The 43,975-nt window shown below is 71.8% G+C and carries 39 protein-coding genes (1 of these 39 running past the window's edge); 13 read left to right on the top strand and 26 right to left on the bottom strand.

Annotation, left to right across the window (positions count from 1 at the left end; translation table 11 throughout):
• Positions 1-140 precede the first annotated feature (140 nt).
• The 4 genes from CXR44_RS14785 to purD all read right to left on the bottom strand — a co-directional run bounded on the left by CXR44_RS14785 (position 141) and on the right by purD (position 5,119).
• Entirely contained in the window at positions 141-1,430 is a 1,290-nt protein-coding gene (locus CXR44_RS14785; RefSeq protein ID WP_101786568.1) for a GTP cyclohydrolase IIa, read from the bottom strand.
• 201 nt (positions 1,431-1,631) lie between these two features.
• A complete protein-coding gene (gene murA, locus CXR44_RS14780) occupies positions 1,632-2,897 on the bottom strand; it encodes a UDP-N-acetylglucosamine 1-carboxyvinyltransferase (RefSeq protein WP_101786567.1) in 1,266 nt (421 codons plus the stop codon).
• Between the two features lie 78 nt (positions 2,898-2,975).
• Positions 2,976-3,812: a phosphoribosylaminoimidazolesuccinocarboxamide synthase gene (locus CXR44_RS14775; protein ID WP_101786566.1), complete on the bottom strand. Its 837-nt coding sequence runs from the start codon at positions 3,810-3,812 to the stop codon at positions 2,976-2,978.
• Complete coding sequence (gene purD, locus CXR44_RS14770) at positions 3,809-5,119, bottom strand: phosphoribosylamine--glycine ligase (protein WP_101786565.1); 1,311 nt, start codon at positions 5,117-5,119, stop codon at positions 3,809-3,811. Before purD ends, CXR44_RS14775 begins: the two co-directional genes overlap by 4 nt.
• A 349-nt stretch (positions 5,120-5,468) precedes the next feature.
• Here purD and corA point away from each other — a divergent pair, with 349 nt between their 5' ends.
• On the top strand, positions 5,469-6,524 hold the full coding sequence (gene corA, locus CXR44_RS14765; protein ID WP_245899149.1) for a magnesium/cobalt transporter CorA: 1,056 nt from the start codon (positions 5,469-5,471) through the stop codon (positions 6,522-6,524).
• Between the two features lie 46 nt (positions 6,525-6,570).
• Here corA and CXR44_RS14760 read toward each other — a convergent pair whose 3' ends face one another.
• The 3 genes from CXR44_RS14760 to CXR44_RS14750 all read right to left on the bottom strand — a co-directional run bounded on the left by CXR44_RS14760 (position 6,571) and on the right by CXR44_RS14750 (position 8,578).
• On the bottom strand, positions 6,571-6,924 hold the full coding sequence (locus CXR44_RS14760; protein WP_101786563.1) for a hypothetical protein: 354 nt from the start codon (positions 6,922-6,924) through the stop codon (positions 6,571-6,573).
• Positions 6,921-7,376, bottom strand: a complete 456-nt coding sequence (locus CXR44_RS14755) for a hypothetical protein (RefSeq protein WP_219601797.1) — start codon at positions 7,374-7,376, stop codon at positions 6,921-6,923. The genes CXR44_RS14760 and CXR44_RS14755 overlap by 4 nt, the downstream gene beginning before the upstream one ends.
• Before the next feature lie 296 nt (positions 7,377-7,672).
• Positions 7,673-8,578: a glycerophosphodiester phosphodiesterase family protein gene (locus tag CXR44_RS14750; RefSeq protein ID WP_101786561.1), complete on the bottom strand. Its 906-nt coding sequence runs from the start codon at positions 8,576-8,578 to the stop codon at positions 7,673-7,675.
• Positions 8,579-8,782: 204 nt separating this feature from the next.
• On the opposite strand from CXR44_RS14750, the gene CXR44_RS14745 reads away from it, so the two are divergent.
• Positions 8,783-9,430, top strand: coding sequence for a GNAT family N-acetyltransferase (locus CXR44_RS14745; protein ID WP_144069963.1), 648 nt, complete (start codon positions 8,783-8,785; stop codon positions 9,428-9,430).
• A 159-nt stretch (positions 9,431-9,589) separates the two neighbouring features.
• On the opposite strand, the gene CXR44_RS14740 is transcribed toward CXR44_RS14745, so the two are convergent.
• The 3 genes from CXR44_RS14740 to fbaA form a co-directional block, all read right to left on the bottom strand.
• Positions 9,590-10,873, bottom strand: coding sequence for an adenylosuccinate synthase (locus CXR44_RS14740; RefSeq protein WP_101786560.1), 1,284 nt, complete (start codon positions 10,871-10,873; stop codon positions 9,590-9,592).
• A 99-nt stretch (positions 10,874-10,972) separates the two neighbouring features.
• Positions 10,973-11,383, bottom strand: coding sequence for a DUF3151 domain-containing protein (locus CXR44_RS14735; protein ID WP_219601796.1), 411 nt, complete (start codon positions 11,381-11,383; stop codon positions 10,973-10,975).
• Positions 11,384-11,417: 34 nt separating this feature from the next.
• Positions 11,418-12,440 (bottom strand): class II fructose-bisphosphate aldolase, encoded by a 1,023-nt coding sequence (gene fbaA, locus CXR44_RS14730; protein WP_101786558.1) that lies wholly within the window; start codon positions 12,438-12,440, stop codon positions 11,418-11,420.
• A 156-nt stretch (positions 12,441-12,596) separates the two neighbouring features.
• Here fbaA and CXR44_RS14725 point away from each other — a divergent pair, with 156 nt between their 5' ends.
• On the top strand, positions 12,597-13,310 hold the full coding sequence (locus CXR44_RS14725) for a DedA family protein (RefSeq protein ID WP_245899147.1): 714 nt from the start codon (positions 12,597-12,599) through the stop codon (positions 13,308-13,310).
• A gap of 31 nt (positions 13,311-13,341) precedes the next feature.
• A complete protein-coding gene (locus tag CXR44_RS14720) occupies positions 13,342-13,761 on the top strand; it encodes a hypothetical protein (protein ID WP_144069962.1) in 420 nt (139 codons plus the stop codon).
• 3 nt (positions 13,762-13,764) lie between these two features.
• Here CXR44_RS14720 and pyrE read toward each other — a convergent pair whose 3' ends face one another.
• From pyrE to CXR44_RS14705, 3 genes are read right to left on the bottom strand one after another with little or no spacing between them, the layout of a single operon-like run.
• Entirely contained in the window at positions 13,765-14,298 is a 534-nt protein-coding gene (pyrE, locus tag CXR44_RS14715) for an orotate phosphoribosyltransferase (RefSeq protein ID WP_101786556.1), read from the bottom strand.
• A gap of 44 nt (positions 14,299-14,342) precedes the next feature.
• Positions 14,343-15,491, bottom strand: a complete 1,149-nt coding sequence (locus tag CXR44_RS14710; protein WP_101786555.1) for a cytochrome P450 family protein — start codon at positions 15,489-15,491, stop codon at positions 14,343-14,345.
• A gap of 48 nt (positions 15,492-15,539) precedes the next feature.
• Positions 15,540-17,006 carry an MFS transporter gene (locus CXR44_RS14705; protein WP_101786554.1) on the bottom strand — a complete coding sequence of 489 codons (1,467 nt, stop codon included), beginning with the start codon at positions 17,004-17,006 and terminating at the stop codon, positions 15,540-15,542.
• Between the two features lie 132 nt (positions 17,007-17,138).
• Between CXR44_RS14705 and CXR44_RS14700 the strand changes: the two genes are divergently transcribed.
• Both CXR44_RS14700 and CXR44_RS14695 read left to right on the top strand, forming a co-directional pair.
• The gene (locus CXR44_RS14700) at positions 17,139-17,642 is read left to right on the top strand and encodes a MarR family winged helix-turn-helix transcriptional regulator (RefSeq protein WP_101786627.1); all 504 of its coding nucleotides are present in this window, start codon (positions 17,139-17,141) and stop codon (positions 17,640-17,642) included.
• A 184-nt stretch (positions 17,643-17,826) separates the two neighbouring features.
• Complete coding sequence (locus tag CXR44_RS14695) at positions 17,827-19,239, top strand: NYN domain-containing protein (RefSeq protein WP_101786553.1); 1,413 nt, start codon at positions 17,827-17,829, stop codon at positions 19,237-19,239.
• An 8-nt stretch (positions 19,240-19,247) separates the two neighbouring features.
• Here CXR44_RS14695 and CXR44_RS14690 read toward each other — a convergent pair whose 3' ends face one another.
• From CXR44_RS14690 to CXR44_RS14680, 3 genes are all read right to left on the bottom strand, one after another.
• On the bottom strand, positions 19,248-20,333 hold the full coding sequence (locus CXR44_RS14690; RefSeq protein ID WP_101786552.1) for a baeRF10 domain-containing protein: 1,086 nt from the start codon (positions 20,331-20,333) through the stop codon (positions 19,248-19,250).
• A 92-nt stretch (positions 20,334-20,425) separates the two neighbouring features.
• Positions 20,426-21,055: a response regulator gene (locus tag CXR44_RS14685; protein ID WP_101786626.1), complete on the bottom strand. Its 630-nt coding sequence runs from the start codon at positions 21,053-21,055 to the stop codon at positions 20,426-20,428.
• Between the two features lie 2 nt (positions 21,056-21,057).
• Positions 21,058-25,221, bottom strand: a complete 4,164-nt coding sequence (locus CXR44_RS14680; RefSeq protein WP_101786551.1) for a HAMP domain-containing protein — start codon at positions 25,219-25,221, stop codon at positions 21,058-21,060.
• Between the two features lie 120 nt (positions 25,222-25,341).
• Between CXR44_RS14680 and CXR44_RS14675 the strand changes: the two genes are divergently transcribed.
• Positions 25,342-26,886, top strand: a complete 1,545-nt coding sequence (locus CXR44_RS14675) for a PP2C family protein-serine/threonine phosphatase (RefSeq protein ID WP_245899146.1) — start codon at positions 25,342-25,344, stop codon at positions 26,884-26,886.
• A 126-nt stretch (positions 26,887-27,012) separates the two neighbouring features.
• On the opposite strand, the gene CXR44_RS14670 is transcribed toward CXR44_RS14675, so the two are convergent.
• Positions 27,013-28,773, bottom strand: a complete 1,761-nt coding sequence (locus tag CXR44_RS14670) for a S9 family peptidase (RefSeq protein ID WP_101786550.1) — start codon at positions 28,771-28,773, stop codon at positions 27,013-27,015.
• Positions 28,774-28,932: 159 nt separating this feature from the next.
• Positions 28,933-29,910 carry a putative RNA methyltransferase gene (locus CXR44_RS14665; protein ID WP_180903405.1) on the bottom strand — a complete coding sequence of 326 codons (978 nt, stop codon included), beginning with the start codon at positions 29,908-29,910 and terminating at the stop codon, positions 28,933-28,935.
• Between the two features lie 294 nt (positions 29,911-30,204).
• On the opposite strand from CXR44_RS14665, the gene CXR44_RS39430 reads away from it, so the two are divergent.
• Positions 30,205-30,348, top strand: a complete 144-nt coding sequence (locus CXR44_RS39430; protein ID WP_180903403.1) for a hypothetical protein — start codon at positions 30,205-30,207, stop codon at positions 30,346-30,348.
• Between the two features lie 137 nt (positions 30,349-30,485).
• Positions 30,486-31,226 carry an MBL fold metallo-hydrolase gene (locus CXR44_RS14655; RefSeq protein WP_245899145.1) on the top strand — a complete coding sequence of 247 codons (741 nt, stop codon included), beginning with the start codon at positions 30,486-30,488 and terminating at the stop codon, positions 31,224-31,226.
• A 136-nt stretch (positions 31,227-31,362) separates the two neighbouring features.
• Here the strand turns inward: CXR44_RS14655 and CXR44_RS14650 are convergent, their stop codons facing one another.
• Together CXR44_RS14650 and CXR44_RS38895 are read right to left on the bottom strand one after the other, a co-directional pair.
• The gene (locus CXR44_RS14650) at positions 31,363-33,264 is read right to left on the bottom strand and encodes a sensor histidine kinase (protein ID WP_180903400.1); all 1,902 of its coding nucleotides are present in this window, start codon (positions 33,262-33,264) and stop codon (positions 31,363-31,365) included.
• Positions 33,265-33,408: 144 nt separating this feature from the next.
• Entirely contained in the window at positions 33,409-33,909 is a 501-nt protein-coding gene (locus CXR44_RS38895; protein ID WP_144069961.1) for a hypothetical protein, read from the bottom strand.
• Between the two features lie 105 nt (positions 33,910-34,014).
• Here CXR44_RS38895 and CXR44_RS14640 point away from each other — a divergent pair, with 105 nt between their 5' ends.
• Positions 34,015-34,542: a DUF6886 family protein gene (locus CXR44_RS14640; protein WP_101786547.1), complete on the top strand. Its 528-nt coding sequence runs from the start codon at positions 34,015-34,017 to the stop codon at positions 34,540-34,542.
• On the opposite strand, the gene CXR44_RS14635 is transcribed toward CXR44_RS14640, so the two are convergent.
• From CXR44_RS14635 to CXR44_RS14625, 3 genes are all read right to left on the bottom strand, one after another.
• Positions 34,508-35,479 (bottom strand): ketopantoate reductase family protein, encoded by a 972-nt coding sequence (locus tag CXR44_RS14635; protein WP_101786546.1) that lies wholly within the window; start codon positions 35,477-35,479, stop codon positions 34,508-34,510. The two genes, CXR44_RS14640 and CXR44_RS14635, sit on opposite strands and share 35 nt — an antisense overlap.
• A 49-nt stretch (positions 35,480-35,528) precedes the next feature.
• Entirely contained in the window at positions 35,529-36,254 is a 726-nt protein-coding gene (locus CXR44_RS14630; protein WP_101786545.1) for a glycosyltransferase family 2 protein, read from the bottom strand.
• A gap of 201 nt (positions 36,255-36,455) precedes the next feature.
• Complete coding sequence (locus tag CXR44_RS14625; RefSeq protein WP_101786544.1) at positions 36,456-37,430, bottom strand: helix-turn-helix transcriptional regulator; 975 nt, start codon at positions 37,428-37,430, stop codon at positions 36,456-36,458.
• A 137-nt stretch (positions 37,431-37,567) separates the two neighbouring features.
• Between CXR44_RS14625 and CXR44_RS14620 the strand changes: the two genes are divergently transcribed.
• The gene (locus CXR44_RS14620) at positions 37,568-37,963 is read left to right on the top strand and encodes a RidA family protein (protein ID WP_101786543.1); all 396 of its coding nucleotides are present in this window, start codon (positions 37,568-37,570) and stop codon (positions 37,961-37,963) included.
• 67 nt (positions 37,964-38,030) lie between these two features.
• Here the strand turns inward: CXR44_RS14620 and lysS are convergent, their stop codons facing one another.
• The 3 genes from lysS to CXR44_RS14605 form a co-directional block, all read right to left on the bottom strand.
• Entirely contained in the window at positions 38,031-39,659 is a 1,629-nt protein-coding gene (lysS, locus tag CXR44_RS14615; protein WP_245899144.1) for a lysine--tRNA ligase, read from the bottom strand.
• Positions 39,660-39,732: 73 nt separating this feature from the next.
• Positions 39,733-40,857 (bottom strand): PP2C family protein-serine/threonine phosphatase, encoded by a 1,125-nt coding sequence (locus tag CXR44_RS14610; protein WP_101786542.1) that lies wholly within the window; start codon positions 40,855-40,857, stop codon positions 39,733-39,735.
• Positions 40,858-40,861: 4 nt separating this feature from the next.
• A complete protein-coding gene (locus CXR44_RS14605; RefSeq protein ID WP_101786622.1) occupies positions 40,862-41,653 on the bottom strand; it encodes an alpha/beta fold hydrolase in 792 nt (263 codons plus the stop codon).
• A gap of 278 nt (positions 41,654-41,931) precedes the next feature.
• On the opposite strand from CXR44_RS14605, the gene CXR44_RS14600 reads away from it, so the two are divergent.
• Together CXR44_RS14600 and CXR44_RS14595 are read left to right on the top strand one after the other, a co-directional pair.
• A complete protein-coding gene (locus CXR44_RS14600) occupies positions 41,932-43,890 on the top strand; it encodes a glycoside hydrolase family 71 protein (protein ID WP_101786541.1) in 1,959 nt (652 codons plus the stop codon).
• Positions 43,891-43,945: 55 nt separating this feature from the next.
• Positions 43,946-43,975 carry the start of an MBL fold metallo-hydrolase gene (locus CXR44_RS14595; protein ID WP_101786540.1) on the top strand. Its footprint extends 897 nt past the window's final position, so the window shows 30 of its 927 coding nt (coding positions 1-30); it begins with the start codon at positions 43,946-43,948; its stop codon lies off the right edge, out of view.

Below are 43,975 nucleotides of genomic sequence, written 5' to 3'. Positions count from 1 at the left end.
AAGTCCGGCTGGTTGCAACGAGCCTGTGACCTGGCCTTTCAGGATGGAAATGGCTCAGTGCCCCGAAAGCGCGTGCCGATGCGTACGGCCCGCCGCCCGTGGAAGGGGAAGGAGGGCGGCGGACCTGTACAAGGGGGCGGTCAGCGCGGACCGAGCTTCTCCACGATGAGGCGGTAGAGCTGCCGCGGCCGCCCCGGCTGCGGCGTACGGTTCGGCGGGAGCGGCCACGCGAGTCCCTCGTCAACCAACGTGCGCAGCAACCGCCGAGCCGTACGCGGCGTCACCCCGAGCATCTTGCCCGCGCCCTCCGCGTCGACGACCGTGTCTCCACCCTCCAGCTTGGCCGCCAGCCGGGCCAGCACCTCCACGCCCTTGGGCTTGAGCGCCGTGGCGCCCGTGGGAGGCATCCTGGGAGCCGGGATGAGGGCTCGGCCCTCCCGGTCCACGGCGAACCCCTGGGCCTGCTTGCCCGCCTGCGTGCGTGCCAGCGCGGCCCGTGCGTGCGCCTCCGCGTCGTGCGTCGTCCGTCCCATCCCCACACCCACCTCGACCGCCAGCCCCAGCTCGTCGCGGATCCTGGACGCGAACGGCAGCACCCTGAAGCCGTCGGTGGCCGCCGCGACCGAGCCCCTGGTCGCCATCACCAGGTAGCTGTGGTCGTCGATGGGCCAGACGGTCGCGTTGATGCGGTTCGCCTCCTGGACGAGCAGCCGGTGCAGCGACAGCCGAAGCTCGTCGCGCCAGTAGCGCGGCGCGGCGCGGCGCACCGGCTCGCGCAGCGTCGGGACCTCCACCAGCACCACCGTGAGCTGCGACTCCTCCAGCCGGTGGTGGGCGCCCAGCAGCGCCGCCGTGTGCAGCGCTGTGCGCACCGCCGCCGACGTGGGCCTGATCCTGATGGCCGGCACGCCCGCCGCCTGCAGGCGGTCGGCGACCGCCGGCAGGCACGTCAGCGCGCCCGTGGTGGCGCCCTGGCGGGCCAGCCGCTCGTGGTAGGCCGCGATCGTCCCGGTGGCTCCGGGTTCGTCGCGGCTGTGCACGTCCCCGGCGGGGATGCCGAGGTCGGTGTACGCCTCCTCGACGTCGGCTCGGGACACCACGTCGACGCTGACCCGTTGCGGGTCGATGCGCGGATCCAGCGCGGCCTTCGCCAGCGCGGCGACCAGGGCGGCGCCGCCGAGCTGCACGTAGGTCGCGGGCATCGTCAGCACGCCGGAACGCCTGGCCAGGTCATAGGGGACCGGGCTGGCGAACAGGCACGCGTCGACGCCGGGACCGAGCCGCGTCACCTTGTCGGGCGCCTCCTGCTCATCGCGGTAGGCGGCCGCCACGAGGCGACAGGGCAGAGGCGCCGCGGCGTGCCCCATCAACATGACGCGCTCGACCAGATCGTGGGGTCCGACCACGCCGATAGTGAGGTCCGGTGTCATAGCGCTCGGGCGTGACACTCGTGTTGATTCTTCGGCCCTCTCGACCAATGTTCGTCCCATCCTGCCGTAAGTTGCAGTGCTCTCTTTTGGAACGATCGCTCGCGAGGGCCGTAATGTCACGCCCGACTTTTCCGGAAAGTCGGCGGTCCCGACGGGGCTAGAAGGAGTATGAGCAGCTCAGGAGGGATTTCCCGGTGATTTTCAACCCGCAGAAATCTCTCGTGTAATGTCCGCTCCAAGAGCCCGCATTCGCTCGGCGAGATGCGCGTGCCCGCGGTCGATGAGGTATCCCGACTCGATGACCGTCTCGCCCTTCGCGGCGAGTCCGGCGAGCACCAATGCGATGCCCGACCGCAGATCGTGCGCGGTGACCCGCGTGCCCGTCAGCGGGGTGGCGCCGCGCACGATCGCCCGGCTGCCCTCCACCGCCACGTCGGCGCCCATCTTGTTCAGCTCGCCGGCCAGCGCGAACCGGCCGTCGAAGATGCGCTCGTGGATGTAGCTGTGGCCGTCGGCCAGGGCCGCGACCGTCATCATCGGCGACTGCAGGTCGGTCGCGAAGCCGGGGTAGGTGTCGGTGATGATGTTGATCGGCCGCAGCGGGCGGTCGCAGTGCACGTTCAGCACGGCGCCCTGGCGGGCGAAGTCGACGCCCATCTGCTCCAGCTTGTAGCGGACCACCCCGAGGTCGAGGCCGGTGCCGACGAGGCTCACCTCGCCCTGCGTGATCGCCGCCGCCATCGCGAAGACGCCCGCGTCGAGCCGGTCGGGCATCACGGTGTGCTCGACGGCGTGGAGCTCCTCCACGCCCTCCACGGTGATGAACCCGGTGCCGCCGCCGCTGATGCGCGCGCCCATCTTGGTGAGCATGTCGATGACGTCGAGCACCTCCGGCTCCAGCGCGGCGTTCTCGATCACGGTCGTGCCGCGGGCCAGCGCGCCGGCCATGATGAGGTTCTCGGTGCCGGTGTGGGAGGGGGTGTCGAGGTAGAGGGTGGCGCCGGTCAGGCCGGACGCCTTGACGTGGATGACGGTCTCACCCTCGTCGACGACCGCGCCGAGCCGCTTGTAGCCGAGGTAGTGGAAGTCGAGGTTGCGGCTGCCGAGGTTGCAGCCGCCGACGCCCTCGACGATCGCCTCGCCGAGCCGGTGCAGCAGCGCGGGCGTGAAGAGCACCGAGCCGCGGAAGCGCCGGGCGATCTCGGCCGGCAGGACGGGGCTGTGCAGCCGCGAGGCGTCGATGACCAGCGTGCGCTCGGCCTCGTGCAGCTCGACCTGCGCGCCCACGGCCTCGGCGAGCTCGACCGCGCGGCGGACGTCCTCGATGATCGGGACGTTTCGCAGCACGGTGCGGCCCTTCGGGACGAGCAGCGCGGCGCCGATCATGGGCAGCACGGCGTTCTTCGCGCCCTGGATGAAGGCGGTTCCACGCAGGGCGTTGCCACCGCGCACGCGGTAACGGACCATTCGTGCGGCTCCTCGGAAGTATCAGTCGGCCTTAGACCGGGCCAACAGTAGCCGCTCGCACCCCCTGCCCCAGCCGAATCATCCGCTAAAGGAAGTGCCCGTAATCCGTTCGTAGGCCTCGAGATAACGCTGCCTCGTCTGCTCGACCACCTTGTCCGGCAACCGGGGCGGCGGGGTTCCGGAGGATTTGTCCCATCCGGATTCGGGCGAGGTCAGCCAATCCCGTACAAATTGCTTGTCAAAGGAGGGCTGCGGGCGCCCGGGGCGCCACTCGTCGGCCGGCCAGAACCGCGACGAGTCCGGCGTCAGGACCTCGTCGCCGAGCGTCAGCACCCCGTCGGAGTCCCGGCCCAGCTCGATCTTGGTGTCGGCCAGGATGATGCCCCGCTCGCGGGCGATCTCGGCCCCACGCGTGTAGACGGCGAGGGTGATGCGGCGCAACTCCTCGGCGGTCTCCTCGCCGACCTCGGCCACCACCCGCTCGAACGGGATCGGCTCGTCGTGCGATCCCACCGGGGCCTTCGTCGACGGCGTGAAGATCGGCTCGGGCAGCCGGGACCCGTCGTCCAGGCCCTCCGGCAGCCGGACGCCCGACACCATCCCGTCACGCCGGTAGTCGGCCAGCCCCGACCCGGCCAGGTAGCCGCGCGCCACGCACTCGACCGGCACCATCCGCAGCGGCCTGCACAGCATGCTGCGCGCGTCGGGCCCCGGCCCGGCGATGTGGTGGGGGACCACGTCGGCCAGCCGCTCGAACCACCACAGCGAAAGCTGCGTCAGGATGGCCCCCTTGTCGGGGATGCCGGGCTCCAGCACGTGGTCGAACGCCGAGATCCGGTCGGAGGCGACCACCAGCAGCAGGCCGTCGTCGGTCTCGTAGAGGTCGCGGACCTTCCCGGAGTGCAGATGCTTCATCGTGCGATGTCCGTCCGTGCGGTGTCGGTCCGTGCGGTGTCGGTCCGTGGGGCGTCAGGCCGTGCGGTGTCGGTCCGTGCGGTGTCGGTCCGTGCGATGTCGGTCCGGTGGAAGGAGCCGCGCAGCTCGATCCGCGACACCAGCTCGTAGGCGTGGCGCCGCGCGCTCTCCTGGTCGGGCCCGGTGCCGACCACCCCGAGCACCCGCCCGCCGTCGGAGAGCACCTCGCCGTCCACCCGCCTGGTGCCCGCGTGGATCACGTACGCGTGCTCGGTCGGCTCCAGCCCCTTGATCACGTCGCCCTTGACCGGCGCCTCGGGGTAGTTCTCGGCCGCGACCACGACGATCACCGCGGACCCCGGCCGGAACGCGGGGGGAGCCTGCTCGCCCAGCGTGCCCGTCGCGCAGGCCGCCAGCAGCCCTGCGAGCGGCGTCTCCAGCCGGTCGAGCAGCACCTGCGCCTCCGGGTCGCCGAAACGCGCGTTGAACTCGACGACCTTCGGCCCCTTCGCCGTCAGCGCCAGCCCCACGTAGAGGACGCCCTGGTAGGGCAGGCCGCGCCGGGCCAGCTCGCCGATCGTCGGATGCACGACCTCGCGCATGACCTGCTCGGTCAGCTCCTCGGGAGCCCACGGCAGCGGCGTGTAGGCGCCCATGCCGCCGGTGTTGGGGCCCTCGTCGCCGTCGTAGGCGCGCTTGAAGTCCTGGGCCGGCTGCAGCGCCACCGCGGTGCCGCCGTCGCACAGCGCGAACAGCGACACCTCCGGGCCGTCGAGGAACTCCTCGATCACCACCCGCTCGCAGGCCCGCGCGTGCTCCAGCGCCACCTCGCGGTCGCCGGTGACCACCACGCCCTTGCCGGCGGCCAGCCCGTCGTCCTTGACCACGTACGGCGCGCCGAACTCGTCGAGGGCGGCGGCCGCCTCCTCCTCGGTCACGCACACCCTGGCCCGCGCCGTCGGCACGCCGGCCGCCGCCATGACGTCCTTGGCGAAGGCCTTGGACCCCTCGATCATCGCCGCGTCACGCGACGGGCCGAAGCACGCGATCCCCGCGGCCCGCACCGCGTCGGCGACCCCGGCGACCAGCGGAGCCTCGGGCCCCACGACGACGAGGTCGGCCCCCAGCCGCGTCGCCAGGCCGGCCACCTGCCCGGGGTCGGTGGGCGTCACGGCGTGCACGGTCGCGATCTCCTCGATGCCCGGGTTTCCGGGGGCACAGTGGAGCTCGACGACCTGCGGGTCGAGCTTGAGTGAACGGCACAGGGCGTGCTCACGCCCTCCGGATCCGATGACTAGAACGCGCACGCGCCCTATTCTCGCAGCTCTCGGCGATCGGCACCCCCGTGGGTCACCGGCCGCCCGGGGTTACCAGGTTGACTTCAGGTTCCTGTGGTAAGTTGGTGCGGCTGTATGGCGTCTCATCATGATTGGAGGTGGTCCGGTATGAAACCTGGTGATCCCAGCAGTACGTGCTCGCGCACGTACGCCGCACATACCCCCGACCACTCCAATCCGGCAGCCTGATCGTGCCTCCACGCCTTTGTGTTGATTGAGGTGACCTTTCGTCGCGCGTGGAGCGTGCCAGGTCGGGCGGGAAGGGACCGCCATGCGCTCGTCCACGCTTTTCCGTCGCATCAACCGTCACCCTGTCCAGGTGCACGCCGCCCGTCAGCTCCCCAAGCCTGAGCCGGTCGTCCGCGTGCCCGCCAGCATCGTCGAGTACGGCGCCTACATCGACGGCAAGAAGGCCGACCCCGTCGGCATCCCCGAGTCGCTGCGCCTGGTCCGTGAGCACAACGCCGTGTCCGGCGACTCCAGCGCCTTCCTCTGGGTCGGGTTGCACGAGCCCGAGGCGCCCGAGGTCGAATGGCTCGCCGAGGTGTTCGGCCTGCACCCGCTGGCCGTCGAGGACGCCGTCAAAGCCCACCAGCGCCCCAAGGTCGAGCGCTACGGCGATTCCCTGTTCATGGTGCTCAAGACCATCGCCTACCTCGACCACGACGAGCTGACGGCCTCCAGCGAGATCATCGCGACGGGCGAGATCATGGTGTTCCTGGGCGCCGACTTCGTGGTGACCGTCCGCCACGGCGAGCACTGCCCCCTCACCGAGGTGCGTGAGCGCCTGGAGGACCGGCCCGAGCTGATGCTGCGCGGCGCCGCCGGCGTCCTGCACGCCATCGCCGACCACGTCGTCGACCGCTACCTGCAGGTGGCCGACCTCATGCAGCTGGAGCTGGAGGAGGTCGAGGCCACCGTCTTCGCCGACGTCAGCTCCCGCGACATCAACCGGATCTACCAGCTCAAGCGCGAGATGCTGGAGCTCAAGCGTGCGGTCACACCGCTCCAGAGCCCGCTGTCCGCGCTGCCCCAGCGCCGCGTCATCCCGTCGGAGATGCGCGAGTACTTCCGCGACGTCGGCGACCACCTCTCCCGGGTGTGCGAGCAGGTCGAGTCGTCGAACGAGCTGTGCAGCTCCATCCTCCAGGCCGCCCTGGCCCGTTCGAACGCCCTGGCCAACGAGGACATGCGCAAGATCTCGTCCTGGGTCGCCATCCTGGCCGTCCCCACGATGATCGCCGGCATCTACGGGATGAACTTCGACTTCATGCCCGAGACCAAGCAGGTCTGGGGCTACCCGGCGGTCCTGGCCGTCATGATCACCGCCTGCCTGCTCCTCCACCGCGGCTTCCGCCGCAACGGCTGGCTCTGACCCCCGGCCCACCGCCACCGGCCTGCCGCACCCCCGAGGACACCGGTCACTCGGTGTCCTTGGGGTGGCGGGGCGAGGCGTAGACGAGATGGACGGTTCGGCGAGGCTCGTCGATGAGATAGCGCACCCGGCCGCCCGCGGTGACCTCGTACTCCCACTGCGGGTACTCACGACCGCCCAGCGTCCCGGTGGCAAGACGTCCACGTAGTCGGTGCTGCCGGTCGGGGTCCTCCTGCGACAGCGGATCAGTGCGCAGCGCCTCGAAGCAGCGCCGGGTGTTGCTCGCAGCCTCTGCGCACAGGTCGATCCATCCCTTGGCCGCCTCGCCGGTGGCGAACCGCAGGTGCCACTCGTCGCCGACGGGTGGTGGGGGCACGGCGTCGCCGCGCTTGGGGCTCACGGCGCGGTCACCTCGCCGTGGTCCTCCTCCGGCAGCGAACGGGTGAGCTGCTCGGTCAACACGGGGTCGGCCAGGATGCGGGCGGTGGCACGCCACTCGACGATGACCCGGTGCAACGTGGCATGGACGTCGAGGTCGACCGCGTCCCGTGTGGCGTCGACGAGTTCCTGCACGAACTCCCGCGTCTCCTCTTCGGTGAGGTGCCGCACCCAGGGAAAGACCGCGGGCAGGGTGTGCAGGACGGCGAGCGCGCCCTCGTCGCTGGCCAGCAGTGCGGCGATCATGCGGGCGGCGATGTCCGCCGTCTCCTCACGCTGACGGTCGTACCGAGCTGTGGAGAGGAACAGGTCCTCTCCGTCGCGGCGCTTGACGTGCACACGGTGGAACCGCTCGGCCGTCGCGGCGACCTGCTTGGAGTGCTTCGACAGATCGGAGAACTGGATGGTCGGCATGGTCACAGCTCATCGTACTTCGGAATACATTCCGAAGTGAAGGCGCTCCTGGTCGAGTCTCCGGGTGAAGGACGCGGGGGGAGCGGGGTGGGAACAAAGGGGGAGCGCCTGTGGTTACATGACTCGTGGCCGGTGTGCCCAGTGTCCCCGGGCCTCACCTATCGCCTTCGCGGACTACCGTTCGGCTGGAGCCGCGTTGTGCCACTCGCCGAGAGGCGACACGCACACCGGTACGCACCTGTGGACGAGGGCCCCGCCAGACCCGGCGGGGCCCTCGCCGTGTGTTCGGCGGAGTGTCAGACGGTGACCGGCCGTAGGGGGGTCACCGGGTCGGGGAGGGGGAGGCCGCGGTCGCGCCACAGGTCGCGCATGCGGTCGGGGTAGTCGGTGACGATGCCCGTCACCCCGAGGTCCAGCATGCGCGCGCCGAGCGCCGGGTCGTTGACCGTCCACACGGCCACGTCCAGGCCCGCCGCGGCCGCCTGGGCCATCAGCGGCTCGTCCACCATGACGTGCTCGGGCGACAGCGTGGTGGCGCCGGCGTCTCGGGCGGCGGCCGGGATGTCGGCGCCCAGGTCGTCGTGCCAGTGCAGGGTGTCGAGCTCGATCAGCGCGAAGCGGGGCGTGCCCGGCGCCATGGCGGCCGCGTGGCCGACGATCCGCCAGTCGAAGCTCAGGATCGCCGCGTTGTCCAGCCGGCCGTGCCGTTCGAGCTCCTCCACGACGAGCCCGGTGAACAGCTCCGGGTCGGCGGTCAGCTCGGGACGGGTGGGGTCGGACTTGAGCTCCACGTGCAGCCGCACGCCGTCGGCCTCGTAGGCGTTGACCAGCCCGAGGACCGCGCCGAGCGTCGGCATCCGGGTCTCGGGCATCGGCAGCTGGGTGGGGGCGAAGGGGTCGTCCGGCCGGCGCGGCAGGCGGACCCCCACGTCGAGGGTGCGCAGCTGCGCGAGGGTGAGGGAGTTGATGGGCTTGCCGACGTACGGGAAGCTCGGGTCGTCCGGCCGTACCGGCCGCGTGTCGGCGCTCGTCACGGACGAGACCGTGAGATCGTGCGTGAGCACGAGCCGCCGGTCGGCGGTGAGCGCGACGTCCAGCTCCAGCGCGTGCACGCCGAGCTCCATCGTGCGGATCAGACCTGGCAGCGTGTTCTCGGGCCAAAGGCCTCTCGCACCCCGATGACCGTGTATCTCAACGCGCACACCGGGACCCTACCCTGGCGCCCGTCCCGCGCGGTGAGTCGCCACGCCGCGCCCTTTTTGTGGGTGTACGTCCGAGAAGGCGGTCGGCAGCGGCATCGCGGCGATATGTCCGGTATCGGGATATGTGGGATGGCGAGGCGGGCTTTGCCGGACAGACACCCCTTGCATGGATTGATGTCATATCGCTGCCCTACGCTGATCGCCATGACGCAGGCTGTCAGAACCGTCCGGCCCGAGACCGTGCGGGCGTGGGTGGACGGCTGGGTGATCTCCCGCGGCACCCCGGGGCCGGTGCGCGAGCCGTGGGGCCTGCGCGTCGACGTCGGCCTCCGCGACCACCTGGCCCGGCACATCGTCCCGGCGCCCACCCCGGCGACGCTGCGCCACCTGACGGCCGTGGTCGACACCCCCGGGACATGGCTGAAGCTGTGCGCCCCGGCCGAGGCCGTCGAGCGCTGGCTGCCGCCGTCGTGGGTGGTGCAGGAGCCGGAGTTCATGATGACGGCCGAGCTGGAGGAGACGCCGGTGGCGGCCCCGCCGGGCTACACGCTGGCCGTCACCACCCGCGCCGGCGTCACGGTCGCCCGGCTCCTCACGCACGCCGGCGAGATGGCCGCCCGGGGCCAGATGGCCGTCGCGGGCGCCACGGCCGTCGTGGACCAGGTCGAGACGGCCCACCACCATCGGCGGCGCGGCCTGGGCACGATCGTCATGAAGGCCCTGGCCGCGCACGCCGCCGCGGGCGGGGCGGGCACGGGGGTCCTGGTGGCCACCCCGGCCGGCCGCTCGCTCTACGAGACGCTCGGGTGGTGCGTCCACACGCCGATGACGGCCGCCGTCCTCACGGCCTGACGGCGATGCCGACCCGGCGGCGGTCCGACGGCGACGGAGGACTGACGGCGATGGCGGCCTGGCGACAGCGGTCCGACGGCGAATGGCGGCCCGATGGCGACGGCGGTCCGACGGCGACGGCGGTCCCGCGGCTACTGCGGCCTGACGGCGGTCCCGCGGTCAGGTGAGCGGGCGCAGCACCAGCGTGGCGTCCCGTGCCGGGCCGACGCCGACGGCGGAGATCGGGGCCCCGCTCATCTCCTCCAGCGCCCGCACGTACGCCTGCGCGTTCGGCGGCAGGTCGTCGAACGTCTTGGCGCCCGTGATGTCCTCCTGCCAGCCCGGGAACTCCTCGTACACCGGCTTGGCGTGGTGGAAGTCGGTCTGCGTCATCGGGATCTCCTCATGACGCACCCCGTCCACCTCGTACGCCACGCACACCGGGATCCGCTCCAGGCCGGACAGCACGTCCAGCTTGGTCAGGAAGTAGTCGGTGACGCCGTTGATCCGGGTGGCGTAGCGCGCGATGACCGCGTCGAACCAGCCGGTGCGGCGGTTGCGGCCCGTCGTCGTGCCGAACTCGGCGCCCGTCTGCCGCAGCCACTCGCCCATGTCGTCGGTCAGCTCCGTCGGGAACGGGCCCGAGCCGACGCGGGTCGTGTACGCCTTGAGGATGCCGATCACCTTCGACAGCCGCGTCGGCGGGATGCCGGACCCGGCGCAGGCGCCGCCCGAGGTCGGCGAGGAGGAGGTGACGAACGGGTAGGTGCCGTGGTCGATGTCCAGCAGCGTGCCCTGACCGCCCTCCAGCAGCACGAACTTGCCCTCGTCCAGCGCCTTGCTCAGCACCAGCGACGTGTCGGCGATGTGCGGGCGCAGCCGCTCGGCGTAGCCCAGGTACTCCTCCACGACCGCGGCGGCGTCGATGCCGCGCCGGTTGTAGACCTTGGTCAGCACCTGGTTCTTCTCGGTCAGCGCCACCTCGATCTTCTTGGCCAGGATGCCGGGGTCGAGCAGGTCCTGCACCCGCACGCCCATCCGGTAGATCTTGTCGCCGTACGCGGGGCCGATGCCCCGGCCGGTCGTGCCGATCTTGGCCTTGCCGAGGTAGCGCTCGCTGACCTTGTCCAGCGCCCGGTGGTGGGGCATGATCAGGTGCGCGTTGGCCGAGATCAGCAGCCGTTCGGCGGAGATGCCGCGGGCGGCGAGCCCGTCGATCTCCTCCAGCAGCACGCGCGGATCGATGACCACGCCGTTGCCGATCACCGGCACCACGTCGGGCGACAGGATTCCCGTGGGCAGCAGGTGGAGCGCGTACTTCTGGTCGCCGATGACCACGGTGTGGCCCGCGTTGTTGCCACCCTGGTAGCGGACGACGTAGTCGACGTCGCCACCGAGCAGGTCGGTGGCCTTGCCCTTGCCCTCATCGCCCCACTGGGCGCCCACGAGAACGACAGCCGGCATGGTTCTAGTCTCCCGAGCACAAAAGTAAACCCCTGGCGCAAGCGCGACAGGGGCTCTTGCGTGCAGAGACTACCCGACTGTGCCTGTCTGTCCCAAGGGCTAGTCTCCCGCCAGTGCGTCATAGGCGGCCTGGTCGCTGTCCCGGAGGAACTGCACGCACCGCTCGGCCTCGTCCTTCTCGCCGATGGACTGTGCGGCCCTGGCCAGGGCGTACAGGCAGCGCAGGAAGCCGCGGTTGGGCTCGTGCGCCCACGGGATCGGCCCGTGTCCCTTCCAGCCGCTGCGGCGCAGCTGGTCGAGCCCGCGGTGGTAGCCGGTGCGGGCGAAGGCGTAGGAGGTGACCGCGTGGCCCTGCGCGAAGTACTCCTCAGCGAGCGCCGCCCACGCCGCCGGGTAGGCGGGGAAGCGGGCGGCCACGTCGGAGGCCTTGGCACCGGATTCGAGCGCCTCCCTGGCCTCGGGCAGATCCGGCAGGTGGGTCGGGGGCGGCCCGGCGAGAAGGTTGTCCATAGGACAAGTCATACCCGCCGGGCCCCGAGCATGGCTAGGAGATCTTCGTCCCGGCGCTCTTGAGGTGCTCGCACGCCTCGCGCACGCGGGTGGCCATCCCGGCCTCGGCCGCCTTGCCGTACGAGCGGGGGTCGTAGGTCTTCTTGTTGCCGACGTCGCCGTCGACCTTCAGCACGCCGTCGTAGTTGCGGAAGATGTGGTCGGCGATCGGCCGGGTGAAGGCGTACTGGGTGTCGGTGTCGATGTTCATCTTGACGACGCCGTAGGAGATCGCCTCGTGGATCTCCTCCAGCGACGAGCCGGAACCGCCGTGGAAGACCAGGTCGAACGGCTTGTCCTTGCCGTGCTTGGCGCCGACGGCCTCCTGGATGTCCTTCAGCACGCTCGGCCGCAGCTTGACGTGGCCGGGCTTGTAGACGCCGTGCACGTTGCCGAACGTGGCCGCCAGCATGTAGCGGCCCCGGTCACCGAGCCCCACCGCCTCGGCCGTGGCCAGCGCGTCGTCGGTGGTGGTGTAGAGCTTCTCGTTGATCTCGCCGACGACGCCGTCCTCCTCGCCGCCGACGACGCCGATCTCCATCTCCATGATGATCCGGGCGCGGGCGCACTTGTCGAGCAGCTCCTGGGCGATCTCCAGGTTCTCCTCCAGGGGTACGGCCGAGCCGTCCCACATGTGCGACTGGAACAGCGGGTCGAGACCCTTGGCCACCCGTTCGAGGGAGATCTCGACGAGCGGCCGCATGAAGCCGTCCAGCTTGTCCTTCGGACAGTGGTCGGTGTGCAGCGCCACCGTCACCGGGTACTTGGCGGCCACCACGCGCGCGTACTCCGCCAGTGCCGTCGCGCCCGTCACCATGTCCTTGACCGAGGCGCCCGACAGGAACTCCGCGCCACCGGTGGACACCTGGACGATGCCGTCGCTCTCGGCCTCGGCGAAGCCGCGCAACGCGGCGTTGAGGGTCTGGGAGGAGGTGACATTGATGGCCGGGTAGGCGAATCCGCCCGACTTGGCCCGGTCGAGCATCTCGGCGTACACCTCTGGAGTGGCTATCGGCATGATTCGTCTCCCTGTGAAGTAAGGCTCCGCGCAGCCAGTATCCCCGTCCGGTACCCCGCGTGGTAGAGACAACGCCCGTCGGCATGCCCCCCGGCACCTGCCGTGACCACCCGCGCGCCGACTGGCCGTCACTGTCCGTGCAGGTAGTCTCACCTTGTGGATTGGTTGCTGAATGTCCTCGACCCGACGTGGTGGCTCACCGTCCTCGGCGCGTTCGCGACGGTCGGCGTCCTGGCCATCGTCTTCGCCGAGACGGGTCTGCTCCTCGGCTTCTTCCTGCCGGGCGACTCGCTCCTGGTGGCCGCGGGGATCTTCAGTTCGGCGTCCGTGGCGTACGGCATGGGCATCGAGCCGCTCTCCTTCCCGGTGCTGGTGCTCGGCACGCCGCTGTGCGCGATCGCGGGCGCCCAGCTGGGCCACTTCCTGGGGGCCCGCTTCGGGCGCAGGATGTTCGACAAGCCCGAGTCGCGGCTGTTCAGGCGGGAGCACGTCGACCGGGCCGAGGAGTTCTTCGAGAAGTTCGGGCCCGCCAAGGCCGTGGTGCTGGCCAGGTTCGTGCCGATCGTCCGCACGTTCATGAACCCGGTGGCCGGCGTGCTGGAGATGACCACGAGGCGCTTCTTCGTGTGGAACGTCGTCGGCGGCGTGGTCTGGACCGAGAGCCTGCTCGTGCTCGGCCACCACCTCGGCAACCGGGTCGACCCCAGGCGGATCGACGGCTACATCCTGCCCGGGGTCCTGCTCATCGTGCTCGTCTCGCTGATCCCGATCTTCGCCGAGGTCGTCAAGCGCCGCCGCCGGGCGTCCCGGGCCGTCCTCGTGCCGACCGGCGAGCACCACCGCCTCCCGGCCGGCCCCGAGGGCCCCTAGCGGAGGCCGCTCGCGCGGTACCCTCCCGTGTGTGGGACGCCACAGGTCAGATCCGATGGGCCTCGCCCGCCTCGCGCTCGCCGTCCTGGCCGTCGCGGTGGTGGTGACGCTCCTGGTCGTCGGCGGGCGTGCGCTGCTGGCGTCGCGCGGCACGGCGGACCAGCCGCAGGCCCGCATCGCCACCGCGCAAACCCCTTCGGCCGGCGCGCAGGTGCCGACGGTCCGCATCGAGTGCGTGGCCGACACCTGCCCGCTCGTCACGGTCCGCGTGCCGGGCGGTGACGTGCTGCACCACCGTGACATGAGCCGGGGCGAGGAGGTCCGCTACTTCGAGCCCGAGCTCGACGTGGTGCTCACCGACGCCGCCACGGTCCGCGTCACCGAGAACGGCACGCCGCGCCCCCAGGGCGACTCGGGCGAACGCGAGGCGTTCACCGTCCGCGGCTCCTGACGCTCACAGGCCGAGATCAGCCAGCGTGTACGCGCTGCGGTAGTCGAGGCCCTCCCCGGCCATGCGCCCGGCCGCGCCCCGGTCGACGATCGTGGCCACGGCCACCACCTCCGCGCCCGCCTCGCGCAGCGCCTCCACCGCGGTCAGCGGCGACGACCCGGTCGTGGAGGTGTCCTCCACGACGAGCACGCGCCGTCCGGCCACGTCCGGACCCTCGATCCTGCGCTGCAGCCCGTGCGCCTTCTGCGCCTTGCGCACCACGAACGCGTCCAGCTCGCGCCCCCGCGCCGCCGCGGCGTGCAGCATGGCCGTGGCCACCGGGTCGGCGCCCAGCGTCAACCCGCCGACGGCGTCGAAGGCGAGGTCGGCGGTCAGGTCCAGCATCACCCGGCCGACCAGGGGGGCCGCCGCGCCGTCGAGCGTGATGCGGCGCAGGTCGAGGTAGAAGTCCGCCTCCCGTCCCGAGGAGAGCACGACCTTGCCGTGCACCACGGCCTTCTTCTTGATCTCGGCCAGCAGGTTGTCGCGATCCGTCATGCGCCCAAGCTTATGGGCCTCCACCTGCGCCGCGATCGGGCGCCTCACCCCCGCAGGTTCACCGGCAGCGCGGTCAACCGGCTTCCCTGGATGCCGCCGAGGTCGGTCTGCCGGAGCTCGGCGAACGGCACCGCGAGGCGCGCGCCGGGCAGGTCGCTGCGCAGGACCTCGACGATCGCGCGCAGTTCGAGCCGGGCGAGGTGCGCGCCGGTGCAGTAGTGGGGGCCGGCGCCGAAGGTGAGGTCCGGTCCGATCGGCCGGCCCGGATCGGTGTTGATCCCCTGGATGTCGATGAGCAGCGGGGAGCGGGCGGGGAGCCGCACCCCGGCGAGATCGAGATCGGTCGCGGTGAATCGCCACAGGGTGAAGGGCGCCGGCGCGTGCAGGCGCAGCGTCTCCCGGACGACCTCCTCGGCCGTGTCCCCCTCCGAGGCGGGGGTGTCGAGGACATGGGCGAGGAGGAAGCCGAGCGACGGGTCGGTGGTGAGCTGCCCGGCGTAGATCAGCGTGAAGATCAGGTAGTGCAGTTGTGTCTCGGTGGTCTCGTCGGGGACCCGGGCGCGCAGTTCCGCCGCCAGGCCGTGCCGGCCCTCCTCCAGCGCGGCGGCGGCCAGCTGCCCGAAGGCGGCCATCGCCGCCCCCACCTCCGCCTCGGTGCCGTGCATGCCCCGGCAGGCCGCGATGGCCTGGTCGATCCGGTCGAGGGGCACGCCGAGCAGGTCGCACACCACGGTGAGCGGGAACCGGGTGGTGAAGTCGGCGGTCAGATCCACCGTCCCGCCGCTCGCGGCGGCCTCGGCGAGCAGGTCGCGGGCGAGCTCCGTGATCCGTCCGGCGTAGTCCTGCATCCGGCGGGCGGTGAAGAGCGGAGCGTGCGCCCGGCGCAGCCGGGCGTGCGGGGGGCCGTCGAAGGTGGTCAGCGACGGCTGCTCGGCGGCGGTGGGCTCCAGGCCGGCGGTCCGCCGGTCCCAGTGCGCCGGCGCGTAGGCGGGGTCCTTCACGATGCGGGGGTGAACGAGGGCCTCCCGGGCCAGGGCGTCGTCGGTGACGATCCACACCGGGCCACCGGCCGGGGCCTCGGCCCGGACGAGAGGGCCGGCGGCGCGCAGGGCGGCACGGGCGGGATGAGGCTCACCGATCCCACGGACGGTGACGGCGAACGGGTCGCAGGTGGCGATGGGCGCGTCGGTCATCTCGGTCTCCTGACGGGTGGTCTCCGGAACGGGGCGGCGAGGCGTGTGTCACTCATGGGAGGCGGCGCGCGGGGGGAGCAGGAACATGAGCGCCGCCGCGCCGACGTAGCAGCCGATCTGCCAGAGCAGGATCGCGGCGAGGGCGTCCCCGTGGGCGGGGAGGTTCGCGGCGCCGCCGGCCAGGGAGTCGTCCAGCCGGGTGAAGAACACGACGCCGAGGACGGCGACTCCGAGCGCGTTGCCGATCTGGGTGACGGTGGTGAGGACGCCGCCCGCGGCGCCGGCGTCCCTGGCGGGCACCCCGGCGAGGACGACGCCGATCAGGGACGGGGCGGTGAGTCCCAGGCCCAGCCCGCCCAGGAACAGTGGCGCGGCCAAGCTCCAGTAGGCGGGTTCGGTCCCGTCGCCGACGACGAGGAGGAGCGCGACCTGGGACACGGCCAGGGTCAGCGCGCCGCCGGTGAGCAGGGCCCGGCCGAAGCGGTGCGCGAACCGGACCCCGATCCCCGAGGTGACGAGCGAGCCGATGGCGTACGGCAGGATCACCAGCCCGGTGTCGAGGGCGGTGTACCCGGCCCCGAGCTGCAGGTAGAGGGACAGCAGCAGGAAGAACGAGCCGATCGCCCCGAAGAACAGCAGCGAGACGGCCAGGCCGCCGGCGAAGGCTCGGACGCGCAGGAGCGCCGGATCGAGGATGGGCTGCGCGCCGCGGACGGTCAGGCGCCTCTGCCAGGCGAGGAACAGCGCCGCCACGGGGACCGAGAGCGCCAGGATGGCGAAGCCCCACCAGGGCCAGCCCCACTCGCGTCCCTGCATCAGGGGCAGGAGCAGGAGCACCGCGGCGACGGCGGCCAGCAGCGCGCCCGTCAGGTCGAGCCGGGAGCGGCCCGGCGCGCGGGACTCGGGCAGGGCGCGGGCCCCCACGGCCAGCGCGATGAGGGCGATCGGCACGTTGACCCAGAAGATCGCCCGCCAGCCGAGACCGAACAGGTCGGTCTCGACCAGGATGCCGCCGAGCAGCGGTCCGGCCACCGAGGCCATGCCGAGCACGGCACCGTAGGCGCCCAGAGCCTTCGCGCGCGCGCCGGGCTCGAACGACGCGCGGATGATGCCGAACACCTGCGGGATCATCAGCCCGCCGGCAAGACCCTGCGCGACGCGCATGCCGACCAGCGCGCCGGAGCCCGGCGCCAGCCCGCAACCGGCCGACGCCAGCATGAACGCCGTGAGGCCGAGCAGGAACACCCGGCGGCGCCCGTACGAGTCGCCGAGACGGCCGCCGGTGATCAGGCCCGCTCCGACGGCGAGGGTGTAGCCGGCCATCATCCACTGGATCGCGGCTTCGCCGGCGCCCAGGTCGTGGGCGATGGCCGGCGCGGCCACGCTGACGATGGTGGCGTCGAGGAGCTCCATGAAGGACGCGGAGAGGATCGCGGTCAGGACGACGGCGGCCGTGCGTCCGGACAGGGGGGTGGGCGGCGCTGTGCCGCCCTGGAGGTGGGTGGGCGTGGTCATGCTGAGCTGCGCTCCCAGGGGATGGTGAGGTGATGACATACTCTTACTGCGCAGCACAGTAGCTGCGTCACACAGAGACTCTATACGAATTTACTGCGTCGCACAGCGATATGAGAGATGGGCGGTGCCGCCATGACGAAGCCGGGCGTGAGCAGGGAGACGCTCCTCGCCGAGGTCACCGAGGATGTGATCCCCGGCTGGGCGATCGCGGTCGTGCAGCTCAACAGCCTGGTCGCCGAGCGGCTGGGGGTCACCGAGACCGACGTGCAATGCCTGCACGCGCTGGGCCGCCACGGTCGCGCGACACCGGGCGCGCTGGCCAAGTACGTGAACCTGACCACCGGATCGGCCTCCCGCATGATCGACCGGCTCGTCGCCGCGGGTTGCGTCCGGCGGGTGGCCGACCCGGACGACCGCCGGCGGGTGCTCATCGAGCCCACCCAGGACGGCCTCGACCGCGTCAGGGCCGCCTACGCCGGACTGGTCGCCCGTACGCGCGACGACCTCGCCGGCTTCGACGACGCGGAGCTCGACACCGTCATCCGTTTCATGAGAACGGCCGAGCGCAGCACCGCCGCCGAGATCCAGCGGCTCCAGACCGCGCCCGGGTCGAGCCGCGTGGACGCCCGCCGCTGACCACATTCTGGACAAACTGGTACGGTCTCCCTGGATCAGCCGGCCCCACAGCGGGCGGAGGGCGAATCGTCGGGATTAACCTCGCGCGATCACCTGCTTTCACTACCCTGAGAAAGGGCCGCCACGTCCGGCTCTGACGGTGCAGAGCCAGTGAGGTCGGACCACCAGGAAAGGGGCGGTTTCAGTGGATCGCTGCGCGCTGTTCGTGGACGCTGGCTATCTGCTGGCCGACGGCGCGATGGCCGTGCATGGGACCCGCCATCGCGAAGCCGTCTCCTGGGACTACCCAGGACTGCTGCAGCTGATGACCGGCCTGTCCCGCGAGCGCACCGGGCTGCCGCTCCTGCGGTGCTACTGGTACGAGGCGACGGTCGAGGGCCGCCGGACACCCGAGCACGACGTGCTGGCCGACCTCCCGGGCCTCAAACTGCGCCTGTCCCGCATCCGGCCGGGCCGTCGCGAGGGCGTCGACGCGCAGGTCCACCGCGACCTGATGACGCTCGCCCGCAACAACGCCATCTGCGACGCCGTCGTGGTCAGCGGCGACGAGGATCTCGCCCAGGTCGTCTGCGACGCGCAGGACCTCGGCATCCGGGTGACCGTGGTCCACGTCGCCGCCGAGGGCGGCTGGGCCGTCTCCCGCACCCTGCGGCAGGAGGGTGACGACCTCATCGAGCTCGGCGCGGCCCACCTGCGGCCGTACGTCACCCTGGTGACCGGCATCAGCGAGTCCAACGGCCACCACCAGCCACTCAGCAACGGCCATCCCGCCTCGCACGCCGCCTCGCACACCGCCACCCACGCGCTGCCGGCCCCGCCGCCCGCTCCGCCGCCCCCGTCGACGTCGTCGGCGCCCGGCTCGCTGCCCGCCTCGCTGCCGACCCCTCCGCAGAGCACCGGCAGCCATGCCGCTCCACCCCGCTCCTCCGGGCACGCCTCCTCCGGGCACGCCTCCCACAGCTCGCCCGCCCACAGCGCGTCCTCCGCCCACAACCCGCAGGCCCACAACCCGCAGGCCCACAATCCGCCCGCCCACAACCCGCCGGCCCTCGGCGCGCCGGGCCACAGCTCACCGGCGCACGGATCGGCCGCAGCCGCAGCCCCGGCCGGCGACAGCGGATCGTCCCCCGGCCACGGGCAGGGCTCCACCCCGTCGGCGCTGCCCAGCTACTTCCAGCAGGATCCGCCGCCCCCGGCTCCGGCGACCGGCCCGATCCAGCAGCAACCGCAGTCACCGTCCACGGGCCAGTTCACGATGCCGTCGGCCAACGGCACCTACCAGCCCGCGCAGCTCGGCGCCTACACCGGCCCGCAGCCGTCGCCCGTGCCGCCGGCCGCGACCGGCGGCGCCACCACGCTGGCCGACGCCGTCAAGGCCGCCCACCGCGAAGGCCACGACTTCGGCGAGTCCGTCGCCCGCGACGCGCCGGCCCTCTGGCTGGAGGCCGTCCTCGCCCGCAAGCCGCGCATGCCGTCCGACCTGGAGGCCCGGCTGCTCCAGGGCTCGTCGCTGCCGATCGACTTCCTGCTGCACGACGAGGTACGCCATGCCCTGCGCCGCGGCTTCTGGGACGCCCTGGAACGGGCCAGGCAGTAACTCCTCGGCTACCAGCGCAGCAGGGCGCCGACGCCGTCGTGGGCGGACAGCGTGCCGACCGCGTCGCGGTGCACCGTCATCACCTCGGCACGGCTCTCCAGAGCGCGCTCGATCATCCGCTCGCCCAGATCGGGCTCCTCCACGATCTCCACGCCGTGCGGCGCCCGGCCGGCCGCGTACAGGAAGCCGTCGCGGCCCCGGCCACCCCGCCAGCGCCCGTTCTCGTCGAGGAGCAGGCAGTCCACCCGCCCCTCGTTCAGCAGCCCGAGCGTGGGAACCAGGCCGAGGCACCCGCGTCCGCCCGTGAGCGCCAGGTCGGCGACCCGCTGGACCAGCTCGGCGTCCCGGCGCACCCGCACCCCGGCCAGCTCGCGCGCGATGCGGGCGATCACCTCGCCGGCCGGTAGCCCGTCCTCGACGGCGGCGCCGATCTGGACGGCGTCGAGGGGGCGCAGCGCCTCCGCGAGGATCCGGGTCAGCTCCGGGTCGCCGACGAGCAGCACGTCGCTCCAGCGCAGCGCGCCGATCCGGTTGCTGATCTCCGGAGCCGCCGAGTGGAGGCAGCGGATCAGGCACTCCTCCAGCCGGTGTCGTTCCCGCGGGGCGCTCCCGTCACAGTCGAGGTGGAACGCGGACCGGTGGACGTCCTCGGCCAGCCCGTACCGGTGGTCGATGAGCCGCACGCCCTCCCGCCGCACCACCGCGACGCCGGCGGGGGCGCTGGTGGCCATCGCCGTCACCATCGGGCGGACGTACGGGGTCGGTTCGAGCACCGCGCTCGTGCCCACCGGCACCTGCAGGGTGGCCCGGCGGATCTCGCCCGTGCACACCGGCGCGAACAGCGCCCGCCCGAGCCCCGGGGCGGCCGGGTCGGCCAGCTCGGCCACCTCCGGCTCCAGCGCGTCGAGGTGCTCCAGCACGGTGGCGCGCCGGATCCGGTCGGGCCACCCGCGGACCCGCTCCCGTACGGCCCGGAGCGCCTCGCGCAGCGCCGGGGCGCCACCGCCCGGCTCGGCGGTCACGTAGAGCGAGACGACGCCCATCTCGTCCTTCATCGCCACGAGTTCGCGCAGGAACGAAAGATCGTGCACCACGTCGGTTCTCCTCTGCCCGGCACCACTACGACTCTAGAGAACCGAATTTCGTACAAATCGCCCCATTGGTGGATGTTGCCTGCGGTTTTACGTCACGACAGCGCGTCGAACCCGGCCCGCAGGCTCGCCACCCGGTCGGCCAGGTCGGCCAGCGGCGAGGCCAGCGCCTGGTCCTGCGACTTGCGGGCCAGCTCGCGCACCCGCTGGAGCTCCTCCTCGACCGCGGTCAACCGCCGCGACAGCTCCGGGAGCACCGACGCCTGGTCGCCCGCCCCGGGCGGCAGCTCGGCCGACACCCGCTCGCGCAGCATCGCGGCCTGCTCGGCCAGCCGCTTGTTCATGTTGTAGAGCTCGGCGAACACCGACACCTTCGCCCGCAGCACCCACGGGTCGAACGGCTTGGTGAGGTAGTCGACGGCACCCGCGGCGTAGCCGCGGAAGGCGTAGTCGGGAGCGCTGTCGACCACCGTCAGGAAGATGATCGGGATGTTGCGGGTGCGCTCACGCCGCTTGATGTGGGCAGCCGTCTCGAAGCCGTCCATGCCGGGCATCCGGACGTCCAGCAGGATGAGCGCGAACTCCGTGTTGAGCAGGGCCTTGAGCGCCTCCTCTCCCGACCGGGCACGCACCGGCACCAGGTCGAGCGAGCTGAGGATGGCCTCCAGGGCGATCAGGTTCTCCTCGCGGTCATCGACCAGGAGGATCTTGGCACGGTCCGTCACGATCACGATCCTTCGGCTGGGTCCGTGGTGGACACCCGCCCACGGCTGAGCCAACCACGCAGGCGTTCGAGCAGCCGGTCCACGTCGACCGGCTTGGGCACGTAGTCGGAGGCGCCCGAGGCGATGCTCTTCTCACGATCGCCCCGCATGACCTTAGCGGTCAACGCGATGATCGGCAGATCGGCGAACTGCGGCATGCGGCGGATCGCCGACGTCGTGGCCCAGCCGTCCATCTCCGGCATCATGATGTCCATCAGCACCAGCGCCACGTCCTCGTTGCGCTCCAGCTGCTCGATCCCCTCGCGTCCGTTCTCGGCGTAGACGACTGTCGCGCCGTGCCGTTCGAGCACGCTGGTCAGCGCGAACACGTTGCGGATGTCGTCGTCGACGATGAGGATCTTGGCGGCGTTGAGCGGGTCGTCACCCTGCCACTGCGCGACCTCGCCCGGCGACTCGGTCAGCTCCGGCATCGGCAGGTCGAGCGGCATCGGCGGCTCGGGCACCGCCGGCTCCTCCACCGGCGTGGTCATGAGCTGCCTGCGGGGGGCGCCCTCCTCGGGCGCCGCCAGCGGGCCGGCGTAGGAGGCCGGCAGGTAGAGGGTGAACGTGCTGCCCTTGCCCAGCTCGCTGTCCACGTGGATCTCGCCGCCCAGCAACCTCGCGATGTCGCGGCAGATGGCCAGGCCCAGCCCCGTGCCGCCGTACTTGCGGCTGGTGGTGCCGTCGGCCTGGCGGAACGCCTCGAAGATCAGCTCTCGCTTGTCGGGCGCGATGCCGATGCCGGTGTCGATGACCTGGAACGCCAGCAGGTCGGGCGCGTCGCGCAGCGAGTCGTCGTCGTAGACCACCTCCGCCGGCGCCTGGGCGACGCGCAGCCTGACCTCGCCCTTCGGCGTGAACTTCACCGCGTTGGACAGCAGGTTGCGCAGCACCTGCTGCAGGCGCTGCTCGTCGGCGCGCAGCTCCCGCGGCACGTCGTCGGCGACCTCCACGGTGAACTCCAGCCCCTTGTCGGCGGCCAGCGGCGCGAAGGCGGCCTCCAGCAGGTCGACCATCTTGGGCAGCGACACCTGGATCGGGTGGATGTCCATCCGGCCGGCCTCGACCTTGGACAGGTCGAGCATGTCGTTGATGAGCTGGAGCAGCGCCGAACCCGCGCCGTGGATCGTCCGGGCGAACTCCACCTGCTGCGGGGTCAGGTTGCCCTCGGCGTTCTCGGTCAGCAGCTTGGCCAGCACGAGCAGGCTGTTGAGCGGCGTGCGCAGCTCGTGCGACATGTTGGCCAGGAACTCCGACTTGTAGCGCGACGACACCGCGAGCTGCTCGGCGCGCTCCTCCAGCGTGCGGCGCGCCTGCTCGATCTGGAAGTTCTGGATCTCGATCGCGCGGTTCTGCTTGGCCAGCAGCGCCGCCTTGTCCTCCAGCTCGGCGTTGGACCTGCGCAGCTCCTCCTGCTGGCGCTGCAGCTCGTCGGAGCGCTCCTGCAGCTCGCGGGTGAGCCGCTGCGACTCGGTCAGCAGGTCCTCGGTGCGGGAGTTGGCGATGATGGAGTTCATCGTGACGCCGATGGTCTCGACGAGCTGGGTCAGGAAGTCGAGGTGCACCTCGCCGAACCTGGTGAACGAGGCCAGCTCCAGCACGCCCAGCACCCGGTTCTCGAACAGGATGGGCAGCACCACGATCTGCGCCGGCGTGGAGGAGCTGAGCCCGCTGTCGATGGTGATGTAGCCGGGCGGCACGTCGTCGAGCACGATGTGCCGGCCTTCGGCCGCCGCCTGCCCGACGATGCCCTCGCCGATCGCGAAGCGCTGGCGCGGCCCGCGGTCGGGCCGCACGCCGTAGCCGCCGATCAGCAGCAGCTCGTGGTCGCCCTCGGGATCGACGCTGTAGAAGGCGCCGTAGCGGGCCGACACCAGCGGCGTCAGCTCGCTCATCGTCAGCTTGGCCACCTCGAACAGGTCGCGGTGCCCCTGCATGAGCCGCGAGATGCGCGCGAGGTTGGACTTGAGCCAGTCCTGCTCCTGGTTGGCCTGGGTGGTCTCGCGCAGGTTGGCCACCATGGAGTTGATGTTGTCCTTGAGCTCGGCCAGCTCACCCTGCGCCTCGACCGCGATCGAACGGGTCAGGTCGCCGCGCGCCACGGCGCTGGTCACGGTCGCGATGGCGCGCACCTGGGTGGTGAGGTTGCCGGCCAGCTCGTTCACGCTCTCGGTGAGCCGCTTCCAGGTGCCCTCCACGCCCTCGACCCGGGCCTGGCCGCCCAGCCGGCCCTCCGAGCCCACCTCGCGGGCGACCCGGGTCACCTCGGAGGCGAACGACGAGAGCTGGTCGACCATCCGGTTGATGGTCGTCTTCAGCGCGAGGATCTCGCCCTGCGCGTCGACGTCGATCTTGCGGGTCAGGTCGCCGTTGGCGACCGCCGTGGTCACCTCGGCGATGTTGCGCACCTGGTACGTCAGGTTGTTCGCCATGAAGTTGACGTTGTCGGTGAGGTCCTTCCAGACGCCCGACACACCCTGCACCCGGGCCTGGCCGCCCAGCTGCCCCTGCGTGCCCACCTCGCGGGCGACCCGGGTGACCTCGTCGGCGAACGAGGAGAGCTGGTCGACCATCGTGTTGAGGGTGTCCTTGAGCTGGAGGATCTCGCCCTGCGCGTCCACGGTGATCTTCTTGGACAGGTTGCCCTGCGCCACCGCCGACGACACGGCGGCGATCTGCCGCACCTGCGAGGTGAGGTTGTTGGCCATCGAGTTGACGTTGTCGGTGAGGTCCTTCCAGACGCCCGACACGCCCCGCACCTGGGCCTGGCCGCCGAGCTGGCCCTCGGTGCCCACCTCGCGGGCGACCCGGGTCACCTCGGAGGCGAACGAGGAGAGCTGGTCGACCATCGTGTTCATCGTCGACTTGAGCTCCAGGATCTCGCCCTGCGCGTCGACGTCGATCTTGCGGGTCAGGTCGCCGTTGGCGACGGCCGTGGTCACCTGGGCGATGTTGCGCACCTGGTAGGTGAGGTTGTTGGCCATCGAGTTGACGTTGTCGGTGAGGTCCTTCCAGACGCCCGACACGCCTTTCACCTCGGCCCGGCCGCCCAGCTTGCCCTCGGTGCCCACCTCGCGAGCCACGCGGGTGACCTCGTCGGCGAACGAGGAGAGCTGGTCGACCATCGTGTTGAGGGTGTCCTTGAGCTGGAGGATCTCGCCCTGCGCGTCGACGGTGATCTTCTTGGACAGGTTGCCCTGCGCCACCGCCGTCGCCACGGTCGCGATGCTGCGCACCTGGCTGGTGAGGTTGTTGGCCATGAAGTTGACGTTGTCGGTGAGGTCCTTCCAGACGCCCGACACGCCCGTCACCTGGGCCTGGCCGCCGAGCTGGCCCTCGGTGCCCACCTCGCGGGCCACGCGGGTGACCTCCTCGGCGAACGCCGAGAGCTGGTCCACCATCGTGTTGACGGTGTTCTTCAGCTCGAACATCTCGCCCACGGCGTCGACCGTCACCTTGCGGCTCAGGTCGCCCTTGGCCACGGCGGTGGTCACCACGGCGATGTCACGCACCTGCGCCGCCACCCGCGACGACATCGTGTTGACGGCCTCCGTGAGGTCGCGCCAGCTCCCCGACATGCCGCGCAGATTGGCGCTGCCGCCCAGCCGGCCCTCGGTGCCCGCCTCGCGGGCCACCCTGGTCACCTCGGAGTTGAACAGGGCGAGCTGCTCCACCATGCCGTTGATGGCCTTGCCCAGGCGGCGCACCTCGCCGCGGGCCGACCGGTCGAGGTCGATGCGCCGCGACAGGTCGCCCTTGGCCACGGCGTCGATCACGTCGGCCGCGCCGCTCACCGGGCTCACCAGGGAGTCGATCAGCGTGTTGACCGACTCGATGCTCTCCGCCCACGCGCCGACGCCCGGCCCCGGCGTCAGCCGCTCGCCGAACCGGCCCTCCTTGACGACCTCCTTGCGCACCCTGGTCAGCTCGTTGGCCAGGTGCTCGCGGCGGTCGGCCACCTCGTTGAGCAGCAGCCGCACGTCGCTGAGCGCGCCAGGCGGAGCATGCGGGACCCGCCGCCGGAAGTCACCGTCACGCCAGGAGAAGAGAGTCTCCAGGATCGGAGCCAGATCGGCCTCGCTGTAGATCTTCTCATCAGATCCAGGGGCGGTCTTGACCGTTGGCATGGGGCCTCCTTCACTCCTGGCGCGCCAAGGCGAGTGATTCAAGTCTGTCACGTTCGGTAGCTCACAGTCCTGCCCTTGGATTTACCCCACGTCAACGCGAAGTGTGGTAGGCACGGTGGGATGACTGCTTCTCCCCGTGCCGTGCTCGCTGCCACGTTCGCGCCCGGCGAGACCGCCGTGCCGGCCGCGATGAGGTTCACGCGCGAGGTGATGACCGCGTGGGCCGTCGGCGGCGTGTCGCACCTCGCCGAGCAGGTGGCCGGTGACCTGACCGAGCAGGTGGTCGACGAGCCGTTCGAGGTCGTGTGGAAACATTTCGGCGATGCCGTGCAGGTCGAGCTGGTGCAGCGGAACATTCCGCAGGGCGATCCGAAGGCTCCCTCTGTCGCGGTCGAGGAGTGGGGCATCACCTTCGCCGGTGACTCCCGGGTCCATTGGGCACGACTCACGCTACCCGGCGCGGCGGGCAATGTCGCATCCGAGTGGCTCGCCGACACCTCCCGAGGCCCCCACTGGCTCGGCTTCCTCGCCGACGCGAGCGACCTGCTGGCCGGCACGCTCAACCCCGACATGGTGCCCGCCATCATCGCCCAGATCGTCGTGCCGCGGCTGTGCGGCTGGTGCGCCGTCTACACCTCCGACGGCGGGTCCGGGCCGCTGCGCCTGGTTTACCTGTGGCACGCCGACGAGGCGCGCATCGACGGGCTGCGCCAGGAACTCACCGAGATGGACCTGCACGCCGCCGGGGAGCAGGGCACCGCCGCGCTCACCGCCGGTGACCACCAGGTGCTCGCCGTGCCGCTGACCGCCCGCGGCCGCGCGCTCGGCATGATGTGCCTGGGCCGGGCCGACCGCTTCCCCGACGAGGTCATCCAGTTCGCCGAGGACATCGGCAGGCGCGCCGCGCTGGCCATGGACAACGCCCGTCTCTACGCGCAGCAGGCTGCCGCCAACCGCGCGCTGCAGCGCAGCCTGCTCCCGCCGAACGAGCCCGAGGTGCCCGGCCTCGACTACGGCGTCGTCTACGAGCCCGCCGGCGAGGCCAACGAGGTCGGCGGCGACTTCTACGACCTGTTCAAGGCCGGCGACGACTCCTGGCGCTTCGCGATCGGCGACGTGTGCGGCACCGGCCCGGAGGCCGCGGCGGTGACGGGTCTGGCCCGCCACACGCTGCGCCTGCTCGCCCGGGAGGGCTACGGCGTGGCCGCCGTCCTCGGCCGGCTCAACCAGGCGATCCTTGAGGAGGGCGAACGCGCCAGGTTCCTCACGCTGCTGCACGGCGACATCACGCCGGTGGAGACGGGCCTGGAGGTCCGCATGGTGTCCGCCGGCCACCCCGAGGCGCTGCTGCTGAGGGCCGACGGCGAGGTGCTGCCGGTGACCTCACCGCAGTCGCTGCTCGGCGTCTTCCCGGAGGTGGTGTTCGAGGCCGACACGGTGCACCTCGACCACGGCGACGTGCTCCTGGCGGTCACCGACGGGGTGACCGAGCGCCGCAACGGCGACCGCCTGCTCGACGACGAGGGCGGCCTGGCCAAGCTGCTGGGCGAGTGCGCGGGCCTGTCGGCCCGGGCGGTGGCCGAGCGCATCCGGCGCGGCGTCGCCGACTTCGCGGCCGAGCCCAGCGCCGACGACATGGCCATCGTGGTCCTGCGCGCCCGCTGACCCCACGACCGCCCGACGACCGTCCGACGACCCCACGACCGTCCGACGACCGCACGGCTGCTCGACGACCGTGCGGCCGCTTGCCGACCGTGCGGCCGCCGGACGGGATCGACCGGCCGCGGCCGGTCAGCCGACGTGCTTGCGGGCGAACTCCAGTTGCAGGCTCATCTGCGCGATCCGCTCGGCCACCACCAGCGTGCCCCGTACGGCGTCGTAGGTGTGGACCTGGTAGTCCCGCCCGTGCTCCGCCAGCTTGGCCACGTACTTCTCGATCTGGCGCAGCGGGCAGCGGGTGTCGTTCTCGCCCGCGAGGATCAGCACCGGGCTCTCCACCCGGTCGACGTACGTGATGGGCGAGCTGGCGGCGTAGCGCTCGGGCTGCTCGTCGGGTGAGCCGCCGAGCAGCGCCCGGTGGTAGGCCCGCAGGCTCTCGGCCTCGTCCTCGTACGAGGTCTGGTGGCAGGCGATGGGCACGGCGGCGATGCCGGCCGCCCACAGCTTCGGCTGGACGCCGAGCCCGAGGAGCGTGAGGTAGCCGCCCCAGGCGGTGCCCGACAGCACGATCCTGGCCGGGTCGGCGATGCCGCGCTCGACGACCGCGTCGCGCACGGCGGCGACGTCCGATAACTCGATGTGCCCGACGTCGCCGTGCAGCGCGTCACGCCAGGCCGAGCCGTAGCCGGTCGAGCCCCGGTAGTTGACCCGCACCACCGCGAACCCGGAGTCCACCCAGGCGGCCACCTCCGGCGAGAAGGCGTCGCGGTCGTGCGTCGTCGGGCCGCCGTGCAGCATGAACACGGTGGGGTAGGGGGCGCCGCCGTGCTCGGGCCGGGAGACCAGGGCGTGGATGCGGCCGCCGGGGCCGGGCACGTCGAGATCCTCGGCGGGCACGCTCGGCGGCGCGGGAGGCCCGCTCGCGTTCAGCACGACCTGGCCGTTGCTCGACCGGATGACGGGCGGCCGGGAGGCGCTCGACCAGGAGTACTCGACGTGGCCGCCGGGTCTCGGCGCGGCGTCGTCGATCACGCCGTGCGGGGTGTCGATGAGCGTGAGCCCGCCGCCCGCGAGGTCGTAGCGGTGCAGGTGGCTGCGGGCGCGCGTGTCGCGCACGATGAGCAGGCCGCGGCCGTCGTCGTACCACTCGGCCGCCAGGTCGCCGGAGTCGCGCAGCCAGATCTCGCGCTGCTCGCCGGTCACCGGGTCCCACACCAGCGGCTCCTGGCGCTGGCGGCGCTCGTGCAGGGCGAGCAGCCGCCGGTCGCCGGTCACCGGGGCGAAGGCGAGGCCGAGCACGCCCTTGCCCTCGCCGTCGTACAGCTCGCCGACCGTCTGGCCGGACGGGCGCACCACGCGCAGGGCGGGATGCCGGAAGTCGCCGTACTCGCCGTGGTTGATGGCGATGAGCTGCCCGTCAAGCGACATGTCGGCCACCCAGGAGGCCTCGGCGTGCTCGTGGAGGAGCCGGGACGGCTCGCCGTGGCGGACGAGGTGGGTCCTGAAGGCGCCGTCGGCGGCGAGACTGATCGCCGCCACACCGGTCGTGGACAGGGCGATGCCGCCGGGCTGTCCGGGTGGCAGGTCGGGCGCGACCTCCTCGTCGGGTCCGCCGGTGAACGGCTGGCGCCGCCACCCGCCGAACTCGTCGCCCTCGGTGTCGGCGAACCAGTAGATCCACTGGCCGGTGGGGTCGATGGCGGCGTGGGCGGTGCCCCTGGGCCGGTCGGTGACCTGCCGGGTGTGGCCGGTGGCACGGTCCCAGGCGTAGACCTCCCAGGTGCCCGTGGCGTTGGAGCGGTAGATCGAGCGGTTCGGAGCCCGTCGCGCCCAGAGCGGCAGCGTCGTGCGCGACGCGCGGAACCTGGCCTGCCAGCGTTCCTCGGCCTTCATCCGACGCGCCCCCTCCCTTGCCTTCCCGCCTCCCGTCGCGGGTTGCCGTCCAGTATTGCGGTTGAGTCTCGGAAATACTCGGCGTATATGGGGGAAATTCGTACTAAGCGCCTCATGAGTAACACCACCCCCACTTGCCCGTCAAGCGACGGCCTTTGATCATGGTGCCGGCTCGAAGACGGACAGCTGAAACGCGGCCCGTGTTGTCACCTTTTCCTGATTTTCCGCTCTCCGCCCGATAAATGCGGAGATTCGTGCCTCCAGCGCGGCTGCCTCAGTGTGCCACGCGCTCGGCCCCATCCTGACCACCTCGACGATGTCCCGACGCGACAGTTGCATGTCGAATTCGATGGTTCGGCGTTCCGTTTCGGCGAACCCCTCCATGCTCCGCGCCACCCGCCGATCCTTGGCCTCGTCCACCGAGAGCAGCCCCAGCTCCCGCACCAAAGGGCTCAGATGCGCCGGCGCCGGAGTGACCACCACCGCCGCACCTTCCGGCCGCAGCACGCGCCGGAACTCGGGACCGTTCCTCGGTGCGAAGACGTCCATCACCACGTCGGCCACGCCGCTGCGCAGCGGCAGCGGCCGCCACACGTCGGCCACGAACGCACCGGCCCGCGGATGCGCGCGGGCCGCCCGCCGCACGGCGTGCTTGGAGACGTCGAACGCCACGCCCACGCCCCGGTCCACCACGTCGAGGACCGCCGCCAGGTAGTGCCCGGTGCCCGCTCCGGCGTCCACGACCACCGGCCGTGGGGCGCCGGCGGACCGGACCGCCGGCCGCCCGTCATGACCCGATCGGGGACCACCGTACGCCTTCTCCGCCCCGCCGTCCGGCGGCTCGGTGAACCTTTCCGTACGAATCCCGGCCGCCCCGGGAACGAGGGCCGCCACACACTCGGCCAATGCCTCACTAAGTGGGGCGAAATGCCCAGCGGCCAAGAAACCGGCACGGGCCGCGACCATTTCCGCGCTGTCCGCCGTTCCGGGGGCGCGTGACCCGACGAGCAGGCTCACATATCCCTGCCTGGCGACGTCGAAAACATGGCCGCGGGCGCACCGCACGGCCTCCCGGGTCAACTCCACCGGCTCCTGGCAGACGGGACAGGCGAGGTATTCGACGATGTCGGCGAGCATCCCCCCATTCTCCCGGCTCCTCCCGCCGGGTCCGTGGTGGGAGGAGGCCCACCGGGCCGGCCGTGCCATGCGCCGCCTAGCCCTCCTGGACTATTCGGGGGCTGTTCTGCGCGCCGGACGCGCGGAGTGACCTGCGGAGCCGTAACAATGTTCTTCTCCGGTCGAACCACCCGTGCCCGGTGTGGCGAACGGCATGGAACGCCCATCGACGTCGCGACATCGTGTCAAGCGTGATGCAGGGCTCCTGCAATGCGATGAGGCTTCCATGGAAGCACGTACACGAGGGGGACTCCCATGAACACCAGCACCCGTTGCCCGCGCTGCCACCACGACCTCGACGAGGGCCCGATCATGTACCGGTGCTCCCACTGCCGCCGCGCCGTCTACGCCGCCGACGTCGAGAACGAGTACGTGCCGCGCACCCCCGTCGCCGCCTGACCGGACGGGCCGGCCCCCGACCGGCCCGTGTCCCTGACCGCGCCCGGCCCCGCGCCCGGTCCCATGCCTGGTTCCATGCCTGGTCCCATGCCTGGTCCCGCGCCCGGTCCTGAACCGACCCGGACTAGTCTGAGCGGATGCCGCACCAGCCACGCGCCGTCGCCGGCGCCGAGGTGACACCCCTCTGCGACGCGGTCGGCCCGATGGGCCGGGCGATCCGCCGGCCGATGGCCGAGACGTTCCCCGGATCCGGGCTCGCCGAGGAGCCGTGGATCCTGCACTTCCACTGCTACCTCATCCGTGACCAGGCCGGCCGCGTCACGCTCGTGGACACCGGCATCGGCGCCGAGGACTCGCCGGCGTCGAGCTGGGCGCCGGTCCCCGGCGCGCTGGAGGCCGAACTGGCCGCCGCCGGTGTCACGCCCGCCGACGTGGACGTCGTCATCCTCACCCACCTGCACAGCGACCACGCCAGCGGGGCGGTCGCCGACGGCGGGCCGCGGTTCGTCAACGCCCGCTACGTCCTCCAGCAGGCCGACCTCGACGCCGTGCGCGGCGAGACGCTCGACCGGGTGGTGACCCCGATCAAGGACCGGCTCCAGGTGGTCGAGGGCGACCAGGAGGTCGCGCCGGGTGTGCGCGTGCACCTCGCGGCGGGACACACCCCTGGCCACCAGATCGTCCGGGTGGGCAAGCTGGCCATCACCGGCGACCTGGTGCTCCACCCGGTGCAGCTGGCCGATCCGGGCATCCACTACGTCTACGACGACGACCAGGAAGCGGCCGCCGCCACTCGGGCCGAGGTGCTCGCCGGGCTGCGGGCCGAGCGCGCGATCCTGGCCACCGCGCACTTCCCCGACCCGTTCCTGCGGCTCTGACCCGCGGGGGCGCCCCTGCCACGCTCACCCGCGGGCCGCTCCGGTCGTTCTGACCCGCCGGGCCGCTCCGGTCGTTCTGACCCGCTGGGCCGCTCCTGCGGCTCCGGCCGGAGGGCCGTTCCGCCGCTCCGTGGCGTCAGCGACCGGCCAGGGCCGGCTGGTCGGCGAGCAGCGACGACGGCAACGCGACGCTCGCCGTCAACCCCCCGTACGGCGACGGCCCCAACCAGACCTTGATGCCGTGCCGGGCCGCCAGCCTGCTCACCACGAACAGGCCGAGCCGGTCGCTCTGCGCCAGGTCGAACTCCGGCATCTCGGCCAGCCGCGCGTTCAGCTCGTCCAGCTCGGCCCGCGCCAGCCCGAGCCCGCGGTCCTCCACCTCGACGGTGATCCCGCTGCGGGTGGCCGTGGTCCGCAGGTCCACCCGGGTCTCCGGAGGCGAGAACAATGTGGCGTTCTCCACCAGCTCGGCCACCAGGTGGGCCACGTCGGTGACCGCGCTGCCCAGCACCGCGACGGGCGGCGGCTGCAGCACCTCGACCCGCTGGTACTCCTCGACCTCCGCGACGGCGGCGCGCAGCACGTCGTGGACGGGCACCGGATTGCGCCAGCCGCGTCCCGGCGCCTGGTCCGACAGGATGAGCAGGCTCTCGGCGTGCCGGCGCATGCGGGTGGTGAGGTGGTCGAGCCTGAAGAGGTCCTCCAGGACCTCGGGCTCCTCCGTCTTGCGCTCCATGGCGTCGAGCTGGAGGAGCTGGCGGTGCAGCAGCGACTGGTTGCGCCGGGCCAGGTTGACGAAGACCTGGCTGACCCCGTGGCGCAGCCGGGCCTGGTCCACCGCGGCCTCCACCGCCGTGGCCTGGACCTGGTTGAACGCCGCGACGATGTCGCGCACCTCCGCGGTGTCGGCCTTGACCTCCAGCGGCGCCACCTCCTCGGGCGAGGGAGCCTGCCCGCCGGCCCGCAGCCGCTCGACCAGCCCGGCCAGCCGGATCTCGGCCAGCTCGGTGGCGGCGTCGCGCAGGCCGGCCAGCTCGTCGCCCAGGCGGCGGCGGAAGCGCAGCGACAGCAGGACCGAGGCGACGACCGCGAGCAGGCCCACGCCCCCCGTCACGCCGATCCTGGTGAGGATGCTGTCGGCGGCCGGGTCCACCCGCTGCACGACGGCCTGGACGGCCCCGAACTGGTTGCGTTCGACCGCCGCCCACAGGTTGGCGGCGTCGACCGTCCAGGTGGCCGCGGTGGCGGGCAGCTCGGTGAGGACGGCCTCGCCGCGCAGGGAGTTCTCCACGTCCAGGAGCTCCCGGTAGGCGGGTGAGCCGACCAGCTGCTCGTACGGCGCCCGCAGCCCGGCGTCGAGGTGCGGCAGCGCCTGCGTGTAGAGGAGCCGCCGGGTGGCCGCCATGCCGATGAACGCCTCGCGCTCGGCCTCGGTCGCGCGGCCCCGGGCCAGCACGACGGTGATGACGGCCCGCTCCCGCGACAGGAAGTCCTTGGCCTCGCCGAGCATGGTGACGGCCCTGGCCTTGCGGTAGAGGGAGGTGACGGGCACCAGCACCATGGCGTCACGCATGCGGAACGTCGCGTCCACGATCTGGCTGTAGCCGTCGATCACCGCGAGCGGCGCCGGGCTCGCGCCGTCGACCTCGCGGCGGATCCTGGGCAGCTCGTCGAGCTTGCCGTACAGGGCGGTGAGCTGGGCGGCCATCTGCGGTGACAGGTCGCGCTGCTGGGCCGCGAGCTGCCGGAACGTGGTGACGGTCCGGTCGGTCAGCGCGCGCTGGGTCGTGAGCCGGTCGCGGCCCCGGCCGCTGGTGAGGAACTCGACGGAGATGAGCCGCTCGCTCTGCAGCTGGACGTCCATCTGCTCCGCCGGGTTGGACAGGTTGCGCACCAGCTCGTTGATCTGGAGGAGGCGCAGGCCGTCGCCCCCGGTCAGGCTCGCGGCGAACGCCCACAGCCCGACCAGGGAGGTGAGCGGCACGAGCAGCAGGACCAGCAGCTTGAGCGCGATGGGACGGCCACGTCTGGGGGGCATGCGACCTCCGGAGGCATGATGAGATCGCCTCGCAGAGTACACCCCAAGTGTCGGGATATTCATGATCCGGCGCGAGGGCCCGCATGGGGGCCCTCGCGCCGGATCGTTCCGTGCTCGCCTGTTGTGCGGCGCATGGCGACGCCGCTACCGCCTGGTGTCCTCGGAGCCGCGCGCGACGAGCCGGTCGCCCGTGGCCTGGCGGGGGACGGCGTGCGGAGCAGTGGTCCGCTCGGCGGCGCGCTCCCGCCCGGCGCGCTCCTGCTCGGCGGCACGCTCCCGCTCGGCGCGTTCCTGCGCGGCGGTCCTGCGGCGCTCCTCGGCCTGCTGCCGCTCGGCGGCCTGCTCACGTTCGAGGCGACGCTCCAGCTCGCGCTTCTCGTCCTCCAGCCGGGCGACCCGGTGCGAGGCCTCGGCCTTGGCGCTGCGCATCTGGCGGCGTCGCCGGGCCGCGTGGCGCGAGCCCGCGACCATCAGGGCGAGGCCCGCGATCAGGACCGCCGCCGTGACGGCGCCGGCCGCGAACATCTCGACGTGGTTGGGCTCGAACATGTAGCCGAACAGGTTGTACGCGGTGCTGTCCTCGGTGGCGACCCAGGCGATCGCTCCGGCAGCGAGCAGGACCAGGAGTAGTCCTAAGAAGATCATCCAACTCACCCCTTGTCGTCAGTGCGTCACTCCACTGCCCACGCTTCGGGCCGGTATTCCGCACCGGCGCCTCTCCGGTAGGGGTTCCAGGTCATCATGATCGGTATGAGACCCGAGCCGGGACAGGTGCTCCACTTCTCCGAGGACGCGACGATCACGACGTTCGCGCCGCACGTCGCCCCGACCTCCCGCGAGCCGGACCCGTACGTCTGGGCGGTGGGCGCCGACCGCTGCCCCGACTACTGGTTCCCGCGCGACTGCCCCCGGGTGATGGCCTGGCGCGACACGGGCACCACCGACGACGACGCCGCCCGCATCCTCGGCGCGGGCTGCGGAGATCGGGTGCACGCCGTGGAATACGGCTGGCTGAAAGTGATCATGGAAGTGCGCCTGTACGCGTACCGGTTGCCGGCCGAGCCGTTCAGGCCCATCGGCGACCCGCCGCACGCCGTCGTGGCGACCGTGCCGGTGCGGCCGCTGGGCCCGCCCGAGCCGGTCGGAGACCTGCTCGCGCTGCACGAGGAGGCGGGCATCCAGCTGCGCGTGCTGGACCGGCTCTGGCCGTTCTGGGACGAGGTGACCGCCGGCACGCTCGGCTTCAGCGGGATACGGCTGCGGAACGCTCGTCGATGAGCGCGGCGAGCCGCTCCACCGGCATCGACCCGGGCGGCAGCTTCTCGCGGGCGAACCGGCCGGCCTCGAGCTGGAGCACCTCGTTGACGGGGGTGGGGATGCCGTACTCCCGGCCGAGCAGGACGATCTCGCCGTTGAGGTAGTCGGCCTCGATGGAGCCGCTGCCCCGGGCCAGGCTCTGCCACGACGAGCCGCCGCCGCGCGAGACCCCGTCGATGGGCAGGACGTCCACCTGGTGGCGCCGGGCCTCGCGCTCCTCCTGCGGGGTCACGTAGGGGATGCCGGCCTCCTCCAGCACGGCGGCGCCCTCGGCCCTGGCCCGCTCGTGCAGGGTCTCCAAGCCGGGGGCGCGCTCGCACAGCGCCTCGATCGCGTTGCCCAGGTTGCCGAGCAGCTTGCCGTACTTCCAGCGCATCACCTCGGGCGTGGCCGGCGCGACGAGCCCGCTCTTGGTCAGGTCGGCGACCATCTGCCGGGCGCGGTCGTCCACACCCTGGGGATAACGGCCGACGTGCAGCATCCCGGAGTGCGGGTGGCCGTAGGCGGTCACCGCGCCGGGTTCGAGGTGCAGGGCGGGCATCCACACGCACATGCCGTACACCTCGGCGAACCGGCGCAGCGCGGTCCGCTCGTTGTCGACGCCGTTCTGCGCGCACACGACGGGCAGGTGCCGGGGCCAGGGGTCGAGGGCCGCGATCGTGTCCTGCGACTTGGTGGCCAGGACCAGCACGTCGTCCTCGCCGGTCGCGACGGGGCCGTCGGCGACGGGGACGGGGAGGGTCTCGACGGCGTGCGGGGTGATCAGCCTCAGGCCGCCGGTCCGCAACGCCTCGTAGTGGGCGCCGCGGGCGATCAGCAGCACGTCGTGCCCGCCCTGGAAGAGGCGGGCGCCGATGGTGCCGCCGACTGCTCCTGCCCCGATCACGATGTAGCGCATGATCAGAGGATGTCATCCACGGCCGCGCGGGCGCGAAACCGGGTGGCTCCTACTTGGCCAGCGCCACCTGGGTCTGCGGGGTGGCGGCCCCGCGGAAGCGCTCGCGGAAGATCGTCTTCAGCACCCGCCAGCCGTCGCGCACCGCGTGCAGGTTGCTCTCGCCGTGGATGCGGGTGCGCTCGTGGCTGGGCACCTCGGCGATGGTGAGCCCGGCCTGGGCGGCGCGGACGTTCATCAGCGTCTCGATCTCGAAACCGTCGCAGTCGAGCGCCATCGCGTCGAGGTGGCGGGCCCAGAAGGCGTTGTAGCCGTAGCACAGGTCGGTGTAGCGGGTGCCGTAGAGCAGGTTGGTCAGCCCGGTCAGGGCCACGTTGCCGAGGGAGCGCAGCCGGCTGATGTCGTCGGAGCCGCCGCCCGGGGCGTACCTGGAGCCCTTGGCGAAGTCGGCGCCGTCGAGCAGGGCCCTGACGAAGGAGTAGATCTCCCGGCCGTCGGTGGAGCCGTCGGCGTCGATCATCACGATGATGTCGCCGCGGGCGGCGGCGAAACCCTCGATCAGCGCGTTGCCCTTGCCGCGCCCGCTCTGCGTGACGACCCGGAGGCCGGGGCGCAGGCGGCGGGCGACGGCCACGGTGTCGTCGGTGGAGTTGCCGTCGACGAGGACGACCTCGTCGATCCACGCGGGCAACGTGGCGAAGACGTGCGGCAGGTTGTCGGCTTCGTTCATCGCGGGGACGACGACTGTGACGCTGGCGGCGAACGGCTCCATGTTCATGCTCAGAAGATGGCCCGGCCCACCTGCAAGTGGCTTGACTTCGTCTTGCAGAGATCAATGATCTATATGTGTGCGGCCGTAGTGACCGTTCTGTTACCTGGTCAGGCCGGGTTTCGGGCCCGGGCAAGAGTCCTTGACCCGGCGCTGTGAATATGAGGTGCTGGCGCAGCAGCGGCAGCCGGGCCCGTTGGGCGACCCCTGTCAGGGGGAGGCTCCGTAGCGGGTGGCGACCGCGGCGGCGCGGTCGCGCAGACGGGTGCGCAACCACTGCGGGGCCAGGGCCTCGGCGTCCGTGCCGAGCTGCCACAGCGCCCACGTGGCATGGCGTGAGTCCTGGAAGGTCACCTCCAGCCGCAGCCGGCCGTCCGGGTCGGCTTCTTCGGCGCGTACGGCCAGCGCGGTGCCCAGCAGGTCCTCCCGCCGCGCCGGGTTCATCCGCACCAGCACGGTGACCTGGTCGCCGCCGGCCCGGAAGCGGGTGCCGCGGTCCTTCCAAGCCCGGTCCAGATCGACCCGGTCCGGTCGCTGCGCGGGCTCCGCGAGTTCCTCGGCGGCCAGGACCCGGGACAGCCGGTAGGTGCGGTCCTCTCCGGACCTCGTGGCCAGCAAGTAGCCCCGGTCGCGGATGGTGACCAGGCCGATCGGGTCCACCGTGCGCCACTTCGGGTCCTGGTCCACAGCCGCGTAGTGGATCCGCAGCCTGCGTCCGGCGAACACCGCGCGCAGGACCTTGGCCGCCACGGCGTCAGGCACCTCCTCGTCGGCCAGCCGGCGCGAGAGGAGGTCGGTCTCCGGCTCGATGAGCAAGCGCTCGGCGGCGCCGGCCGCGGTGTCCCGATAGCTCTCGGGGAGCGCGTCGACCACCTTGAGCATCGCCGAAGCGAGCGCTGAGCCGAGGCCGAACGCCTGCGCGCCGCGCCGTGACCCGGCGACCAGCAGGGCGAGCGCCTCGTCGGGGTTCAACCCGGTGAGCTCGGTCCGGAAACCAGGCAACAACGCGAAACCGCCGTGCCGGCCGCGTTCGGCGTAGACCGGGACACCGGCCGCGGACAGCGCCTCGATGTCGCGCAGCACGGTGCGGGTGGACACCTCCAGCTCGCGGGCCAGCGCGGTCGCCGACAGCCGGCCGTGCTGTCGAAGCAGCAGCACCAGCGACACCAACCGGTCGGCCCGCATATGAGGAACTTACCGAAATATACGACACAAGATGTCGTGATTCGTTGGCAGGCTCATCCCCGCGACGAGAGGCCGGCAGGGTGCCGAGCCGATCCATGCGCGTGATGCCGACGAACCGAATTGGAGCTGACATGGCAATGGAGCGAACCGCGGTCAACCCGTGGGCGTGGTCGGTGGAGATGGGGTACAACCAGGGTGAGATCGTCTCCGGGCACACCCGGACCCTCTACTGCTCCGGGCAGACCGCGATGAGCGGCGACGGCAAGCCCCTGCACGCCGGCGACATGGCGGCGCAGCTGGCGCTGAGCCTCGACAACCTGGAGGCCGTGCTCGGCGAGGCCGGCATGTCCCTCGCGGACCTCGTCCGGCTCAACGTCTACACCACCGACGTCGACCGGCTCTTCGAGCACTACGGCGTGCTCGCGTCGCGGTTGGGCGCCGCCGGGGTGGCGCCGTCCACCACGATGCTCGGGGTGACACGGCTGGCGATCCCCGACCTGATGGTCGAACTGGAGGGGACCGCGGTCGCTTGACGCGACCCGGCCGCCTCCGGCAGGGCTGCCGGAGGCGGCCACCACCTCCCGCACGACCTCGTACGGCCTACCGGCCCACCAGCTTGCGCACCCGGTCGGCGCCCACGGCCAGCAGCAGCGTCGGCAGCCGCGGTCCGGTCTCGCGCCCCACGAGCAGCCGGTAGAGCAGGGCGAAGAACGCGCGCTGGGCCGCCTTCACCTCGGGTGTCGGCTTGGCGTCGGCGGGCAGCCCCGCCAGCAGCTTCGGCACCCCGTACACCAGCGTGGTCAGCCCGTCGAGCGACCAGTGCTCGTCGAGGCCGTCGGCGAGCAGCCGCAGCGCCTCGCGGTCGTCCTCGCCGAGCGAGCCGAGCAGTCCGTCGTCCGGCGCGTCCAGCACGCGGGTGCGCTGGTCGGCGGGAAGCTGCGTGTCCACCCAGCGCTGCGCGCGGTCCAGCCGCGGCCGGGCCTCCTCCAGCGAGCCGATCGCGTCGAGGTCGCCCAGGATGCGCAGCGTCTGCTCGGCGTCACCGGTCGTGATGTCCACGATCGAGGCCAGAGTCCGGTACGGCAGGGCCCGCTCCGTGCCGGTCAGCGGCCCCTCGGCCGTGCGGGTCGCCCGCTCGTACGCGGCCAGCTCGGCCGGCTGCGCCGTGCCGTCGGCGACCTTGCGGCCGAGCGCGTCCCACTCGTCGTACAGCCGGTGGATCTCCTGGTCGAAGGCCACCTTGAACGACTGGGACGGCTTGCGCCTGGCGTACAGCCAGCGCAGCACCGGCGCCTCCATGATCTCCAGGGCGTCGGCCGGGGTCGGCACGTCGCCCTTCGAACTGCTCATCTTCGCCATCCCGGTGATGCCGACGAAGGCGTACATGGGGCCGATCGGCTGCTCGCCGCCGAACACCTCGCGCACGATCCGCTCGCCGACCACCCAGGCCGAGCCCGGCGAGTGGTGGTCCACGCCCGACGGCTCGAACACCACCCCCTCGTACGCCCAGCGCATCGGCCAGTCGACCTTCCACACCAGCTTGCCGCGGTCGTGCTCGGCCAGCCGCACGGTCTCGCCGAAGCCGCAGGCGCAGGTGTAGGCCAGCTCGGTGGTGTCGTCGTCGTAGGCGGTGACCGTGGTCGAGTCGCGCTCGCACAGCTCGCAGTAGGGCCGATAAGGGAAGTACGGCTTCGGCGGCGGGGCGTCGCCGGTCTGCTTGGTGCGGTACCGGGCGAGGACGGCGTCGATCCGCTCGCGCTCGCGCATGGCCACCAGGATCTGCTCCCGGTAGGCGCCCGAGGTGTACTGCTCGGTCTGGCTGATGCCGTGGTAGGTGACGCCCAGCTCCTCCAGCGCGGCGGTCATCGGGGCCTTGAAGTGCTCGGCCCAGGTGCGGTGGGGGCTGCCGGGCGGCGCGGGCACGGACGTGAGCGGCTTGCCGATGTGCTCCGCCCACGACGGGTCCACCCCCGCGGGCACCTTGCGGAACCGGTCGTAGTCGTCCCACGACAGCAGGTGCAGGCAGTCGAGGCCGCGCCGCCGGATCTCGTCGGCCACCAGGTGCGGCGTCATCACCTCGCGCAGGTTGCCCAGGTGGATCGGCCCGGACGGGCTCAGCCCGGACGCGCAGACGACGGGTTTGCCCGGGGCCCGGCGCTCCGCGTCGGCGATCACGTCGTCGGCGAACCTGGCGACCCAGTCGGAGTCCACACTGTCTGCTGCCATCATCGCGCCATTGTCGCGGGTCCGGCGCGCCCGGGCGAACACGACGTCCCCTCGGGCGGCCGGGGACGGCACGCGATCAGCGCGCCCCCGCCTTGACGACCACGACGGCCACGTCGTCGGCGAGCACGTCCGACTGGAAGGCGGAGACCTCTCCGACGAGACGCTCGGCGATGCCGGCCGCGTCCTCGTCGCGGGCCGCGAGCAGCGCCCGCTCCATCCGCCGCTCCCCGAAGAACTCCCGGCCGCGCTGCGCGTCGGTCACGCCGTCGGTGTAGAAGACGACCGCCTCGCCCGGCCGGACGTCCACGGTGACGTCGACCAGGTGCGGCGCCGGCAGGATGCCCAGCAGCGTCCCGGGGACGCCGAGCCGGCGCGAGCCCGAGGGGGTGAGGTGCACGGGTGGTGGGTGGCCGCCCAGGGCGAGCGTCACCCGGCAGCCGCCGGGCGAGATCGTCAGCTGCGCGTGGACGGCCGTGAGGAACCGCTCGGAGCCCCGGTCGATGACGGCCTGGTTCAGCGCGGACAGCACCGCCGACGGTGTGCTCCCGTGCGCCGAGGCGGCGCGCAGGCTGTAGCGGGCCAGGCTCGTCACCACGGCCGCCTGCGCGCCCTTGCCCTCCACGTCGCCGAGGACCACGGCCCAGCCGCCCGCCGTCTCGTACACGTCGTAGAAGTCGCCGCCGACCTCCTCGCCGCGCCCGGCGGGCCGGTAGACGCCGGCCACGTCGATGCCCGCGATGGCGGGCATGGCGGGCGGGATGAAACTCGTCTGCAACACCCGGGCCAGCTCGTGGGCCTCCCGCCGCGCCTGCTCGGCCTGTTGCCGCGCCCGCAGCAGCTCGCGCTCGTAGCCGCGCCGGTCCGTGGCGGCGAAGACGCAGATCCAGACCTCCTCGCCCTTCACCACGGCGTTCAGCAGCACGGGAAGCCGCCCGCCGGCCGCGCGGCGGAAGTCCACCGCGATCTCCCGGGCGGACGACTGCAGGGCGAGCAGCGGCGCGAAGTGGGTCTCGTAGAAGATCCGGTCGCCCACGACGAGCAGCTCCTGGACCCGTACGCGGCCGACCAGGTCCTCGGCGCGGTGCCCGGTCAGCTCGACGAAGGTGCGGTTGACCCGCCGCAGCGTGCCGTCGGGCCCGGTGACGAGGAAGCCGCACGGCGCGTCCTCGAACAGCTCCTCGAACTCACCTGTCACGTCCATGGGATCACAGGAACGACCGGATCGCCGCGATCGTCTCCTCGGGAGCGCTGAGGTTGGGGCAGTGACCGGTCGCGCGCATCATCACCAGCCGGCTGCCGGGGATCGCCGCGTGGACGTAGCGGCCGACCGGCTCGGGGGCGATCACGTCGTCCGCGCACTGCAGGATCAGCGTCGGGGTGCCGCACCTGGCGAGGTCGGCGCGGTTGTCGGACAGGAACGTCACCTGGGCGAACCGCCGGGCGATCTGCGGGTCGGTGCGGCAGAAGCTGTTGGTCAGCTCCTCGCCGAGCGCCGGCCGATCGGCGTTGCCCATGATGACCGGTGCCATCTCGCTGGACCAGCCGAGGTAGTTGCTGTCGAGGGACTCCAGGAGTTCCTCGATGTCCTGGGCGCTGAACCCGCCCGTGTAGCCGTCGTCGTCGATGTAGCGCGGCGACGGCCCGACGAGCACCAGCTTGCCGAACCTCTCCGGCTCGGCGTTGGCGGCCAGCACGCCGATGAGCGCGCTCACGGAGTGGCCGACGAGGACGACGTCGGTGAGGTCCAGCTCGTGGCAGATGTCGAGGACGTCCTGCGCGTACCCGTCGAGGGTGGAGTAGCGCTCGGGGGAGTAGGCGGACAGGTCGGACCGGCCCATGCCCACGTAGTCGAAGAGCACGACCCGATGGTCGTCCTCGAAGGCGGGGGCGACCAGGCGCCACATGTTCTGGTCGCAACCGAACCCGTGGGCGAACATCACCGGCCTGCCGTCCGGTCGCCCGGAGACGTTGACATGGTTGCGCACCGTCACAGTCATCATCCCGAGAATAGCCGGGCGAATCCCCCCAAACGCCTCACGTCGCGGGCAAGCGTCCACCACGGCACGGCCGCCTCTGGGCAAAGCAGCCCCTGGCCCTCCGGCGCCGAGGTCACCTGCGGAATTCGCGCCGACCGGAAATGGCATCGTTCCAGAAAGGATGATCTATCCGAAATGCCCGGCCCGGCTGCGGATCCTGCTCCATCCTTGGCTGTGCAGAACGGCTCCGCCGCCTACCCCTGGGCGGGCCGAGCCGTACCGAGTGCCAAGGGAGTTCCATGGTCAACCGATATCTGGCGCCGCTGGCCGGGGTGGTGCTCCTCGCCACGCTGGGGACCGCCGCCGTCGCCCCGCCGGCGCAGGCGTCCGCCGCCGCCCCCGTGAGCCTGACCTTCGCCGCCGCGGACGACGTGTTCGTCAGCCAGGCCGAGCCCGCCAAGAGCTTCGCCACCGCCACGTGGATGAGCGTCTGCGGCACCGGGTGCGGGAGTACGGCCACAGGGCAACGCATCGCCCTGACCCGCTTCAAGGTCACCGGTGTCCCGGCGGACGCCGAGGACGTCAAGGTCACGCTGGACGTCGTCCCGGCCAGGACGACGGACACCACCCTCTCCGTCCGCCAGGCGACAGGCTCCTGGACGGAGGCCGCCACGACCTGGGACACTCGGCCGACGATCGGCGCGACGGCCGTCACCTCGCACACCGGCTTCACGGCAGGCACGACGGCCAGGCTGGACGTCTCGTCGGCCGTCAAGGGCGACGGCACCTACGCGTTCGCCCTCACCGGAGCCGACGCCACCACGACCGTCCTGATGTCCTCGCGCGAGACCGGGAACCGCGGACCGAAACTCACGGTCACCTACACCGGGGGAACGGGCGGCGAGCAGACCGACGGGCCGCTGCCCTTCACCCTGGCCGGCAAGGCGGCGCTGCGGGCCTCGGCAAGGAAGGTGTTCGCGCACTACTTCACCCCCTACCCGCTCTCGCTCGACAACCAGGCGCCGGCGACCGACTACTACGCCAGGAACTACCTCAAGCCGGAAGGCGAGAGCGGCAAGCACGCCGCCTACGGCGGGTTGCTGCGGGACCGGCCGCTGGGACGCGACCCGATCGCGGTCGACTACACGGTGGCCGACTTCAAGGCCGAGGTGAGACAGGCCATCGCCGCCGGCCTGGACGGCTTCACCGTCGACATCCTCTCCGTGACCAGCGCGCACTGGACCCGGGTGCAGAACCTCGTCAAGGCGGCCGAAGCCGTCGACCCCGGCTTCAAGATCGTGCTCATGCCCGACACGAACGGGCTCGCCTCGGTCGACAGCGCCACCCTCGCCGCCGCCATGGCCAAGCTCGCCGCCTCCACGTCGGTCTACCGGCTCGCCGACAACCGCCTGGTGGTCGCCCCCTTCAAGGCCGAGGGGCGCACGGCCGCCTGGTGGTCCGACTGGATGAAGACAATGGAGACGAAGCACGGCATCAAGGTCGCCCTCGTCCCCTGCTTCCTCGACTTCAACAAGCATCGCGACGCCTTCGCCCCGATCAGCTACGGCTTCTCCAACTGGGGCAACCGCAACCCCGCCGCCAACGCCGGCCTGGGCACCAACATCGACCGGGCCCACGGCATGGGCAAGATCTGGATGCAGCCGGTGTCCGTCCAGGACGAGCGCCCGAACCAGGGCGTCTTCGACGAGGCCGGCAACACCGAGAACCTCCGGGCCACCTGGAAGGGCGCGATCGACGGCAAGGCGGACTGGGTCCAGCTCACCACCTGGAACGACTACTCGGAGAACACCCAGTTCGCCCCCTCCAGGAACGCGGGCTGGACCTATCTGGACATCAACGCCTACTACCTGACCTGCTACAAGCTCGGCTGCCCGAAGATCACGAACGACGTGGCGTACCTGACCCACAGGATCCAGCCCGTCGCGGCCCAGCCGACGTACCAGCAGACCAAGCTCATGAAGCTGCGCGGTGGCAGCACGGCGGCCCGTGACACGGTCGAGGTGCTCACCATGCTCACCGCGCCGGGCAAGGTGTCGGTCACCATCGGCGGCACGACCCAGAGCTACGACGCGCCTGCCGGAGTGTCCGCCAGGACGTTCCGGCTCCAGGCCGGCGCCGCCTCGGCCACGGTCACCCGGAGCTCCGCCCAGGTGGCGAAGGTGGTCTCGCCGTACACGATCACCGCGACGCCGTACGTGCAGGACCTGCACTACCGGGCGGCGTCCAGCGGACGCTGACCGGGGGACCAAATAACAGAATGCCGGTCGTGCTCCGGACGGATAGCCTCTCACCATGATCATCCGTCCGGAGCGCCTGGAACGC

The organism is Nonomuraea indica, from assembly GCF_002850745.1.
GTDB lineage: Bacteria > Actinomycetota > Actinomycetes > Streptosporangiales > Streptosporangiaceae > Nonomuraea > Nonomuraea indica.
The sequence above is the reverse complement of the archived record's forward strand: the minus strand, read 5'-3'. Positions and strand labels throughout refer to the sequence as shown.

What these genes read in the sequence shown, in the direction of transcription:
- CXR44_RS14785 (WP_101786568.1), bottom strand. Translation starts at nt 1,430, where the DNA reads ATGACACCGGACCTCACTATCGGCGTGGTCGGACCCCACGATCTGGTC.
- murA (WP_101786567.1), bottom strand. Translation starts at nt 2,897, where the DNA reads ATGGTCCGTTACCGCGTGCGCGGTGGCAACGCCCTGCGTGGAACCGCC.
- CXR44_RS14775 (WP_101786566.1), bottom strand. Translation starts at nt 3,812, where the DNA reads ATGAAGCATCTGCACTCCGGGAAGGTCCGCGACCTCTACGAGACCGAC.
- CXR44_RS14755 (WP_219601797.1), bottom strand. Translation starts at nt 7,376, where the DNA reads ATGCCGACCATCCAGTTCTCCGATCTGTCGAAGCACTCCAAGCAGGTC.
- CXR44_RS14745 (WP_144069963.1), top strand. Translation starts at nt 8,783, where the DNA reads ATGACGCAGGCTGTCAGAACCGTCCGGCCCGAGACCGTGCGGGCGTGG.
- CXR44_RS14740 (WP_101786560.1), bottom strand. Translation starts at nt 10,873, where the DNA reads ATGCCGGCTGTCGTTCTCGTGGGCGCCCAGTGGGGCGATGAGGGCAAG.
- CXR44_RS14735 (WP_219601796.1), bottom strand. Translation starts at nt 11,383, where the DNA reads ATGGACAACCTTCTCGCCGGGCCGCCCCCGACCCACCTGCCGGATCTG.
- fbaA (WP_101786558.1), bottom strand. Translation starts at nt 12,440, where the DNA reads ATGCCGATAGCCACTCCAGAGGTGTACGCCGAGATGCTCGACCGGGCC.
- pyrE (WP_101786556.1), bottom strand. Translation starts at nt 14,298, where the DNA reads ATGACGGATCGCGACAACCTGCTGGCCGAGATCAAGAAGAAGGCCGTG.
- CXR44_RS14710 (WP_101786555.1), bottom strand. Translation starts at nt 15,491, where the DNA reads ATGACCGACGCGCCCATCGCCACCTGCGACCCGTTCGCCGTCACCGTC.
- CXR44_RS14705 (WP_101786554.1), bottom strand. Translation starts at nt 17,006, where the DNA reads ATGACCACGCCCACCCACCTCCAGGGCGGCACAGCGCCGCCCACCCCC.
- CXR44_RS14700 (WP_101786627.1), top strand. Translation starts at nt 17,139, where the DNA reads ATGACGAAGCCGGGCGTGAGCAGGGAGACGCTCCTCGCCGAGGTCACC.
- CXR44_RS14680 (WP_101786551.1), bottom strand. Translation starts at nt 25,221, where the DNA reads ATGCCAACGGTCAAGACCGCCCCTGGATCTGATGAGAAGATCTACAGC.
- CXR44_RS14675 (WP_245899146.1), top strand. Translation starts at nt 25,342, where the DNA reads ATGACTGCTTCTCCCCGTGCCGTGCTCGCTGCCACGTTCGCGCCCGGC.
- CXR44_RS14670 (WP_101786550.1), bottom strand. Translation starts at nt 28,773, where the DNA reads ATGAAGGCCGAGGAACGCTGGCAGGCCAGGTTCCGCGCGTCGCGCACG.
- CXR44_RS14665 (WP_180903405.1), bottom strand. Translation starts at nt 29,910, where the DNA reads ATGCTCGCCGACATCGTCGAATACCTCGCCTGTCCCGTCTGCCAGGAG.
- CXR44_RS39430 (WP_180903403.1), top strand. Translation starts at nt 30,205, where the DNA reads ATGAACACCAGCACCCGTTGCCCGCGCTGCCACCACGACCTCGACGAG.
- CXR44_RS14655 (WP_245899145.1), top strand. Translation starts at nt 30,486, where the DNA reads ATGCCGCACCAGCCACGCGCCGTCGCCGGCGCCGAGGTGACACCCCTC.
- CXR44_RS14650 (WP_180903400.1), bottom strand. Translation starts at nt 33,264, where the DNA reads ATGCCCCCCAGACGTGGCCGTCCCATCGCGCTCAAGCTGCTGGTCCTG.
- CXR44_RS38895 (WP_144069961.1), bottom strand. Translation starts at nt 33,909, where the DNA reads ATGATCTTCTTAGGACTACTCCTGGTCCTGCTCGCTGCCGGAGCGATC.
- CXR44_RS14640 (WP_101786547.1), top strand. Translation starts at nt 34,015, where the DNA reads ATGAGACCCGAGCCGGGACAGGTGCTCCACTTCTCCGAGGACGCGACG.
- CXR44_RS14635 (WP_101786546.1), bottom strand. Translation starts at nt 35,479, where the DNA reads ATGCGCTACATCGTGATCGGGGCAGGAGCAGTCGGCGGCACCATCGGC.
- CXR44_RS14630 (WP_101786545.1), bottom strand. Translation starts at nt 36,254, where the DNA reads ATGAACATGGAGCCGTTCGCCGCCAGCGTCACAGTCGTCGTCCCCGCG.
- CXR44_RS14625 (WP_101786544.1), bottom strand. Translation starts at nt 37,430, where the DNA reads ATGCGGGCCGACCGGTTGGTGTCGCTGGTGCTGCTGCTTCGACAGCAC.
- CXR44_RS14620 (WP_101786543.1), top strand. Translation starts at nt 37,568, where the DNA reads ATGGAGCGAACCGCGGTCAACCCGTGGGCGTGGTCGGTGGAGATGGGG.
- lysS (WP_245899144.1), bottom strand. Translation starts at nt 39,659, where the DNA reads ATGATGGCAGCAGACAGTGTGGACTCCGACTGGGTCGCCAGGTTCGCC.
- CXR44_RS14610 (WP_101786542.1), bottom strand. Translation starts at nt 40,857, where the DNA reads ATGGACGTGACAGGTGAGTTCGAGGAGCTGTTCGAGGACGCGCCGTGC.
- CXR44_RS14605 (WP_101786622.1), bottom strand. Translation starts at nt 41,653, where the DNA reads ATGACTGTGACGGTGCGCAACCATGTCAACGTCTCCGGGCGACCGGAC.
- CXR44_RS14600 (WP_101786541.1), top strand. Translation starts at nt 41,932, where the DNA reads ATGGTCAACCGATATCTGGCGCCGCTGGCCGGGGTGGTGCTCCTCGCC.